At 64.9% G+C, this 41,900-nt stretch carries 40 protein-coding genes; 27 read left to right on the forward strand and 13 right to left on the reverse strand.

Features of this window, described 5'->3' with window-relative positions; genetic code table 11:
* Nucleotides 1-415 precede the first annotated feature (415 nt).
* The 5 genes from LDO29_RS26900 to LDO29_RS26920 all read left to right on the forward strand — a co-directional run bounded on the left by LDO29_RS26900 (nucleotide 416) and on the right by LDO29_RS26920 (nucleotide 5,969).
* Nucleotides 416-721, forward strand: coding sequence for a DUF485 domain-containing protein (locus LDO29_RS26900; RefSeq protein WP_224082789.1), 306 nt, complete (start codon nucleotides 416-418; stop codon nucleotides 719-721).
* The gene (locus LDO29_RS26905; protein ID WP_224082790.1) at nucleotides 718-2,379 is read left to right on the forward strand and encodes a cation acetate symporter; all 1,662 of its coding nucleotides are present in this window, start codon (nucleotides 718-720) and stop codon (nucleotides 2,377-2,379) included. The genes LDO29_RS26900 and LDO29_RS26905 overlap by 4 nt, the downstream gene beginning before the upstream one ends.
* A gap of 173 nt (nucleotides 2,380-2,552) precedes the next feature.
* Entirely contained in the window at nucleotides 2,553-3,014 is a 462-nt protein-coding gene (locus tag LDO29_RS26910; RefSeq protein WP_224082791.1) for a cupin domain-containing protein, read from the forward strand.
* 141 nt (nucleotides 3,015-3,155) lie between these two features.
* Nucleotides 3,156-4,754, forward strand: coding sequence for a Na+/H+ antiporter (locus LDO29_RS26915; RefSeq protein ID WP_224082792.1), 1,599 nt, complete (start codon nucleotides 3,156-3,158; stop codon nucleotides 4,752-4,754).
* An 81-nt stretch (nucleotides 4,755-4,835) separates the two neighbouring features.
* Complete coding sequence (locus LDO29_RS26920) at nucleotides 4,836-5,969, forward strand: hypothetical protein (RefSeq protein WP_224082793.1); 1,134 nt, start codon at nucleotides 4,836-4,838, stop codon at nucleotides 5,967-5,969.
* Nucleotides 5,970-6,070: 101 nt separating this feature from the next.
* Here LDO29_RS26920 and LDO29_RS26925 read toward each other — a convergent pair whose 3' ends face one another.
* The 4 genes from LDO29_RS26925 to LDO29_RS26940 form a co-directional block, all read right to left on the reverse strand.
* Nucleotides 6,071-6,535 (reverse strand): YaiI/YqxD family protein, encoded by a 465-nt coding sequence (locus LDO29_RS26925; RefSeq protein ID WP_224082794.1) that lies wholly within the window; start codon nucleotides 6,533-6,535, stop codon nucleotides 6,071-6,073.
* 135 nt (nucleotides 6,536-6,670) lie between these two features.
* On the reverse strand, nucleotides 6,671-6,922 hold the full coding sequence (locus LDO29_RS26930; protein WP_224082795.1) for a DUF1488 family protein: 252 nt from the start codon (nucleotides 6,920-6,922) through the stop codon (nucleotides 6,671-6,673).
* A 134-nt stretch (nucleotides 6,923-7,056) separates the two neighbouring features.
* Nucleotides 7,057-7,194 carry a hypothetical protein gene (locus LDO29_RS26935; RefSeq protein ID WP_224082796.1) on the reverse strand — a complete coding sequence of 46 codons (138 nt, stop codon included), beginning with the start codon at nucleotides 7,192-7,194 and terminating at the stop codon, nucleotides 7,057-7,059.
* A 254-nt stretch (nucleotides 7,195-7,448) separates the two neighbouring features.
* A complete protein-coding gene (locus LDO29_RS26940) occupies nucleotides 7,449-8,363 on the reverse strand; it encodes a sterol desaturase family protein (RefSeq protein ID WP_224082797.1) in 915 nt (304 codons plus the stop codon).
* A gap of 309 nt (nucleotides 8,364-8,672) precedes the next feature.
* Between LDO29_RS26940 and LDO29_RS26945 the strand changes: the two genes are divergently transcribed.
* From LDO29_RS26945 to LDO29_RS26970, 6 genes are all read left to right on the forward strand, one after another.
* A complete protein-coding gene (locus tag LDO29_RS26945) occupies nucleotides 8,673-9,635 on the forward strand; it encodes a hypothetical protein (protein ID WP_224082798.1) in 963 nt (320 codons plus the stop codon).
* 66 nt (nucleotides 9,636-9,701) lie between these two features.
* Nucleotides 9,702-9,995 carry an EF-hand domain-containing protein gene (locus LDO29_RS26950; RefSeq protein WP_224082799.1) on the forward strand — a complete coding sequence of 98 codons (294 nt, stop codon included), beginning with the start codon at nucleotides 9,702-9,704 and terminating at the stop codon, nucleotides 9,993-9,995.
* 35 nt (nucleotides 9,996-10,030) lie between these two features.
* Entirely contained in the window at nucleotides 10,031-10,744 is a 714-nt protein-coding gene (locus LDO29_RS26955; RefSeq protein ID WP_224082800.1) for a response regulator, read from the forward strand.
* A complete protein-coding gene (locus LDO29_RS26960) occupies nucleotides 10,744-12,060 on the forward strand; it encodes an ATP-binding protein (protein ID WP_224082801.1) in 1,317 nt (438 codons plus the stop codon). The genes LDO29_RS26955 and LDO29_RS26960 overlap by 1 nt, the downstream gene beginning before the upstream one ends.
* Nucleotides 12,061-12,235: 175 nt before the next feature.
* Nucleotides 12,236-13,000, forward strand: a complete 765-nt coding sequence (locus LDO29_RS26965; RefSeq protein ID WP_224082802.1) for a DUF4410 domain-containing protein — start codon at nucleotides 12,236-12,238, stop codon at nucleotides 12,998-13,000.
* Between the two features lie 156 nt (nucleotides 13,001-13,156).
* Nucleotides 13,157-13,483, forward strand: a complete 327-nt coding sequence (locus LDO29_RS26970) for an RcnB family protein (protein ID WP_224082803.1) — start codon at nucleotides 13,157-13,159, stop codon at nucleotides 13,481-13,483.
* Nucleotides 13,484-13,568: 85 nt separating this feature from the next.
* On the opposite strand, the gene LDO29_RS26975 is transcribed toward LDO29_RS26970, so the two are convergent.
* Complete coding sequence (locus tag LDO29_RS26975; RefSeq protein ID WP_224082804.1) at nucleotides 13,569-13,817, reverse strand: hypothetical protein; 249 nt, start codon at nucleotides 13,815-13,817, stop codon at nucleotides 13,569-13,571.
* Nucleotides 13,818-13,984: 167 nt separating this feature from the next.
* Here LDO29_RS26975 and LDO29_RS26980 point away from each other — a divergent pair, with 167 nt between their 5' ends.
* From LDO29_RS26980 to LDO29_RS26990, 3 genes are all read left to right on the forward strand, one after another.
* Nucleotides 13,985-14,461, forward strand: coding sequence for an ion channel (locus tag LDO29_RS26980; protein WP_224082805.1), 477 nt, complete (start codon nucleotides 13,985-13,987; stop codon nucleotides 14,459-14,461).
* Nucleotides 14,462-14,545: 84 nt separating this feature from the next.
* Nucleotides 14,546-14,890: a hypothetical protein gene (locus LDO29_RS26985; RefSeq protein WP_224082806.1), complete on the forward strand. Its 345-nt coding sequence runs from the start codon at nucleotides 14,546-14,548 to the stop codon at nucleotides 14,888-14,890.
* Between the two features lie 925 nt (nucleotides 14,891-15,815).
* Entirely contained in the window at nucleotides 15,816-16,724 is a 909-nt protein-coding gene (locus LDO29_RS26990; RefSeq protein ID WP_224082807.1) for a glutamate/aspartate ABC transporter substrate-binding protein, read from the forward strand.
* A gap of 8 nt (nucleotides 16,725-16,732) precedes the next feature.
* Here the strand turns inward: LDO29_RS26990 and LDO29_RS26995 are convergent, their stop codons facing one another.
* Nucleotides 16,733-17,626 (reverse strand): MurR/RpiR family transcriptional regulator, encoded by an 894-nt coding sequence (locus LDO29_RS26995; RefSeq protein ID WP_224082808.1) that lies wholly within the window; start codon nucleotides 17,624-17,626, stop codon nucleotides 16,733-16,735.
* A 300-nt stretch (nucleotides 17,627-17,926) separates the two neighbouring features.
* On the opposite strand from LDO29_RS26995, the gene LDO29_RS27000 reads away from it, so the two are divergent.
* The 8 genes from LDO29_RS27000 to LDO29_RS27035 all read left to right on the forward strand — a co-directional run bounded on the left by LDO29_RS27000 (nucleotide 17,927) and on the right by LDO29_RS27035 (nucleotide 27,590).
* Nucleotides 17,927-19,252, forward strand: coding sequence for an aspartate aminotransferase family protein (locus LDO29_RS27000; RefSeq protein WP_224082809.1), 1,326 nt, complete (start codon nucleotides 17,927-17,929; stop codon nucleotides 19,250-19,252).
* Nucleotides 19,253-19,536: 284 nt separating this feature from the next.
* Nucleotides 19,537-19,986: a type IV pilin protein gene (locus tag LDO29_RS27005; RefSeq protein ID WP_224082810.1), complete on the forward strand. Its 450-nt coding sequence runs from the start codon at nucleotides 19,537-19,539 to the stop codon at nucleotides 19,984-19,986.
* Between the two features lie 6 nt (nucleotides 19,987-19,992).
* Entirely contained in the window at nucleotides 19,993-20,469 is a 477-nt protein-coding gene (locus tag LDO29_RS27010; protein ID WP_224082811.1) for a GspH/FimT family pseudopilin, read from the forward strand.
* Nucleotides 20,469-21,056, forward strand: a complete 588-nt coding sequence (gene pilV, locus LDO29_RS27015; protein WP_224082812.1) for a type IV pilus modification protein PilV — start codon at nucleotides 20,469-20,471, stop codon at nucleotides 21,054-21,056. The genes LDO29_RS27010 and pilV overlap by 1 nt, the downstream gene beginning before the upstream one ends.
* Nucleotides 21,056-22,120: a PilW family protein gene (locus LDO29_RS27020; RefSeq protein WP_224082813.1), complete on the forward strand. Its 1,065-nt coding sequence runs from the start codon at nucleotides 21,056-21,058 to the stop codon at nucleotides 22,118-22,120. The genes pilV and LDO29_RS27020 overlap by 1 nt, the downstream gene beginning before the upstream one ends.
* 2 nt (nucleotides 22,121-22,122) lie before the next feature.
* Nucleotides 22,123-22,596, forward strand: coding sequence for a pilus assembly PilX family protein (locus tag LDO29_RS27025; protein ID WP_224082814.1), 474 nt, complete (start codon nucleotides 22,123-22,125; stop codon nucleotides 22,594-22,596).
* A gap of 51 nt (nucleotides 22,597-22,647) precedes the next feature.
* On the forward strand, nucleotides 22,648-25,794 hold the full coding sequence (locus tag LDO29_RS27030) for a pilus assembly protein (RefSeq protein ID WP_224082815.1): 3,147 nt from the start codon (nucleotides 22,648-22,650) through the stop codon (nucleotides 25,792-25,794).
* 599 nt (nucleotides 25,795-26,393) lie between these two features.
* Complete coding sequence (locus LDO29_RS27035) at nucleotides 26,394-27,590, forward strand: pyridoxal phosphate-dependent aminotransferase (protein ID WP_224082816.1); 1,197 nt, start codon at nucleotides 26,394-26,396, stop codon at nucleotides 27,588-27,590.
* Between the two features lie 13 nt (nucleotides 27,591-27,603).
* Here LDO29_RS27035 and LDO29_RS27040 read toward each other — a convergent pair whose 3' ends face one another.
* From LDO29_RS27040 to LDO29_RS27060, 5 genes are read right to left on the reverse strand one after another with little or no spacing between them, the layout of a single operon-like run.
* Nucleotides 27,604-29,106 (reverse strand): efflux transporter outer membrane subunit, encoded by a 1,503-nt coding sequence (locus tag LDO29_RS27040; RefSeq protein WP_224082817.1) that lies wholly within the window; start codon nucleotides 29,104-29,106, stop codon nucleotides 27,604-27,606.
* A gap of 13 nt (nucleotides 29,107-29,119) precedes the next feature.
* The gene (locus LDO29_RS27045) at nucleotides 29,120-30,268 is read right to left on the reverse strand and encodes an ABC transporter permease (RefSeq protein WP_224082818.1); all 1,149 of its coding nucleotides are present in this window, start codon (nucleotides 30,266-30,268) and stop codon (nucleotides 29,120-29,122) included.
* Nucleotides 30,265-31,257 carry an ABC transporter ATP-binding protein gene (locus tag LDO29_RS27050; RefSeq protein ID WP_224082819.1) on the reverse strand — a complete coding sequence of 331 codons (993 nt, stop codon included), beginning with the start codon at nucleotides 31,255-31,257 and terminating at the stop codon, nucleotides 30,265-30,267. Before LDO29_RS27050 ends, LDO29_RS27045 begins: the two co-directional genes overlap by 4 nt.
* Nucleotides 31,254-32,255, reverse strand: a complete 1,002-nt coding sequence (locus tag LDO29_RS27055) for an HlyD family secretion protein (protein ID WP_396022723.1) — start codon at nucleotides 32,253-32,255, stop codon at nucleotides 31,254-31,256. Before LDO29_RS27055 ends, LDO29_RS27050 begins: the two co-directional genes overlap by 4 nt.
* A 28-nt stretch (nucleotides 32,256-32,283) precedes the next feature.
* Nucleotides 32,284-32,988, reverse strand: a complete 705-nt coding sequence (locus tag LDO29_RS27060; protein ID WP_224082820.1) for a TetR/AcrR family transcriptional regulator — start codon at nucleotides 32,986-32,988, stop codon at nucleotides 32,284-32,286.
* A 217-nt stretch (nucleotides 32,989-33,205) separates the two neighbouring features.
* On the opposite strand from LDO29_RS27060, the gene LDO29_RS27065 reads away from it, so the two are divergent.
* Complete coding sequence (locus LDO29_RS27065; RefSeq protein ID WP_224082821.1) at nucleotides 33,206-34,582, forward strand: carbohydrate porin; 1,377 nt, start codon at nucleotides 33,206-33,208, stop codon at nucleotides 34,580-34,582.
* Between the two features lie 74 nt (nucleotides 34,583-34,656).
* Here the strand turns inward: LDO29_RS27065 and queF are convergent, their stop codons facing one another.
* Nucleotides 34,657-35,490 carry an NADPH-dependent 7-cyano-7-deazaguanine reductase QueF gene (gene queF / locus LDO29_RS27070; protein ID WP_224082822.1) on the reverse strand — a complete coding sequence of 278 codons (834 nt, stop codon included), beginning with the start codon at nucleotides 35,488-35,490 and terminating at the stop codon, nucleotides 34,657-34,659.
* Nucleotides 35,487-37,046, reverse strand: coding sequence for a threonine ammonia-lyase, biosynthetic (gene ilvA, locus LDO29_RS27075; RefSeq protein WP_224082823.1), 1,560 nt, complete (start codon nucleotides 37,044-37,046; stop codon nucleotides 35,487-35,489). The genes queF and ilvA overlap by 4 nt, the downstream gene beginning before the upstream one ends.
* Before the next feature lie 274 nt (nucleotides 37,047-37,320).
* Between ilvA and otsB the strand changes: the two genes are divergently transcribed.
* From otsB to LDO29_RS27095, 4 genes are read left to right on the forward strand one after another with little or no spacing between them, the layout of a single operon-like run.
* The gene (gene otsB, locus LDO29_RS27080; protein ID WP_224082824.1) at nucleotides 37,321-38,106 is read left to right on the forward strand and encodes a trehalose-phosphatase; all 786 of its coding nucleotides are present in this window, start codon (nucleotides 37,321-37,323) and stop codon (nucleotides 38,104-38,106) included.
* A 48-nt stretch (nucleotides 38,107-38,154) separates the two neighbouring features.
* Nucleotides 38,155-39,993: a glycoside hydrolase family 15 protein gene (locus tag LDO29_RS27085; RefSeq protein WP_396022724.1), complete on the forward strand. Its 1,839-nt coding sequence runs from the start codon at nucleotides 38,155-38,157 to the stop codon at nucleotides 39,991-39,993.
* 39 nt (nucleotides 39,994-40,032) lie between these two features.
* Nucleotides 40,033-41,424 carry an alpha,alpha-trehalose-phosphate synthase (UDP-forming) gene (gene otsA, locus LDO29_RS27090; RefSeq protein WP_224082825.1) on the forward strand — a complete coding sequence of 464 codons (1,392 nt, stop codon included), beginning with the start codon at nucleotides 40,033-40,035 and terminating at the stop codon, nucleotides 41,422-41,424.
* Nucleotides 41,425-41,457: 33 nt separating this feature from the next.
* Nucleotides 41,458-41,808 (forward strand): 4a-hydroxytetrahydrobiopterin dehydratase, encoded by a 351-nt coding sequence (locus tag LDO29_RS27095; RefSeq protein ID WP_224082826.1) that lies wholly within the window; start codon nucleotides 41,458-41,460, stop codon nucleotides 41,806-41,808.
* Nucleotides 41,809-41,900: the final 92 nt, after the last annotated feature.

Raw genomic sequence — 41,900 nt, forward strand, 5'->3', positions numbered from 1 at the left:
GGCCCGACCGGCGCTTTGCCGTCAAACACCCAAGGTAGGAGCCCGGTGCCCGAATCGGGCACGCCGGGATCTGTGCGGGGGGTGCCCAGCAATGGGCATTCCTACCGCGATTTCCTTACGCCATGCTGACAGCGCGGTGCCTGCTGTCAGCCCCACTGTTCTGTGGTCGGCCTTATCCGGATGTTGGTTGCGACACTTCGCGGCATCCGCGCAGCGGCCAGTGGCGTTCCCTTCCTCCACGATCGTCATCTAAGTGTTTTCCCCGGTGTGGCGCCATGCCCCGTGTAAGAAGCAGGTAAGGGGCAGGTCTTACCTTATCGTCACGGACCGGGGCTGAGACCACCACGCATGCGCCGGCTGGCGCATGCGCTGTCAGCCCACGGCCATCCCGTAGCACGATTGGCAGGAGACACAAATGAAGGAAGAACTGGTCGCAAGACTGAAAGAGAACCCAAGGTACCTCAAGCTCGTGCACCATCGCTCGCGGCTGGGTTGGGCACTGACCGCCGTAATGCTCGTGATCTACTACGGGTATGTGCTGCTCATCGCGTTCGACAAGGAACTCCTCGCCACGAAGACGGGTACTGGTGTGATGACCTGGGGCATGCCGATCGGCCTGTTCGTGATCCTCTTCACCGTTGTCATCACCGGCCTCTATGTGCGCCACGCCAACCATGCGTATGACGAGCTGACCGAACAGATCAAGCGGGAGGTGGCATGAAAGCGAACCAGGCCATCATTGCCGGCAGCGCGTTGCTGCTTTCCACCGCCGCGCTGGCCGCGGGCGGAGACCTCGGGCAAGCGGTCCGGCAGCCGACCAACTGGACGGCAATCGGCATGTTCGTGCTGTTCGTGATCGGCACGCTGTTTATCACCAAGTGGGCGGCCAAGCGGACCACGTCGGCCGCCGCGTTCTACACGGGCGGCGGTGGCATCACCGGCTTCCAGAACGGCATGGCGATCGCCGGCGACTACATGTCCGCAGCATCGTTCCTCGGCATTTCCGCGGCGGTCTATACCAATGGCTATGACGGTTTGATCTATTCCATCGGCTTCCTGGTCGGCTGGCCGGTCATCACCTTCCTGCTGGCCGAGCGTCTGCGCAACCTTGGCCGGTTCACGTTCGCCGACGTTGCGGCGTACCGTTTCAAGCAGGCGCCGATCCGCGCGTTCGCGGCGTCGGGCACGCTGGTGGTGGTGGCGTTCTACCTGATCGCGCAGATGGTCGGTGCAGGCCAGCTCATCAAGCTGCTGTTCGGGCTGGAGTACTGGGTCGCGGTGGTCATCGTGGGTGGGCTGATGATGGTGTACGTGCTGTTCGGCGGCATGACGGCGACGACCTGGGTGCAGATCATCAAGGCCTGCCTGCTGCTCGGCGGCGCGACTTTCATGGCCGTTATGGTACTGGCGCAGTACCATTTCAGCCCCGAGGCGCTGTTCGCAAAGGCGGTCGAAGTCCATGCCAAGAAGGACTCGATCATGAGCCCGGGCAACTTCATCAAGGACCCGATCTCGGCGATCTCGTTCGGCATTGCGCTGATGTTCGGCACGGCCGGCCTGCCGCACATCCTGATGCGCTTCTTCACCGTGCCCAATGCCAAGGAAGCACGCAAGTCGGTGTTCTGGGCGACCACGTGGATCGGCTACTTCTACATCCTGACCTTCATCATCGGCTTCGGCGCGATCGTGCTGGTGGGTACCAACGCGACCTTCCAGGACGGCAGCGGCAAGCTGCTGGGCGGCGTCAACATGGCGGCGGTGCACCTGGCCAGCGCGGTCGGCGGCAACGTGTTCCTCGGCTTCATCTCGGCCGTGGCGTTTGCGACGATCCTGGCGGTGGTGGCCGGCCTGACGCTCGCCGGGGCATCGGCCGTATCGCATGACCTGTATGCCACAGTGTTCAAGCACGGCAAGGCGACCAGCTCGATGGAGTTGCGCGTCTCGCGCATCACGACCGTCATCCTCGGCATGGTCGCAGTGGTGCTCGGCATCGTCTTCGAGAAGCAGAACATCGCGTTCATGGTGTCCCTGGCCTTCGCCGTCGCGGCCTCGGCCAATTTCCCGGTGCTGTTCATGTCGGTGCTGTGGAAGGGGTGTACGACGCGCGGCGCGACGATCGGCGGCTTCCTCGGCCTGCTGTCTGCGGTGGTGCTGACCGTCCTGTCGCAGGCGGTCTGGGTGGACGTGTTCCACTTCAAGAATGCGCCGTTCCCGTACACCTCGCCGGCGCTGTTCTCGATGACGATCGGCTTCGTCGGCATCTGGATCGTCTCGCTGACCGACAAGTCCGCACGCGCGCGCGTGGACAAGGCAGGCTTCGAGGCGCAGGAGCTGCGTTCCGAGACCGGCATCGGCGCGGGCGAGGCGACCGCACACTAAGTGCAGCAACTTGCGGGACGTCTGCTATCTTGGATCGAGGATCAGCAACGTCCCGCCGTCGGCATGCAACAGGCAATGCGGGCGCTGGCCCCGCGCGCAACCGACGACGCCGGTGGTCACTTCTGTACACAGCGCAGGCCCTCCGGGGCCTGCGTTGCCGGAGGCAACCGACCATGAAGCCGCAACCCTTTGCAGTGACTCCCGACGCGCATGGGCGCGCACTCAACGTGGTCGGCGAGAAGATCACGGTGCTGGCACCGAATACCGCCACGCAGGGCTATGAGGTGTTCCTGCAGCAGGGCGAAGAAGGTAGCGGCCCCCCGCCGCACAGCCATGACTGGGACGAGTCGTTCTACATCACGCGCGGCACGATCGATATTGGCTACGACGACCAGGTCATCACCGCCACGGCAGGCACGTTCGTACACGTACCCGCGGGCACAGTACATCACTTTCGCTTCGGGCCAGGCGGCGGCGAGATGATCTCCGTTACCAGTCAGGGCGGAAGGGCTTCGCGCCTGTTCACCCGGATCGACGAGGAGATTCCGCCGGGGCCGCCCGATCTGGAAAAGCTGCTGGCAGTGGCGCAGGAGTGCGGCGTGACGGTTGCCGCCGGAGATTCGCCGCCTGCGTGACCGCCGGATCTGGCCATCGCCGGCAGCCAGGCCTTGCTGACGTTCGGCACAGCCTGATGCCGGGTTCGAGGCCCGCCGGCTCGACGAGCCCATCCACCCCTGGTAATAATCGCTGCAACGCCAAACTTCAGGGGTGGTGCCATGTCGCCTGTCCTGGCATTCAAGCTGGTGCTGCTGTCGCTGATCGCCATCATCGCCCTGGAGCTGCTGGCCGCGCGGTTGCGGCTGCCGCCCGCGGCGGCCTTCCTGGTCGGGGGCATCGCCATGGCGTTCGCGCCCGGCCTGCCGGCGGTCGAGCTCAGCCCGGACCTCGTGCTGCTTGTCTTCCTGCCGCCGCTGCTGATGGACGGGGCCTATTTCTCGGTATGGGATGAATTCCGGCGCAACCTCAGCGGCATCCTGATGCTGGCGATCGGGGCCGTGCTGTTCACGACGCTGGTTGTCGGCGTGGCGGTCCATCTCGTGGTGCCGGGGCTGCCATGGGCCGCATGTTTCGCGTTGGGCGCGATCGTGTCGCCGCCCGACGCGGTCGCGGCCAAGGCGGTGCTCGAGCGGGTCGCCCTGCCGCGTCGCCTGATGGCGTTGCTGGAAGGCGAGAGCCTGCTCAATGATGCGACCGGGCTGGTGCTGTACCGCTTCGCCGTTGCCGCCGCGCTGACCGGCGCGTTCAGCATCGAGCATGCCGCAGTGGATTTCTTCGTGCTCGCGCTGGGCGGGATCGCGGTGGGTTTCGGCATCGGGTTTGTGGTGGTGCGCATGATCAGGCTGCTGTCCGACGAGTATCTCGCGATTACGGCGGCCGTGCTGTCGTCATGGGTCAGCTATATCGTCGGCGAATGGGTGGAAGTCTCCGGCGTGATTGCCACGGTCACGACCGGCATGATCCTCGGCTGGTATCAGCACCAGGTCTTCTCGGCGTCGGTGAGAACCCGTGGCACGGCATTCTGGCAGGTCATGGTGTTCCTGCTGGAGGCGCTGGTGTTCATCCTGATCGGCCTGTCTCTGCGCGGCGTGATCGCACGGCATGGCGGCACCGCGGATGCGATGGCCTCTCTTGCCGTGCCGGTCACCATGGTGATCGTGGCAGTGGTGGTCTCGCGCTTCGCCTGGGTGTTTGCGACCGAGGCGCTGAAGTCGGCCTGGCGGCGTCTGGCGCAGAACAATCGTGACAGGGCGGACTGGCGGTCGGCAACTATCGTGAGCTGGGCCGGGATGCGCGGCGTGGTGACGCTGGCCATCGCACTGGCGCTTCCCGAGCAGATGCCCGGCCGCGACCTGATCCTGGTGACGGCGTTTGCCGTGATCCTCGTGACCGTGCTGGTCCAGGGCGCGACGATCGGCCCGTTGATCCGCCTGCTCGACATCCGGCGGATCGAGCAGGCATCGGGACACAAGCTCACGGAAGCGCAGGCGTGGGCACGCCTGGAAGCCGTGCAGCGCGATGCCGTTCGCCCGCTCGTATTCGACGTCGAGGGAAAGCTGCAGCATCCCCGCTTGTGGGAGCAATACAACTATCGTGCGCAGATTACCGACCGGTTCAAGGACAGTGTGATTCCTGACGAGGAGCGCTCCGCTCACTACGGGGTGGTTCTGGCCGGGCTGGCCGCCGCACGGTCGGAGCTGATCTGCATGCATCGTGCGGGCCAGCTTCATGACGAGTTGTTGCGCCATCTCGAGCGCGATCTCGATCTGCAGGAAGTGGCGGCGCTGCATGGGATCGGCGGCGTGGCCGCGGACTGAACAGGCGCGCAGGCCGGCAGCAAGGCCGTCAGGCGCTCGCCGTGGAAATCAGGGGGTTACCCAGTGAAAAGGTGGTTAGCGATGTGGGCAGTGATGATCGCGGCGCTGCTGTCGGCCGCAGCGGTTGCGGCAGACTTCGGCAGCAAGGGCGGGCCCGAACCCGCCAACGTCGACCAGATTGCCGACCTTCTTCGCGCGGATCCTTATGACCTTGAGCTGCTGATCAGCTTCGGCACCTCGAAGGGGGGATCGGCCGGTCATATCGCAGTGGCCATCCGCGACCAGTTGCCTGGCGACGACCTGGTCTACTCGGCCAACTTCTACGCTGACCGCGACAGCAAGCACGCCACAGGCTATTACACCGACGACCTGATGGTGGCTATCCCGAAGAAAGAGTACCTGTTCAGGACGGTCTCGTCGGTTGCGGAAACGGCCTCGTTCGGCCTGGACTTCGGCGAGATCTACAAGCGCTCGGTGATCGGCGTGCGGGTGCGCGGCGTGCCCGCGAGCGACAAGCAGGCCCTGGCGGCCTACTTCGGGCGCATCAATGACGACTTCCATCGGCAGGCCAGGAACACCGAGTATCACCGGGGCGAGGTCAGGTACGACTACTTGCGCCTCAACTGCGCCAAGACCATCGGCGCTGCATTCCGGTACGGTGCCGGCTACAAGGACCTGGAGGTCACAAGCGCCAGGGTGCTGTCCGGACGGCGGGTGGTAGCGGCCGCCAACGCCAACGTACCGACCGAGATGGCGATGAAGCTCATACGGGAGTGGGGCAAGCGCGGGTATGGCATGGATGTCGTGCTGTACAAGAAATACGGTGGCTCGACCTATGTGGACCCGCTCGAAGAGGAAAAGGTGGCCTTCAAGGACTTGCCCAATCGCTTTCCCTCAGTCTTGTCGCTGGATTTCCGCAGGGACCAGGGAGCCTACCAGGACTTCGACAACCTGTTTGCCATGTACCTGCTGTACAACCTGGGCCGATACAGCGTGCGTGTCGACGAGCGGACGCTGCTGCTCGAGATCGAGAAAGAGAAGGAGCCGATGGCCTACGCCGAGGCCGCCGAACTGGCCAACCGGAGCGCCAGGTCGGACAGCAGGAATTTCCGCCGCGGCAAGCTGTTCCGGCCGCTTGGTACCCGGATCGGGGAGGCGCCGGACAACACGCATCTTTATGACTTCCCGGATGCTGGCGTCCAGCATCGACAATGAGCGGTCTAAACGCATGTTTGACCACGTCAAATTCGGAGTCAGCGACTATGCCGCGAGCAAGGCGTTCTTCCCATACTGTGTTGCCGTGGGGCTGGCATGCTTCAGGCGACGGCACCTGGCGGCGCATGGCGTGCCAGGAAGCGGTCCAATTGGCCAGCGAACGCCTTGCTATCCTGTGGAGCGTACGGTGCTGGTCCGCCGGTATCGACGCCCGAGCCGCGGAGCTGATCCATTACCTCGCGCATCGTTACGCGCTCCTGGATATTCTCACGGCTAAACCAGCTTCCTCGTGGGTCGAGCACATGGGCGCCCTTGTCGAGGGCAGCGGCGGCAAGCGTGATGTCCGCCGTAATGACGAGGTCACCGCTGCTGACCAGCTCGATGATGCGGTCATCGGCGACGTCGAAGCCCGCCGGCACTTGCAGTGCCTTGATAAAGCGGGAAGGCGGCGTGCGCATATACTGGTTGGCGACCAGCGTGACGCATACCTGGACACGTTGTGCGGCCCGATACAACATTTCTTTGACGACAACCGGGCAGGCGTCTGCGTCAACCAGTACTTGCATCGCGGTGCTTCCAATCGAGGGAGGGAGCGCTCATATTACTGCCTGTACGCGTCTCGATGGAAACGAACGTTGGCAGGCGCGTATCGATTGCCGATGCCTGCGCCGGCAATGGTCATGCATCGGCATGAAGACGCGTCAGTGCAGTATGTAAAGCGCCTGCCGCCCCTCCGCATAAAGGGCCATGGCGATCTTCAGAATCTCATTGCGATGCTGGTCGAACGAGGCCAGCACCCCGGCTTCGTCAGAGCCGAGAGCAGAGTCGAAATTCATCAGTACGTGGTCCTCCACAAGGAAGGTAATCTCGCGTGCGTTGTCATAACCCCAGAACCACACGCCATGCTTGGTCTCGTCATAGGTGCGGCAGGGGTTAGGAAAACTAAGTGCCATGTTGTCGTCCTGTGTTCTATGCCTTTGGCGAACCGGCTTGCCACGCTTACTGCCCGCGCGAAAAATCTATCCCCCTGCGCTGAGCGTTACGAGTTGCATGTGATCGCTGTGCCGCGTGTCCGCGGCCAGCCGATTCACGTCTTCTTCTTGGCGGCGCCTTCGTTCCCAAACTTCGAATGAACCGTACTGAATGGGGTTGCCGGCACTGAGGGCTTCTTGGGCTGCTTGGGTTTTTTCGCCTCGCGAGTGCTGCGTAGTTGACTCTTGGCCATGGATTGCTCCTGGTGTGTTGCTTGCCAAGGTGGCAATTCCAGCTTACGCGCTTAAAAGCTCTAACAACATGACTTTCATGATGTCCGCATGAAAAGCGCGCTCCGCGCCCACGTCGTTCGCGGCGCTCGTGCGCTCGCAGATCCATTTCAGCCGATCGAGGCAGAGGCGGGCGAGACGGCTTTTACCCGGGCCCTTGGGGTGCGTCGCGCAACCCATTTTGGCCGTTCGGTTGCGAGCGTGGAACGCCTCTGAATTATCTTGCGTTCACCGCGACGGGCTGTTGCGCTTCGGCCTGGCGGCGCAGGCTTTCCGTGGTTTCGCCGTTGCCGTCGTGGCTCCAGCCCGGGGGCATGATGACGTAGCCGATCGCATTCCACACGCTGCCGGCCCTGGCCATGTCGCGGAACAGGCTGACCCAGTGTTCGAACTGGTTGACGATCGGGTTGTGCGTGGTGGTTGGGTGGACCAGGCCGAAGCGGCACGGTTCGTCTTCACGCTCTTCCACATAGGTGCCGAACAGTCGGTCAAAGAGGATCAGCACGCCGCCGTAGTTGGCATCAAGGTAATCCACGTTCGAGGCATGGTGCACGCGGTGTGCCGACGGGGTGTTGAACACGTATTCGAGCCAGCCCAGCTTGGGGATCCAGGTAGTGTGCAGCCAGAACTGGTACAGCAGGTTCAGGCTCAGCGTGGCCAGCACGACCTCGGGACGCACGCCCAGGAATACCAGCGGTGCGAAGAAGACGGCGGTGCCGGTGATCGTGCCGGTCCAGCCCAGGCGGTAGGCGGTACCGAGCGTCAGTTCATTGGGCGAGTGGTGTACAGCGTGCGTCGCCCAGAAGAAGCGGATGCGGTGGGAGGCGCGATGGTACCAGTAGTAGCAGAACTCCTGGCCGATGAAGAGCAGCAGCACCGCCAACGCGCTGTTGATCTCGACGGTGAAGAGGCGGTGGTCCCAGGCAAACGCGAAGATCGGCGTGGCCAGCGACAGCGGCAGCAGAACCATCAGCTTGCGGCCGATCATGTCGACCAGCGACAGTCCTATTTCATGCCAGGGATAGGCCTTGCCTTGCTGGCGGGCCTTGCGCGCCAGGAAGCAGGCCTCGACCAGTGAGACCGACACGACGAAGGCCGTGGCGAAGAGAGTGATCTTGTGGAGGTTGTGCATGATCGTCCTGTGTGGTGAGCGGTGACGCCTTGCTTTGCGGAGCCGGCATTGCTGCGTCGGTGAGGCAAATGTAGTGGGCGGCCGCGCCGGGCGCCATGCAGGAAATATGTCGCCATGTGTCATGGCAGGCGAAGCGCCGCCGGTCGCGGAAATGGCGATGCATCATGGCACTGCGCCGATGGATGGGGGCGGCGCACCGTGTAATGCCGTGACATGTTTTCCACCGCGAAAAGCGCCGGTCGTCCTCCTATAGTTCGGTCCGTTGCCGCGCCGCAGTGTGCGGCCCGAACCGAACCTGAAGGACCTGAAATGACCTCACGCTTTCCCCGTTTGCTTGGCGCCGCCGCAAGCGCACTGATCGTCCTGGCCAGCACCCCGGCCTTGGCCGCGTGGTCTGGCCACGGTACGGCCTATACGCCGCACGGCGTCTACAACGGTGCGCACTACGGCGCTTGCGGTGGCGGCAGCTGCTCGCATGCCGGTGGCGTGGCCGGTCCCTACGGCGGCCTGGCTACCAACACCGGCACCGTGACCCGCACGGCGCCCGGGCAGTTCTCGAACAGCGGCACCGCGACGGGCCCGAACGGCCGCTCGGTGCAGCACGACGGTAGTACCAGTTGCGCCGGCGGCACCTGCTCGCACACCGGGAGCCTCACCGGTCCGGACGGCCAGACTGCCAGTACCGCGGGAACGGTGACGCGGGAAGGCTCTGGGCAGTATTCCTCGTCCGGCACCGTGACCGGCGCGAACGGCAACACCGTGAGCCATGCCGCCGCGACGACCTGCGCCGGCGCGACCTGCGCGCGCTCGGGCACCGTCAGCGGAACGGAGGGCGGCACGGTGACGCACGCCGGCAGCGCGACCCGCGTGGCGCCGGGCGTCGTGACCACGGGTGGAGGCAGCACCGTCGTCCATGGCACCACGGTCGTTGCCACGGGCACAGTGGCAACGGGTGGTGCGGTCGTGGCCGTGGCTGCGCCGCCGGTGGTCGTCACGCCGCCGTCCCCGCCACCGGCAACGGTCTATGTCACGCCGCCGCCCAAGGTGGTTGTCACCACGCCGCCGCCCGCGAAGGTCGTGGTCGCGGCTCCGCCACCAAGGGTTGTCGTGGCCGCGCCCCCGCTGCCGGCGGTGATCGTCAGGGCCACGCCGCTGCCGCGTGCCGTGTATGTCGCGCCGCGCGCGGTCTATGTGGCGCGACCGCCGCGGCCGGCCGTGATGGTGCCGGGCCACTGGGCCGGTGGCGTGTGGGTGCCCGCGCACCTCGTGTAACCCGGCCCGCCGGATTCCAGTCGCAACGCCCTGCCGGCGAGTGCCGGCTATCCCACGGAGAACATCATGAAGAAGATGATTGCAGTGCTTGTCTTGTGTATTGTTTCTGCAGGCGCGTCGGCGCAAAGTGCCGGGCTGCCCGCAGCCGGCGGCCCGCGCGTCGAGCGTGCGGTGCAGCAATTGCAGGCGCGCTTCGCCAATGCCAATACCACGCATGACGGCAAGCTGACCCGCGAACAGGCCGCCGCCGGCATGCCGATGGTGGCCAGGCATTTCGACGAGATCGACGCGCAGCGCAATGGCTACATCACGCTGCCGCAGATCGAGGCGTTCCTGAGGCAGGAAATGATGTCGCGCTGAGGCTGTTGCGCCAGGAACGATGCCGGAGGCCCGCGATGGAGCAGGTGAACAGGATTATCGTGCTCGACGATGAAGCCGAGCTGCGCAATATGCTGCAACGGTTCCTGACGGGCCATGGCTTCCGGGTGCGCGCGGTCGCCGACGGCAAGCAGCTCGACCGCTACCTGCACCGCGAGCCCTATGACCTGCTGGTGCTGGACCTGATGATGGAGCCCGAAGACGGCCTCACGGTGTGCCGCCGCCTGCGTGCCGAAGGGCAGACGCTGCCGATCCTGATGCTGACCGCGAAGGGCGACCCGGTCGACCGCGTGGCGGGCCTGGAGACCGGCGCCGACGATTACCTGGCCAAGCCCTTCGTCCCAGACGAGCTGGTCGCGCGCATCCGTGCACTCCTGCGGCGCCAGAAGATGGCCGCGGGCGATCCCACCGTGACCACGCAGACGCTTCGCTTCGGGGAGTTCAGCTTCGATGTCGCCAAGCAGACGCTGACGCGCCGCGGCGAGCCGGTGGAAGTGCATTCGGCGCAGATGCTGCTGCTGCACGCGCTGGGCTCCTCGCCCAACCGGGCGGTGAGCCGCGACAACCTGCTCGCGCGCGCACGCGGCCGCGACCATGATGCGCTCGACCGCAGCATCGACGTACAGATCCTGCGGCTGCGTCAGATCGTCGAGGACGATCCGTCCAAGCCGCGCTTTATCAAGACCGTGTGGGGCGTCGGCTACATGCTGGTGGCCGGCGTCGAGTCGTGATGCCGCGCTCTCTACTGGCGCGCAATATCGCGCTGCTGGTGGCGCTGGTGGCGCTCACGCAGGCCTGTTCGCTGACCGTGCTGCTGCATTTCGTGCAGCGGCCGCGCATCGAGCGCGCCGCCATCATCTTCTCGGACTACGTGAAGATGCTCGACGGCGTGCTGGGTGCCATGCCCGCCGGCGCGAGCGGTGTTGCCGCGGAACGGCTCGGCGCGCAGTTGCAGGACCCTGAGCATGCAGCGCCGCGGGCCGACCCCAACCCGCTGCAACTCTTCCGCAGCTACCAGCGCGACGTTTTCCTGGAAGCCCTGCAGCGCCATCTGCCGCCCGACATGCCGGTGCGATGGCAGTCCGGCGAGGATGAACGGCTGTGGATCCGCCTGCATGTGGCGGATACCCCGCGCTGGGTCGCCATGCCGATGACCGAAGATGCCCGGGCGGGCGGCATCACCACCGCGCTGGTCTTGTCGACCGCGCTCGCCTTGCTGGCCGCGCTGACCGGCTACCTGATCCAGCTTCACCTGAACCGTCCGCTGCAGGATCTTGCGCAAGCCGCGCGCCAGATCTGCGCGGGCGAATCACCGCCACCGCTGCCGACAGACGGGCCGACGGAGATTGCACAGGTCAGCAGCGCGTTCAACCAGATGACGCAGGCGCTGCAGCAGGCCGAACAGACGCGGGCGTTGATGCTCGCAGGCGTCTCGCACGATATCCGTACGCCATTGACCAAGCTGCGCCTGGCGATGGCCATGTCGATCCCGCGCGGCGCCGACGATGATTTCGTGGCATCGGCCGAAGGCTATCTCGATCATATCGAGACCATCCTGCAGCAGTTCATGGACTATGCAGGCAGCGGCGAGAAGGAACTGCCGCAGCCGGGCGACATCAACGCGCTGGTCAGCCAGCTCGCCTCGGACTTCGCCGGGCTCGGCCATGAGTTCGAGCTGTCGCTCGGCGACCTGCCACCGGTTCCGTTCCGGCCGGTCAGCCTGCTGCGCCTGCTGATGAACCTGATGCAGAACGCTGTCGTCTACGGCAAGACGGGCCTGGGCGTGCGCACCTGGCGCGACGGCGAACATGCCTGCATTGCCGTGGGGGACCGCGGCACCGGCATTGCGGCAGCCGAGCTGGAGCAGCTCAAGGCCCCATTCAGCCGCGGCGCCAACGCACGCAGCCATTCGGGCGGCACCGGCCTGGGCCTCGCGATCGTCGACCGCATCGCACGCCTGCACGGCGGCTCGCTGCAGTTCCGCGCGCGCGACGGCGGCGGCCTGGAGGCGGTGGTGTCGCTGCCGTTGCGCACGCCTGGCGCGTAGCGCACCGGAACACGTCACGGCATCGCGCCGTGACATCGCGCGAAATAATTGCTGCATGGCGCTATGCGCGGGCATTTCCCATACTTTGGTCACCGAGACGCGACGCACCGCAACACCTCGCGGTGACAGCGTTTTCGACCACTGAATGGCACCCGCCCCCGACAAAGGAATCGACATGCGTACCACCTTCCAAGCCCTCGCCCTCAACACCAAGCGCCTCGCTATTGCCGCCGTGGCTGCAAGCGCCATGCTGGCCGCCGGCTGCGCCAGCGCCGGCGTGACCGGCATTCAGCAAACCGGCCTGCTGCAGCCGGTGCAGGCGGACGTTATCTATGTGCATGCGTTCGATGCCGATGCGGACCAGGTGAAGCTTGACGGTGGCCTCGCGCAGAAGCTGAAGACGCTGGCGTCTGGCGGCTCGGCCGCGACCGCGCAGTCCGGCACCGCCGCTGAAGCGCGCGAACAGGTCGCCGACGAAATCGTGCGCCAGTTGCAGGCCAAGGGCCTGCATGCCGTGCGCGCCGACGGCCCGGCGCCCGCCAATGCCAGCGCGCTGATCGTCGAAGGCGGTTTCAGCAAGATCGATGAGGGCTCCAGCCGACGCCGTCTGCTGATCGGCCTGGGCGCGGGCAAGAGCGAAGTCGGTGTCTCGGTGCGGATCTCGTACAAGCCGGCCAACGGCGCACCGGTGCCGCTGCAGAGCTTCGTGGCCACTGCCGACAGCGGCCATATTCCCGGCGTAGCCGAGACCGCTGGTGTGGGGGCGGCGGCCGGCCACATTGCGATGGCCGCTGCGGCGGGCACCGGCGTGCACGGGGTGTCCGAAGTGAAGCGCGACAGCGTCTATGCCGACGCCACGCGGCTTGCGGATTCGATTGCGACACAGGTGATGGCGGCGAGCACGGAAGAGGGGTGGCTGTCGGCCGCTGCCGGCTACTGAACGTCGTAGTTCAGTGCTTCACGGGGCGTTTTCCTGTTGCGTGCATCAGACCGCACATCCAGGCTGTCAGAAGCGTATGCGGCGATTTGTGACTAAGCTGGTAGATGCTGTCCGGTTACTCTGGCAGTTCGGTTTTCCGTACGCAAGGAGATCACCATGAAGACACAAAAAGCGCTGCCCGCGCTGTTGCTGATCGCTGGCGTCCTGACGGCTTCCGCCAGCTTTGCCCAAGGCATGGGTAAGTCCAAGGCCGCTGCACCCGCGGCGCCGGCCCCGGCCTCATCGCCCTACATGCAGGTCCAGGAATGGAAGAAGGGCGATCGCCTGCCCACTGAATTCCGCGACAGGCAGTATGTGATCGATGACTGGAAGCAATACAGCCTGCCGGCGCCGCGCAAGGGCACACACTGGGTCGGCGTGGGTGCGCAGTACTACCTGGTGGCGCCCAATGGCGTGATCCAGCAGGTGGGCGCCGGAACCTGACGCCGGTCGCGTCAACTTCATCGTCCTGCAATACAGAAGCCGCCCGCGCGGGCGAACCTGCGCGGGCGGCTTTGTGCTGTCAGCGTCAGATGCCGAGAATCTTTTTCGCCTCGAGCAGCGATTTCATCGACTCGTCATGCTTGCCGGCCTTGTGGTAGGCCTCGCCTTCGGCGCGCAGCTTCTGCACGCGCGCGGCGTCTTCCGGCGACAGTGCCGGCTTGGTCGAGAGTTTGGCGTCGATGGCCTTCATCTCGTTGGGGCAGTTGTGGGCCAGTGCCAGGCCGCTGGCGCCGGCCAGGAAAACGGCCGTGAGGATAGAAAGAGTCTTGCGCACATTCCCTCCCGTTCATGAGGTTGGGAAATCCAGCATAGTCCATGCACGGTGCCGGCGCCTGCCGCGCTGCCGCGACAGGTGCGCCGGCAGGCATTCCGGTGTTATGTTGGAGGGCGCTGGCCGCCTGCCCGCACTGGCTGGTACCTTCCCGATCGCTCCGACTGCGCATGGAATCCTCTGCCGAGCACTATTCACTGGCCTTGCTGTGCGCCGCCGTCCTGACAGTGACGGTGGTCGCCGTCCATTACGAAGCGCTGCGGCTGTTCTCGACGCTGCACCCCAAACGCTGGAGCGGGCATGTGAACATCGGTGTGCTCATCGTCTGCATCATCCTGGTCCACTGCCTGGAGGCCATGGTCTTCGCGCTGGGCTTCTGGCTGTGCGACCACGGGCTTGGCCTGGGCGGGCTTACCGGAAGCCGCGAGATAACGCCGGTCGTCTATGCCTACTTCGCGCTGGAAACCTACACCACGCAGAGCCTTGGCGATATCTACCCGGTCGGCGCCAGCCGGCTGATCGCCAGTATCGAACCGCTGGTCGGCCTGATCCTGATTGGCTGGTCGACATCGTTCACCTACGTGATGATGCGGCGCGACTGGCATCTCGAAGAGAAGGAAGCGGAGGAAAGGCGGCCGAGGCGGTAGCGTTTGCCTGCCCGGGTGCCGCCGGCGGTCGATGATCGGCGATACTCCGTCCTATGAGCCACTTCTAAGAAGGGAGAGCCTGCCATGCAGAGCCAAATCAAAGGGGTGTTCCGGATTGCCATGATCCTGGCGCTGGGCGCCGCGTGCAGTGCCCACGCGCAGCGGCAGGACGGCAAGGATGCCGCCGCGGCTGCGATCGGGAATGCCGTGCAGGAAGGATCTTCGCCATATCGGCCTGAAAGCCGCGGCGAGGCGGTTGCCGCGGAATGCCGCGAACTCGCGGCGCAGATCGCCGGGGCGCCCAAACGAGAATATCAGGTTGGCGGGCAGTCGATTGAAACCAGTCAGGGGAGGATGGTGCCGGAGCTGGAGAGGGAGAGGCCCAGGAAGGAGTTGCAGGAGGTTTATCGGGAGAAATGTACGGAGTAAAGGGGTTGGGGGGGCGTCGTGCTTGACAAGCGCCGCTGTTTCGCCGGCGTAGCCGGCGAGTCACTTCTTGTCCAAGCGACAAGAAGTAACCAAGAAGCGCGTTTACTTGCCCTAACGGGCGAATATTGATCGTAGTGTGCCAAGGGTGTTGTACGGGTATGGGCTTCAGAGTGTGCCTGGCTGCCTGCCGCGTGGTGCGCGGCCGTGGGTAGGCTTTCAAGCGCTGATTGAACGAGCCCCGAAACTGTCCGTGGTCCCTGCTACCACCGGTATCGCGGGAACGCCTGCGGCTGCGCTGCGCGCGGCTCAGTAGTCGGCATAGCGGCTGGCATCAACGTCGCTGGCGCTCGCGCTTCCCTTCTTCGTTTTCTCTGCTTCGCGCATGGCACATGCACCAAGGGCTTCGTCACTACGTTTTGGTTCGGGCCGCGGCCCGGAAACCCGGACTGCTGAGTGCGCGCAGCGCAGCCGCAGGCGTCCCCGCGATATCGCTGTCAGGAGGGACCACTCCGTAATCCGGGTTCGTTCGTACGCCCTGTCCATCCTAATCATCTACGCGGCAGGCAGTCTGGTTATGCCCCTGGACCGTCTTCACCTCATCGAGCCGTTCGTCAACCACGAAACGCGCTTTTGCCTACTTTTACCGCTCGGGTAAAAGTAGGTCGCCGGCTACGCCGGCGAAACAGCCGCGCCCGCCAAGAACGACGAGCCGATCAAATACCAAAAGAAGGCCCTCGACCAACCACCGGCTTCGATCACGCACCAATCCGGTTCATCCCCCCCAAAGTCCACCCTCCAAAATCCCCATCTCCATCAATAAAACAACCGTTTCATGGTAATCCATGATGGAACAACTGTTGCTAACGACCTAGCATCCCATCAACCCGACAGCGAATCCCACGAATTCGCCCTTCAAGGAGCCACCATGAACGCCGTGAAATTCACCTGCCTGAGCCTGGCCCTGGCCGGTACCCTGACCGCGGGCGCCGCGCAGGCCGTTGACGTTGCCAGCAGCCCCACGCTGAGCAAGATCAAGTCGTCCGGGGCCATTGCCATTGGCCACCGCACGTCGTCGATCCCGTTCTCGTACTACGACAGCAACCAGAAGGTGGTCGGCTTCTCACAGGATCTTTGCGACCGCGTGGTGGATGAGGTGAAGAAACAGACCGGCGTGCCCAACCTGCAGGTGAGGATGGTGCCGGTCACATCGCAGAACCGCATTTCGCTCGTGCAGAACGGCACGGTGGACCTGGAATGCGGTGTCACCACCAACCTGAAGGCCCGCCAGCAGCAGGTGGCGTTCTCGACCACGTTCTTCGTGGCTGGCACGCGGCTGCTGGTGAAGAAGGGCAGCCCGGTGCACGACTTCCCTGACCTGTCCGGCAAGGCGGTGGTCACCAATGCGGGTACGACCTCGGAGCGCATCCTGCGCCGCCTGAACGACGAGAAGAAGGCCAATATCACGATCCAGAGCGCCAAGGACTACGGCGAATCGTTCCTGATCCTGCAGTCGGGCCGCGTGGCGGCGTTCATGATGGATGACGTGCTGCTGTCCGGTGCCCGCACCATGTCGCCGAATCCGGCGGAGTGGGTGGTGGTTGGCACGCCGCAGTCGTTCGAGGCCTACGGTTTCATGATGCGCAAGGATGATCCCGGGTTCAAACAGCTCGTCGACGGTGTGCTGACCGGCCTGATGAAGAGCGGCGAAATCAACACGCTTTATGACAAGTGGTTCCTCAAGCCCGTGCCGCCCAAGAACATCAATTTCGAGTTCCCGATGAGCGAGCCGGTGAAGAAGGCCTACGCCAACCCGAACGACCAGGCGTTCGAGTAAGCCTTCGGTCAGCCGCGATTCGCCGGCACGTAGGCGCCGGCGCGATGCAGTTCGCCTTCCGCCAGTTCCAGCGCGCGGATGGCGCCCTTGCCCTTGCGCGCGAGCAGCTGCTCGACCAGCGCTTCGACCGTGGCGATGCCAGCCGTGATCGACGGGAAGAACGATGGGCTTTCCACGGAGAACAGCAGCGTGCAGTCGGCGGCCAGCGCAATCGGCGCGACCGAACTGTCGGTCAGCGCCACCACCTTGCAGCCGGCTTCGCGCGCGGCGCTGGCGACACGGATGATTTCCTGCGAATACGGCGCGAAGCTGATGACCATCACGGCATCACGCGGGCCGAAGGCGCGCAGCTCCATTTCGAGGGTGCCGGCATCGCCGCGCACCAGTTGCACCGTGCTGCGGAACAGCCGGTAAACATAGTGGAACGTGAAGGCAATCGGGAAGCACGAGCGGAACCCGGCCACATGCACGCAGGCCGCTGCGGACAGCAGTTCCGCAGCGGCCTGCAAAGCCTTTTCGTTGCCCGCGCCGATCTGGTCCAGGTTGTTGTGCTGGGCTTCCAGCATCTCGCCGAGCATGCGGTTCGTGCCGCCGTCACGCACCACCTTGCGGGCCCGGCGTGCATAAGGCTGCGAGCTACCGCGCAGGGCGTCGACGAACAGTTCGCGCAAGCCCTGCCAGCCTTCGAAGCCCAGATGCTGCGACAGCCGCACGAGCGTGGCCGGCTGCACCCCTGCACTGACCGCGATCTTGCGCATGGACAGTACCGGCACGTCCTGCGGATGATCCAGCAGGTAGCGCGCGCCGCTCTGGAACTGCACGCTCAGCGTCGGGAAGCTGGCGCGCAGCCGGGCCTGCAAGGCATCCAGGTCTTCTGGCGGGGTGATGCTGTCGGGCGACATCGGTGCTCCGGATTGGGGTTGTAACGATTGTTGCACAGGCGGCGCGGCGCAGCATCACCCAGTCGTGTGATTCGCCGTGCGCCCGGGCTGGCAACAGCCGTCCTGCCGAGGTGCCTGCGCAATTGACTCATTCGGTTCTTGGTTCGGCATCAATGCAACATATGTTGCAATTTGGATCGCCTTCTCCTTATACTTCCGATAACCGCGCTGCCAACTGGCTGTATATCGTCCATCCGGACCAGAACCTGTAAGTCCGCGGCGGGTTGCCCGATTCCTCTTCATATTGCAGGACCGATCGCCATGACTCACGTCTTTCATCGCAATCCGCGCCAGGCATTGCCTGTGGCAGTCGCCGGCAGCGGCGTCGAACTGGTCGACAGCGAAGGCCGGCGCTACCTCGACGCCTCCGGCGGCGCGGCGGTGTCATCGCTGGGTCACGGCCACCCGCGCGTGATCGCGGTGATCAAGGCGCAGCTCGACACCATCGCCTACGCGCATACCTCGTTCTTCACGACCGAGGTGTCCGAGACACTCGCGCAGACGCTGGCGCAGGCCGCGCCAGGCGACCTTGAGCACGTCTACTTCGTCTCGGGCGGCTCCGAAGCAGTCGAGGCCGCGCTCAAGCTCGCGCGCCAGTACTTTGTCGAACTGGGGCAGGGCAGCCGCCGCCATTTCATCGCGCGGCGCCAGAGCTATCACGGCAACACGCTCGGCGCGCTGGCCATCGGCGGCAACGCCTGGCGCCGCGAGCCGTTCCTGCCGCTGCTGGTGCCTGCGCACCATGTGTCGCCGTGCTATGCCTACCGCGACCAGGCGGCCGGCGAGACCGACGAGCAATACGCGCAACGGCTGGCCGACGAGCTGGAGGCCAAGATCCTGGAACTCGGCCCTGAGAACGTAGCGGCGTTCGTGGCGGAAACCGTGGTCGGCGCCACCGCCGGCGCGGTGCCGCCGGTGGCGGACTACCTGAAGCGCATCCGGGCTGTGTGCGACAAGTACGGCGTGCTGCTGATCCTGGACGAGGTCATGTCCGGCATGGGCCGCACCGGCCACCTGTTCGCCTGCGAAGAGGACGGCGTGGTGCCCGACATCGTTACCATTGCCAAGGGTCTGGGCGGCGGCTACCAGCCGATCGGCGCGATGATCTCCACGCGCAGGATCTACGACACCATCGTGGCCGGCAGCGGCTTTTTCCAGCACGGCCACACCTATATCGGCCACGCTACCGCGTGCGCCGCCGCGCTGGCTGTCCAGCGCACCATTGCCGAAGACAACCTGCTGGCCAATGTCCGCGAGCGCGGCGAGCAATTGCGGGCGCGCCTGCGTGAAACGCTGGGCAACCATCCGAATCTTGGCGACATCCGCGGCCGCGGCCTGTTTGTTGGCGTCGAATTCGTCGCCGACCGCGACAGCAAGGCTACGCTGGATCCCAAGCTGAAGACCCACGCGAAGCTGAAGGCCGCCGCCATGCAGAACGGCCTGCTGGTCTACCCGATGGGCGGCACCGTGGACGGCGTGCGCGGCGACCACGTGCTGTTCGCACCGCCGTTCATCTGCACGGCGCGGGACATCGACAATATCGTCGAGCGTTTTGCCGGCGCCGTCAGTGCTGTCCTGCCGGCCTAGCTGCGCCACCGTCTGTGGAAACCAGTCGATTGTGACGATGGGGCTACATGAGCGGTTTGTCTTGTAGCCGCAACGCCGCGGCGCTGGCATAGCAATTTCTTTGACCCATGTAAAAGCGTGCCTTACACTTCGCGCCATAGCCGCCGGAAATAGGTCATCCGGCACATAATAAGCATCGGAGCGCGAGCATGGGACATAGAAGCCCTGCAGTGCGACACGACAGCAGGGTCAGGCTTGTCAAGCTGTCGTTTCGGGTCATTGGGGTAAACGGGTCTTCCGCCGGCATGACATGCCGGTGCGCGCACGCGCGTTCGCGCCGCGTCAGGCCGGCGCTCGGGTTTACGCTGATCGAGCTGATGATCACGGTGGCGATCATCGCGATTCTGGCCACCATCGCCTATCCCTCCTACACGCAGTACGTCATCCGCAGCAACCGCTCCGCTGCGCAGAGTTTCATACTTGGCGTTGCCAACCTGCAGGAGCAATACAGCCTGGACGCGCGCCAGTACGCGACGACGCTGGCGACGCTTGGCGTCACGGTTCCGTCAGAGGTTTCTCGCAACTACGCCGTCACACTAACTGCGAACAACGCTGCGACACCGCCCACGTATACCGTCACGGCCACGCCTACGGGCAGCCAGCTCGCGAATGACACGAAGTGCCTGAACCTGACGGTGGACCAGACCGGCACCAAGGGCATCAGCGGGCCAGGGCCCCTGACCAGTTGCTGGTGAGCGGCCATGACCCGATTCAAGAGCCTTTCATCAGCGTGCAGGCGAAGCACCGGCTTCACGCTGATCGAACTGATCACCACGGTGTTCATCGCAGCCATTCTGCTGTCCATCGGTACGCCTTACTTCGGCGACTTCATACTGGGCCAGCGGATACGTACAGCGGCTTCCGATCTGGCATCCAGCCTTGTCTATGCACGCAGTGAGGCGGTCAAGCGAAACACCGGGGTCACTATCGCGCCGGCCACCGGCGGCTGGCAGAACGGTTGGACCGTGACAGTCGGGGCTGCCGTGCTGAGCAGCCACGAAGCCTTTACCGGCTTGACCCTGACGGGGCCAGTCGGGGGACTGGTCTACAACAGCAATGGTCGACTGGCCGCAGTGCCAACACCTTTCGGCATTTCTGCATCCGGTAGCTCTGCGATTCCACGTTGCGTGAGCGTTGACCTGAGCGGCCTGCCAAGCAACCTGGCAGGGAGCTGCTGATGCGCCGCTTAACACCGATACGGAAATCCGACGGCGGATTCGGGCTGATTGAGGCGTTGGTTACGCTGATCGTCCTGCTGATTGGTCTGCTCGGACTGGTGACGCTGATGCTGGCGAGCCAGCGGGCCGAGTTCGAGTCTTACCAGCGTGCCCAGGCGCTCATCCTGTTGCAAGACATGGTCGAGCGCATCAATGCCAACCGTTCGGCAGCCGGCTGCTATGCCGTTACCACGGACACGGCAAACGGTGCGCCGTATCTGGGTACTGGCGCGGGTACGCTGCCCGCATGTTCGCTGGGCACGATCCAGGCCTACACCCTTGCCAACAACGACCTGGCTGCCTGGAACAACCTGCTTGCCGGCGCAGCCGAGGCCAGCGGCACCAGCAATGTCGGCGCCATGACCGGCGCGCGCGGGTGCATCAGCTTCAACGCTGTATCCAGTACCTACGTAGTGAGCGTCGCCTGGCAGGGTAAGAACAAGACTGCAGCGCCTGTCGCGGGGCTACCGTGCGGCAAAGGGCTGTATGGAGATGAAACGCAGCGGCGGGTGGTGAGCGCCACGCTGCAGATTGCCAACCTCAACTGATGGCTGCCGTGACGACTCCTGCCACCTTGCGCCCGCTCTCGTCCCTGCGTCGCCGCCAGACCGGCATGTCGTTGGTGGAGCTGATGGTTGCCATCGCTATCGGGCTATTCCTGATGGCGGGCATTACGGCACTGATCAGTCAGCAAAGCAGTGCGCGCGCCGAACTGGATAAATCGAGCCGGCAAATTGAGAGCGGACGCTATGCCTTCACGCTGTTGCAGGACGACATCGAGCATGCGGGCTATTACGGCCGCTTCGGTGGCACGATGACTGCATCCGGGGTATTGCCGAATCCGTGCTCGGTTGCCACGGCCAGCGTTGGCGACGCGCTGGCGCTTCCGCTTCAGGGGTATGACGCGCCGACTTCCGTGCCGGCGCCCCTGTCCGATTGCCTGCCCGACGCCAATCATGTGCCTGGAACGGACATCCTCGTCACCAGGCGCCTTGAAACCGGCGATGCACTGGCCTCGCCGGCCACCGGGGTGGCGGGCCAGATCTATGTGCAGACGACGCCGGCAGACAAGAAGATCGGCATCGGTCCCGACCCGACCCCGGCCACACCATCCACCTACACGCTCGTACAGAAGGACGCTACGACGCCAGCGCCATTGTGGCGTTACGTGCAGTCGATCTATTTCATCAGCCCCTGCAATCGCTACGCAGCGGGCGCTATCGTCTGCACGTCTGCCGCTGACGGCGGCAAGCCGGTGCCTACGTTGAAGCGCCTTGAGCTTACAGCCTCTGGCGGTGCTCCTGCTTTCGTGATCACGCCGCTCGTGGACGGTATCCAGAATATGCAGTTGGACTATGGCGTCGATGCGATCGGTGCCGGCACGCCGGCGGTGCCGTTCATTACGGCCCCGGCACTTGCGGACTGGCCTAACGTGATGGCCTTGCAGATCAGTCTGCTGGCTCGCAACGCGGATGCTTCCGCCGGCTATTCCGACACGAAGACCTACAGCATGGGCAGTGCCGGATCGGTTGGCCCATTCTCGGATTCCTACAAGCGCCACGTCTATACCGGCACCGTACGTGTCATCAACCCGAGTAGCCGGAGGGAGTAAACATGAGGCGCAAGTTACTGAGGCGCGGCAACCAATACCGGGGTATCAGCCTGGTGGTTGGCCTTGTGATGCTGATCGTGCTGACCTTGCTGGTGGTGTCTGCTGTCCGTATGAGCAATTCCAGCTTGCGCATCGTCGGGAACCAGCAGGCCAGGGCGGAAGCCAGCGCAGCGGCGCAGCAGGCGATCGAAAAGGTCATCAGCTCTGCGGCGAATTTCTACACCCCTGCCGCGCAGAACTTCGACATCGACATCGACAACGACGGCGTAGCGGATTACGCGGTGCAGACAGCCGCCCCGGCTTGTCTGCAGATGGTGGCGTCGGATGGCTACAGCTATGACTTCTCCCAGTCAGCACCTCAGGACACTTACTGGGATGTGACAGCCATTGCGACGGACAAGCGTGGCAGCGGCGTCACCGTCACCATCCATCAAGGCGTAAAGGTGAGGATGGATTCGACCGCCACGTGCACATAAGACGGCATGGGCACTTAAGGACCAAATTTTCGGGATCGCCGGGGGCTAAATATGTCCATTCTCAAACTCTGTCGGACCGTTGCGCTGGTCCTGTTAGCTTTCATACCAATCGTCGGGCACCCGGACGACACGGACATCTTCACGGTGCAGCCTTCGGGTTCCGCTACGTCGGCGCCCAACATCCTGTTTATCCTGGACAACACGGCAAACTGGTCCAAGGCATCGCAACACTGGGTGGGGTCTGCTACGCAAGGTGAGGCTGAACTGAAGGCGATCGCCAACTTTGTCGCGAACCTGAAGCAGCCCGTCAATGTCGGGGTCATGATGCTGACAGCCCATGGCAACAGCCGCGACGGCGGGTATGTGCGGTTTGGTGTGCGCGACATGTCGTCCTCCACCAATAACCTGGCACTGCAGAAGATCTTAACTGGCATCAACGTCAATGCGCCGGACGAAGAAATCTCGCAGTCATCGGGCGACTATGCCAACTCGTTGTACGAGTCCTGGCTATATCTGACAGGTTCCCCCACGAGCTGGGCCGGGATGGATCCGATGGCCGACTATGCCGGCAACAATGGCACGAGCCAGGACAATCTCACGACATCGTCCCCAAGCGGAGGCGGCTTGACCGCCGGCTTCGCATATAAGGGCTCTGCCAACGGTTCTGGCTACAACAGCCCGCTCGGCGGCGGCTGCGGCAAGACATATATCGTCTTCATCGGCAACAACCGCCAGGGCCAGCTTCCGCCCGTGCCTGCTGCGACAGACCCTGCCGCGACGACGCTTACCAAGTACAAGTATTCGTCGGTGCCTGACGTTCAGTCAGCATGGACGCGTTTCCTCAGGTTGCGTCCCGATCTGGGCCCAGGCAGCACTGCAGCGGCGAATGGCTCGATCATCACCTACACCATTGACGCCTGGCATGACCAGCAGAATGCCGACTTCACCACGATGATGAAGAATATGGCATTTCAGGGCGGCGGCGACTATTTTCAGGCCGGTAGCGACGACGCGCTGAACCTGGCATTGCAGAAGATCCTGAACCGGGTCCTTGCGTACAACTCGGTCTTTGCTTCGGTTTCGCTTCCTGTGTCCGTCAGCGTGCGTGGCACTTACCTGAATCAGGTCTACCTGGGCATGTTCCGCCCCGATAGCGACGCCAAGCCGAACTGGGTGGGCAATCTCAAGCAGTACCAGCTGAACGCCGACAAATCGACCAGCCCGCCGACAGTCTTCCTGGCAGATGCCAACGGTGCCGTGGCGGAGAATCCGAACACTGGCTTCGTCAATCCGGACGTGACAAGCATCTGGACGGTGCCGTCCAGCTTTTGGGATATCACAAACTATCCTCTGTCGCAGGGATCAGGCGGCAGCTCCGACGCGCCGGACGGCGACCTTGTTGAAAAGGGCGGGGCTGGGCAGAGCCTTCGTACCACCTTTCCGACGGACCAGTCGAGCCGTGCCGTTTATACCTGCACTGGAACATGCAGCAAGGACTCCGCGCTTTCCGGTAGCCTCTTCAATACAGCCAATGCATCGATCGATGCATCCAAGCTTGGCCTGTCCACGGGTACCAGCAAGGATTCTGTCATCAATTGGATTCGCGGTGGTAATGTCAAGGTCGATGACCCCAACGTTGCCAATCCTTCGGCACCAACGAAATACAACATCCGCGGCTTTGCCCATGGCGACGTTCTCCATTCCCGGCCTGCGGTCATAAACTATGCCCGGACGTCCGACGACGTGGTGGTGTTCTACGGGTCGAATGATGGCATGCTCCATGCCGTGAAGGGCGGCCCCGCAGGCGGCAATGAACTGTGGAGCTTCATCCCGTCGGAGCACTTCCCGAAGTTTGGTCGGATGTATGACCATTCGCCCACGATTTCTTCCGCGAATCCGAAGCCCTATTTCGTCGATGGCTCTGCCACGGTCTATACCTCTTCGACCAGCACTGACGGCAAGATCGATGCGACGCGCGGCGACAAGGCGTACCTCTTCCTCACGATGCGGCGTGGTGGCCGCTTCATCTACGCGCTGGACGTCAGTGATCCGGCAACCCCCAAGTTCCTCTGGAAGCGCAGCAATGCCGATACCGGTTTTGGCGAGTTGGGCCAAACCTGGTCTGATCTGCGCGTTGCAAAGATTCGCGCCTCGACTGATCCCGTGCTGATCTTCGGCCTCGGCTATGATCCGGACGCGAATGACCCCGTGGTACAGAAGACGGCAACCATGGGGCGTGGCGTCATGGTACTGAATGCTGTGACCGGCATACCTGTCTGGCAGGCGGGCGTCGCTGCCACTACCGGTGAGGACGGCCTGAACGTGCCCGGCATGTCCTATGCCATTCCTGCCAACATGGCGATCATCGATTCGGACCGGGACGGCTACATTGACCGCATCTACGCCGCCGATACCGGTGCGAACATCTGGCGCGTCAATATCAGCAACGCGACGCCTTCGAACTGGACCGTGTCTTTGCTGGCGACATTGGGCGGCACAGGTGCCGACGCACGAAAGTTCTTTTATGCCCCCGACGTGGTACCGCCGTCGACGACAAATCCCTCGTCCGATACTCTGCTGATCGGGTCCGGCGATCGGGAACATCCCTTCGATACCAGTATTCAGAACCGTTACTACATGATCAAGGACGACCATGCGCTCAACGCGGTGCCGTCGACCACGATTACGGAGGGGCCACTTGGCTCCAGTACCGGTACGGCTGGACAGCTCTATGACGCCACCGCCAACCTGATCCAGGTCGGCACGGCAGATGAGGTCAAGGCAGCTGGCGCCGCGCTGACTGCTGCCAGCGGGTGGTATATCGTCCTGGGCACGGGCGAGAAGGTGGTAAGCGGGTCTGCCACGCTGTCGGGAACGGTCATATTCGGCACCAACACGCCGAAGGCCGCAGCGCCAAACTCCTGCACCGGCGACCTTGGCGAAGCACGCCTCTACCAGCTGAATTACCTGAACGGCGCTGCCATCCAGGATGTCAACAAGACCGGCGGTCTGACCACCACGGACCGGTACCAGGTTCGTGCAGGGGGCGGGTTCCCGCCCACACCGGTTCCCGTAGCCGTGAAGATTGGTGACGCGACATACGATGCCGCCATCAGCGGCACGCAGGTTCTCACCCCGGCCGGGCCGCAGTTGGGTCGCCGCTACCGCATCTATTGGCGCAAGGGAATCGACGGATGACAAGCCAAGGGCATGCTCGGCATGCCCTCACTGACTGGCCACCGGATATCGTCAGGTTGCCCTGTCATCTCCGACTGACCTGGCTGTTCAATCGAGCACGACAAACGAGCGGTTATAGCCACTCGTTTTTCCGAGCCACTGCTTCGGCACACCTGCAACCCCACTGGCGACACGCAGGCGCCGCTGCCACAATGACCTTTTGCAGCCTGGTCTTCTTCCCATCGCACCGCCTGCGGCAAGGAGCGATGACGGAATTCTCACGTGATCCTTCGACTTCTCATTTTCCTGCTGCTGTCATGGCAGGTTGCCTCGGCTGCCGAGGCACCTGCCAGTGGCGCTTCGGGTCAGGTTCGCAGTCCTGCTTCCGCTCCGCGAGCGGCAAGGCCGGAGCGCTCGACCTCGAACCAGTATTCCCTGCGTCCCGGCAATGACGGCCAGGCTGGAAGCAGCTTTGGCCTGAAACTCCGGCCTGGAAGCGCTATGCGGGACGATGACGGCGGCGCCCGTGACAGGCTTGACTATCCCCGCAGGTAGGCGCCAACGGCAAGGAGCCCCGCTTTCCGGTACCCTTGCCATTCACCGCCAAGCCGAGGAGTCCCATGCACTACAGTCCCGACCCGGCAGTCCCGCAAGCCCGCGACACCGTCCGCCACCTGCGCGCCTCACGCATCCGCGAAGTTGCCAACGCCGGCATCGGCCTGCCCGACGTGCTGCCGTTCTGGTTCGGCGAATCCGACCAAATCACCCCGGACTTCGTCCGTGACGCAGCGGCGCGCGCGCTGGCGGGCGGCGCCACGTTCTATACGCACAATCTCGGCATCGCACCGCTGCGCAGCGCGCTTGCCGACTACGTCGGCGCGCTGCATGGCACCACGCGCATCGAGAATGTCGCGGTCACGAGCGCGGGCGTCAATGGCCTGATGCTGGCGGCCCAGCTGATCGCCGGCCCCGGCGACCGCGTGGTCGCCGTCACGCCGCTGTGGCCCAACCTGGTGGAGATCCCGAAGATCCTCGGCGCCTCGGTCGAGACAGTCTCGCTCGACTATGGCCCGCACGGCTGGACCCTCGATGTCGACAAGCTGCTGGCCGCGCTGACGCCGGGCACGCGTGCGCTGATGGTCAATTCGCCCAACAACCCGACCGGCTGGGCGATGTCGCGCGCGGCGCAGCGTACCGTGCTTGACCATTGCCGCCGGCATGGCATCTGGATCATTGCCGATGAAGTCTACGAGCGCCTCTACTACGGCGACGAGCCCGGCGGCGGCGACAGCCGCACCGCGCCGTCGTTCCTCGACATTGCCGAGCGCGAGGAGCGCGTCATCTGCATCAACTCGTTCTCCAAGGCCTGGCTGATGACGGGTTGGCGGCTCGGCTGGATGGTGCTGCCGTCATCGATGACGGACGATCTTGGCAAGCTGATCGAATACAACACCTCGTGCGCGCCGTCGTTCGTGCAGGAGGCGGGCGTGGCGGCGGTGCGCGAGGGCGAGCCGTTCACGCGTGACCTGGTGCAGCGGCTGCGCACCGCGCGCGACCACCTGGTGGGTGCGCTGTCCGGATTGCCGGGCGTGGACGCGCATGCGCCCGATGGCGCCATGTACGTGTTCTTCCGTCTATCCGGCACCACGGACAGCCTGGCCTTGTGCAAGCAACTCGTGCGCGAAGCGGGGCTGGGGCTTGCGCCGGGCAGCGCATTCGGCGATGAAGGAGAGGGATTTGTGCGCTGGTGCTATGCGTGCGATCCCGCTCGTCTCGACGAAGGCGTGCGGCGCCTGCGCCGGTTCCTCGGGCGCTGAGCCAGGCAATCCGTCATTGCACGGCCGGGGCCGCCGCACTGGCGGCGCTGGCCTGCGCTTCTTCCTCCCACCAGCCGCCCCCCAGCGCCTGCAGCAGCGCGGCCGAATCGGCCAGCCGGTTCGCGCTTGCCTGTGCCAGGTCCAGCGATGCCTGGCGCGACTGGCGCTCCGCATCGAGCAGCGTCAGTTGGCTGACGCCGCCCAGCCGGTACTGCTCCGAGACGATGGCCAGCGTGGCGCGGGCTTGCCGCGCATTGTCGGCGCGCGCGCGCAGCGTGGCCGCGTCGGCTTCGAGCGCGCGCAGCGCGTCGGCGACGTTCTGCAAGCCCTGCAGCACAGCCTGGCGGTAGGCCGCCAGCGACTGTTCATAGGCGGCCTCGGCCGCGCGCTTGCGCGCGAGCAGTTCGCCACCGTGAAACACGGGCTGCACCAGGCCGGCGGCCAGGCTCCAGACATTGAAGCTGTCGAACAAATTGCGCGCGGTGGTGGACTGCCAGCCGCCGCTCGCGCTGAGCGTGATCTGCGGATAGAGATTGGCCGTGGCCACGCCGATATTGGCCGAGGCCTGGTGCAGCAGCGCTTCGGCCGCGCGGATGTCCGGACGGCGGCGCGCCAGCGTGGATGGCAGACTGACCGGCAGGGTATCCGGCAACTGCAGATCTTCGAGCCTGAACTCCGGCAACTGCGCCGCAGCGGGCGTCTGGCCCGTGTAGACCGCAAGCTGGTGGCGCGTGGCCTCGATCTGCTGCGCGAGCCCGGGGATCAGGGCTTGCGTCTGCGCCAGTTCGGAACGCTGGCGCTGCACGTCGACGCGAGCGACACCACCGGTGCGCAACCGGTCCTCGGCAATGCCCACCTCGCGCTGCTGCGCGTCGGCAATCGCCACGGTTTCGGCCAGCTGCGCGCGCAGCCCCGCTTCGCGGATCGCTGCCGTGGCGACATTGGCGGCGAGCGCCAGGCGCGCTGCCTCGAACTCGTAACGCTGGTAGTCCACTGCCGCCAGCAGCCCTTCCAGCTCGCGCCGCTGTCCGCCGAACAGGTCCAGTACGTACGAGACCTGTACCGTCGCGCCATACAACGTGAAAGGTCCGGGGCTCGGAATCGCCGTGATGCCGAGCGACTGGAAGTTGACCTGCTGGCGTGTCGTATTGAGGTTCGCGTCCACTGTCGGCCAGCGCGTGGCGCCAGTGCGCGCGGCCAGGTTCTCCTGCGCCTCGCGCAGCTTCGCCTGCGCCTGCGCGAGGGTCGGGCTGTCATCGAGCGCGGCGCGGATGGTCGCATCGAGCGCGGGGCTGCGGAACAGTGCCCACCACTGCGCGGGCACATCGGCGCCGCTCGCGAATGCCTGTGACTGGCCGTGCGGGAGGCCGCCGGGCATGTCGGCGGCGACCGTGGCCTGCGGTTGCGGGCCGGCCACATAGCCGGGGTCGGCAGGCGACGCCGGTGCGCGGAAATCGGGACCGACCGCGCACGCGGTGAGCAGCAGGCAGCCAAAAAGCGGAAGACATGGACGCATGGCGTGGGCTCCCTCAGTCCAGCGTGCGGCGGTAGAAGCGCACCGCGATCGCCATCACCACCACGATGAACAGCGCCATCGGCCAGACATTGGGCCACAGCTCCGTCCAGCCGTTGCCCTTGAGCAGGATGCCCCGGATGATGCGGTGGAAGTACGTCATCGGCAGGATGTTGCCGATCGCCTGCGCCCAGCCCGGCATGCCCGCGAACGGGAACATGAAGCCGGACAGCAGGATATTGGGCAGGAAGTAGAAGAAGGTGAGCTGCATGGCCTGCAACTGGTTCTGCGCCAGCGACGACAGCGTGATGCCGACCGTCAGGTTGGCCGCGATGAACAGCAGCGCCGCCATGTACAACACCAGCACGGAGCCGAAGAACGGCACCTGGAACACCCAGCGCGCGGCGATCAGCACGATGGTGGACTGGATCAGGCCGATGAAGATGTACGGGACGATCTTGCCGGTCATCACCTCGATCGGCTTCACGGGCGTGGCGAGCAGGTTCTCCATGGTGCCGCGCTCGCGTTCGCGCGTCATGGCCAGGCCCGTCATCATGACCATCGTCATGGTCAGGATCACGCCCATCAGCCCCGGAATGATGTTGTACTGCGTGATGCCTTCGGGGTTGTAGAGCCGCTGCACCTGCACGTCGAAGGGCGCCTTGCCGCCGGCCAGCGGCGCGAGCGACCCTTTCAGGTCGGTGCGCGCCACGCTGAACGGCAACTGCGCGAGCGCGGCAATCGCGGCGCCGGTGGCGGACGGGTCGGTGGCATCGGCTTCGACGAGCAGCGCGGGCCGTTCGCCGCGCAGCAGCTTGCGCGTGAAGTCGGGCGGAATGCTGACCACGAACTGCACAGTGCCCTTCATCAGCGCCTCGCGCCCGGCATGTTCGTCCGGCAGCGTGCCCACCATCCTGAAGTAGGTGGAGTTCTCCATGCTGGCGATGAACGATCGCGTGAACTCGCTCTGGTCGGCGGCGATCACGGCGGTCGGCAGGTGGCGCGGGTCGGTGTTGATGGCAAAACCGAACAGCAGCAGCTGCATGATCGGCAACCCGACGATCATGCCGAACGTGACGCGGTCGCGCCGCAATTGCAGGAACTCCTTGAGCACGATGCTCCACCAGCGCTCAAGGGAGAAGCCGAATCGTCCGTTGCGTTTCATGGCTGTTCCTTGCGCGTCCTGCGGCCCGCACCGGCGCCTGCGCCCATGTTGTCTTCGGCGCGGCTCATCATGTGGATGAAGACGTCTTCCAGGCTGGTCTGGGTTGGCTCGACACGCCGGCCGGGGCCGGCCAGGCGCCGCAGCGTTTCGCCAAGCAGCGCGCCGTCCCGGCCGGTCACGTGCAGCGCGGTGCCGAACACCACGGTCTGCTCCACGCCCGGGGCGCCGTGCAGCTGTTCGGACAGCGCGGCGAGGTCATCGCCTTCCACGTTCCAGGTACTCAGGTTCTGGCTGGCTACCACTTCATCGGCGGTGCCTTGCGCCAGCAGCTTGCCATAGGCGATGTAGGCGAGCTTGTGGCAGCGCTCGGCCTCGTCCATGTAATGCGTGCTGACCAGCACCGAGATGCCGCGCGCGGCCAGCAGGTGAAGCTGCTCCCAGAAATCTCGGCGGGCCTTTGGGTCGACGCCGGCGGTGGGTTCGTCGAGCAGCAGCAGTTCAGGCTCGTGCAGCAGGCAGGCTGCCAGCGCCAGGCGTTGCTTCCAGCCGCCGGAGAGGGCGCCGGCCAATTGGCCGGAGCGCGTGGCCAGCCCCAGGTCTTCCAGCGCGCGGTCGACCGCCTCGCGCCGGTTGGGCATGCCGTAGACGCGCGCGACGAAGTCCAGGTTCTCGCGGATCGACAGGTCGTCCCAGTACGAGAATTTCTGCGTCATGTAGCCGACGCGGCGCTTGATCTCGTCGGACTCGCGCAGGATGTCGAAGCCCAGGCAGGTGCCCTGGCCGGAATCGGGCGTCAGCAGGCCGCACATCATGCGGATCGACGTGGTCTTGCCGCTGCCGTTCGGGCCCAGGAAGCCGAAGATCTCGCCGCGCGCGACCTGCATGGTGAGGTCGTTGACCACATGCTTGTCGCCGTAGTGCTTGTTGAGGCCGCGCACATCGATGGCAAGGCCGCCGTTGGTTCCGTTCGCGGTGGACGTGCGGCTCATGGCTGGAGCACCTCCACGGGCTGGCCAGGCCGCAGCTTGGGCGCGTCGGCCTCGGCGGGGCGCGCTTCGATCAGGAACACCAGCTTGCGGCGCGTCTCGTTGCTGTAGATTACCGGCGGGGTGTATTCGGCTTCGTTCGACACATAGCTGATGGTGGCCGCCACCTGCGCGGAGCAACCGTCGCAACGCACCTGCACCGATTGGCCGTTGCGCAGCGCCCCGACCACGGTCTCCGGCACGTAGAAGCGCACCTTGACGTTGCCGGGCGGCAGCATGCGCACCACCGGGCTGCCGGCGGGAACCCATTCGCCGAGGCGATAGGGTGTGTCATACACGAGCCCGGCCTGCGTGGCCGATACCGCCTTGCGCGAGAGCTTCCATTCCGCCTGCGCCAGCGCCGCGCGCGCGGCCTCGACCTGCGCGGCTTGTGCGGCCTGCTGGGCATCGCGGCCGGGCAGGCGCGCAACGTCGATATCGCGCTGCAGTTCGCGCACGCGTGCCGCGTCGCTGGCGGCGGTGGCGCGTGACTCTTCCAACTGCGCCTGCGAGATGCCGCCGATGTCGTACTGCTGCTGGTCGCGCCTGAACTGCGCGGCGCTGCGTTGCGCAGTGGCCTGGGCCTGCGCGAGCTGGGCGCGGCTGACATCGACCTCGACCGGACGCTTGCCGGTCTTCATGTCGGCGAGCTGCGCCTCGGCGGCGCGCAGCTGCTCGGCCGCCTGCTGGCGCGCCGCGCGTTCGTCGTCGGACTCCAGCACGAACAGCGCCGTGCCCTTGCCCACCTGCTGGCCGCGCTGCACCGCCAGGCTGTCCAGCCGGCCCGCGAACGGCGAGGCCACGCTGACGAATTCACCTTCGACATACCCCTGCCACGTGACGGACTTGTCCTGACCGCATGCCGTCAGGGTTGCCAGCGGAAGCAGCAGGGCCAGCGTGGGCCACATGCGTCGTGCGATGGCGGCGGCGAGGACATCGGGCAGGAATCGGGGGGCTTGCATGGCAGCTCCGGGCATGGCGTGGGTGCGGTCATTCAGTGGCATCGCTGGATGGCGCCTGGACAGTGGGCGCCAGGCCCTGCGTCAGCAGCGTGCTGACGTGGCGGACCAGGGTGTCGGTATCGACGTGCTCGGCGCCGGGCAGGCGCTGCCAGATATGCGTCGTAGCCAGCGGCAGCAGCGTCAGCCCGATCAGGGATGGCATCACCAATGTCGGCTCCAGGCCGGGATTGAGCTTGCCGCCGGCGATCGCTGCGGCCAGAGGCGCGCCCAGGGCGCCTGCGCGCTGCAGTGCGAAGCGGTTCAGCACGCGTTCGCGCAGCAGGCCGTCGGCACCGGCCACCTCGCGGATCCACAGTCCGGGAAACCAGGGCGTGGCAGCGGCCACACGGATCAGCCGGCCGGCAATGCCGACCAGCATGGCTACCGGGTCTTCGGGCGCTGCCGACGGCGCAAAGATCGCATCGACCAGCTGCTGCAGGCGCTCTTCGACGATGGCGTCGAGCAGTTGGTCGCGGTCACGGAAGTAGTAGTGCACCAGCGCTGGTGTCACACCGGCATGCGCGGCAATCGCGCGGATCGGCGTGCCGGCCACGCCATGGCGCCCGAACAGCTCGGTAGCGGCATCCAGCAGCTGATCGCGCTGGCCCGGATTCCCGGCGGCGGGACGGCCGGGGCCGCGGCGTTCGGCGCGAGGCTTGGCGGTCTTGCGTGAGGCTGGACGATCGGGCGGCATCGGCTGGCATCGCAATTCTGTCGAGGAAGCAGGTTGATATTAATTTTTAAGTTAATTAATTCAAGGCTTGTTACAACGTTGATGCAGAATCACATCGATATCCCATGGGAAAATGCTGCGGCGCAGCAAATGCGGTAGACATGTCATATTGCCTTGGCTATGCTTCGACCCGCCCATAGTCCGGCGTCCCGGCCGGATCCAGCAGAACTTCCCGCTCATGCGTTTCCGATTCCCGGCTGCGAAGCCGCGCCAGATCCTTGCCCGTTGCCTCGCCGCCATGCTGTCGCTGGGGGCGTGCGCGCCGGCGCTGGCGCAGGACGTGGCGACTGAGCCCGGCACGGAAGTGGCGGCAACCGAGAGCCCGTTCGCCTTCCACGGCCAGGCCACCTATATCTGGCAGCGCAAGCCTGCCTTCAACGCTGCCTACTCGGGGCCGAACAGCCTGACCACCGATCGCGCCAAGAGCTACTCGTTCACGAGCACGCTCGACCTGGGCCTGCGGCTGTGGCAGGGCGCGGAATTCCACTTCAACCCCGAAGTCGCGCAGGGCGTGCCGTTCTCGCAGCTGCACGGCATGGCTGGCCTGTCCAACGGCGAACTCGCGAAGGGCGCGAGCACCAACCCCGTCTTCTACCGTGCGCGCGCCTTCATCCGGCAGACCTGGGGGCTTGGCGGAGAGACCGAGACGCTGGACGACGACTTCAACCAGTTCGCACGCACGGTGGACAAGCGCCGCGTGGTGCTGACCGCCGGCAACTTCGGCGTGCTCGACGTGTTCGACGTGAACGACTACGGTTCCGACCCGCGCACGCAGTTCATGAACTGGTCGTTCCTGACCCACGGCGCGTTCGACTACGCGGCGGATTCGCGCGGCTACACCTGGGGCGTGGCCCTGGAGTACATCGGCGACGATTGGTCCGCGCGCATCGGCCGCTTCCTGCAGCCGCTCGAATCGAACGGGCTCGAACTCGACACGCGGATGTTCGAGCACTACGGCGATGTGCTGGAACTCGAAAAGCGTTACTCGGTGTACGGGCGGCCCGGCACGGCGCGCCTGCTGTTCTTCCGCAACAAGGCGCGCATGGGGGCGTTCAACGACGCGATCCAGTTCGGGCAGGCCAACAACGTTACGCCGGACCTGGCGGACGTGCGGCAGGAGCACGCCAAGGTCGGCGTGGGGCTGACGATGCTGCAGCAGGTGAATGATTCGCTGGGCGTGTTCTTCCGCGCCAGCCTGTCGGATGACAAGACCGAGACCTATGCCTTTACCGAGATCGGGCGGCAGGTGTCGTTCGGCGGCGTGCTTAATGGCAATTCATGGGGCCGGGCACGTGATGCGGTGGGGGTGGCGTTTGCTGTGAATATGCTTGGGTCGAACCATCGGGCTTATCTTGCCGCTGGCGGGTTGGGGGCGTTCCTTGGGGATGGGGCGCTCAACTATGCGCCTGAGCAGGTGTTTGAGATTTATTACAGCTTTCAGCCGTTCAGGTATTTGAGTATTAGTCCGGATTTTCAGTATGTCAGGAATCCGGGGTATAACGCTGATCGGGGGCCGGCTAAGTTTTATGGGGTGCGGGTTCATGCTGAGTTTTGAGTGGGGGTTTTTGGGGGGGCGTTCTTGGCAGCCGCGCCAGCCAAGCACAAACACCCATCAAATACCCAAACCAATCACTGCCGAGCATTCCGAAAATTATCCGGCCAAGGCGTATTGAAATTAGTCCGGAACGGATTGATATCCAATCCCCCCCGCCGCGTGTAGCGAGCATAGACAGCAAGCTTTACCGGCTTACATTGCCGCATCACATCCATAAAAATCCGCTCCACACACTGCTCATGAAACTCATTGTGATTGCGGAATGAAATCAGATACTTCAGCAGCCCTTCCTGGTTGATCGGTGCGCCGACATAGCGGATCTGCACACTGCCCCAGTCCGGCTGGCCAGTCACCAGGCAGTTGGACTTCAGCAGGTGCGACACCAGCGTTTCTTCGACTGGTGACTCGTCCTGGTCCGCATGCAGCAGTTCAGGGGCTGGCTCGTAGCGGTCGACTTCGATGTCGAGGCGATCGAGCAGCAGGCCATCCAACTCCCCCATCTTCTGCTTGCCAAGGTCCGCTTCGGTCACCAGTCGCACCTGCACGGTCCCGCCCGTGGCTTCCGACAGGTCATGGTGCAGCAACTGCTGCAACGCTTCAGGCGAGGCAATCTTGCTCTGGTTGAACGAGTTCAGGTACAGCTTGAACGACTTGGACTCGACGATATTGGGCGTGCCGGCCGGGATGATGAAGGTGGCCAGCGCCACTTGCGGCTTGCCTTTCATGTTCAGCCACGACACCTCGTACGCATTCCAGATGTCCACGCCGAAGAACGGCACGGCCTTGCCTTCGGGCAGGCCGATCTCGGTGCGCTTGGGCTGGCGCGGGATCGGGAACAGCAGCGTCGGATCGTATTCGGCCTTGTAGGCCGAGGGCTTTCCCAGTGGCGAGTGTTCAGGAAGGCTCATGCTTGATTTCCGCGGTCGGAAAGGAACAGCTTGTAGACCGGGTTCTCGGTCTCGTCCCAGTGTACGTAACCCAGCGTCGAAAGGAAGGCGCGGAACGCGCGCTTTTCGTTCTTCGGCACCTGGATGCCTACCAGGATGTTCGAGGTGTCGCCCCCCTGGTTGCGGTAGTGGAACAGGCTGATGTTCCAGTTCGGGCTCATGCTGGACAGGAACTTCATCAGCGCACCCGGCCGCTCGGGGAATTCGAAGCGATAGAGCAGTTCGTCGTGCGCCAGCGGCGAGATGCCGCCCACCATGTAGCGGATGTGCTGCTTGGCCAGTTCGTCGTTGGACAGGTCCAGCGTGTCGAAGCCGTGGCGGCGGAAGCCCGCGGCGATCTTGTCGTTCTCGGCGCGGCTGGCGATCTGCACGCCGACGAAGATGTGCGCGATCTTCCTGTCGGCGATGCGGTAGTTGAACTCGGTCACGCTGCGCGTGCCCACTAGTTCGCAGAAGCGCTTGAAGCTGCCGCGCTCTTCGGGGATGGTGACGGCGAACACGCCTTCGCGCGCCTCGCCCACTTCGGCGCGCTCGGCGACGAAGCGCAGGCGGTCGAAGTTCATGTTGGCGCCGCATGCGATCGCAACCAGGTGCTGGCCTTTGAGCTTCTCGCGCTCGGCGTACAGCTTGAGGCCGGCCACGGCCAGCGCGCCGGCCGGCTCCAGAATGCTGCGCGTGTCCTGGAACACATCCTTCAGGCCCGCGCAGATCGCGTCGGTGTCCACCAGCACGATCTCGTCGACCAGCTCGCGCGTGATGCGGAAGGTCTCCTTGCCGACCAGCTTGACGGCCGTGCCGTCGGAGAACAGGCCAACGTCCTTGAGTTCGACGCGCTTGCCGGCTTCCACCGAGCGCTTCATTGCATCCGAATCGACGGTCTGCACGCCGATCACCTTGACCTCGGGGCGCACGGCCTTGATGTACGAGGCGATCCCGGAAATCAACCCGCCGCCGCCGATGGCGACGAAGATCGCGTGGATCGGGCCCGGATGCTGGCGCAGGATCTCCATGGCAATGGTGCCCTGGCCGGCAATGACGTCGGGATCGTCGAACGGGTGGATGAAGGTCAGCTTGTGCTTCTTCTCCAGCACCACGGCGTGGTCATAGGCGTCGCTGTACGAATCGCCGTGCAGCACGATTTCCACCCACTTGCCGCCGCGCTCGCGCACGGCGTCGATCTTCACCTGCGGCGTGGTGACCGGCATGGCGATGATCGCGCGGCACTGCAGGCGCGCGGCAGACAGGGCCACGCCCTGCGCGTGGTTGCCGGCCGAGGCCGCGATCACGCCACGCTTGAGTTCCTCTTGCGTGAGCGACGCCATCTTGTTGTACGCGCCGCGCAGCTTGAACGAGAACACGGGCTGCGTATCCTCGCGCTTGAACCACACCGAGTTGCCCGTGCGCGCCGACAGGTTGTGCGCGAAGGTCAGCTCGGTCTCCTGCGCCACGTCATAGACCTTGGCGGTCAGGATCTTCCTGAGATAGTCGGGTTTGGAGGAGGCGGGCTTGCGGTTCATGTCTGCGGGTTGGCGAAGGGCCCTGGCGGCGCCACGGAACGGCGCGGGGAAGGGCGAAAATAGGGGGCGAAAAAAGGCCGGAAATTTTGGCGGAAACCGCCAATGATAAAGGATCGGAACGCCGCACATGCCCATGGCCGCGCCCGGGCAGCACGCCAGGGGTGGCGCCGCGAGCACTGCGAGGCGGGCTGGACAAACCGGATGTGACGCCTCATCCCTTGTAGGACGGAGCCCGGTGGACGCCCGTCAGAATCACATGCTAGGGTTTTACGCGATGCCCCAGTTACCGCTCATCGAACCCAATACCGCCCTTTTCCTCGACTTTGACGGCACGCTGGCCGATCTCGCCCCCCGCCCCGAGCTGGTGCAGGTGGAGCCCGAACTGGTCGGAACGCTGCACCGGCTTTACGAGCGCCTGGAAGGCGCGCTCGCCATCGTGTCGGGCCGGCCGATTATCGAACTCGACGACTTCCTGCAGCCGCTGCGCTTGCCGGCCGCTGGCGTGCACGGCGCGGAAATGCGCACCGGCGGGGCGCAGATGGCCATGAAGTCCGCACCGGGGCTGGAGCCGCTGATTCCGCACCTGGAAGCGCTGGTGCGCCGGCACCCTGGGCTGCGCCTGGAGCGCAAGTCCGTGGCGGTCGCCATTCACTATCGTGAGGCCCCCGAACTCGAAGGCCTGGTGCGGGCCGCCGTCGCCGATGTGCTGCGCCATGCTGTCGGCCTGGAAGGCCTGCCCGGCAAGATGGTCGTGGAGGTCAAGCCCGCGGGCATCAACAAAGGCGACGCCATCACGGCCTTCATGAACATGCCGCCGTTCGCGGGGCGCGAGCCGGTCTTTGCCGGCGACGATGTGACGGACGAGGCAGGCTTTGCCGTCGTGCGCAAGCTCGGCGGCATCGGCGTGCTGGTCGGGCAGCGCGACACCATGGCTTCGGTCAGTGTCACCGGGCCGGCAGCGCTGCGCTGCTGGCTGCACCGCAGTGCGCGCGCGCTCGACGGAGCACCGGCCGGTAGCGAACCGCCGCATGCCTCGTCTGCATCCACAACGACATCTTGAGGGGGATTCGCTGTGACATCCGCAACCAATACCAGCAGCCCGTCGGAACTGGGCGGGCAGCCGTCAGAAGGCGTGCACAAGACTACCGATGGTGGCTCACGCCATGCCCCACCATCGCTGTCGGTCGGCATGATCGGCAACTGCGCGTTTTCGGCGCTGGTCGACAGCCGCGGCCGGATCGTGTGGTCCTGCATGCCACGCTTCGACGGCGAGCCGGTTTTCAACGCACTGCTCGACCCGAGCGAGAACGCCGGCCATTTCTCCATCGAGATCGAGGATTTCCAGGCTTCCAGCCAGTGGTACGAGCCCAACACCGCCGTGCTGCGCACACGCCTGACCGATACCCACGGCAACTGCCTGGAGATCACCGACTTTGCGCCGCGCTTCTTCAGGCTGGGCCGCTATTTCCGTCCGATCATGCTGGTACGGCGCATCCGCCCGGTGCGCGGCGCGCCGCGCGTGCGCGTGGTCGTGGCGCCGCGCTTCGAATGGGGCCGCAAGGCGCCCGAGATCACGCGCGGCAGCAGCCACGTGCGCTACATCGGCGACGGCGTGACGCTGCGCATGACCACCGACGCGCCGCTGGCCTACGTGCTGTCGCACACGCCGTTCCTGGTCATGCGCAGCCACAACTTCATCCTGGGACCGGACGAGACGCTGGCCCATGGTGTGGAGGAAACCGCGCGCGACTTCGAGCAGGAGACGACTTCCTACTGGCGCCTGTGGAGCCGCCGCCTCGCGGTGCCGCGCGAATGGCAGGACGCGGTGATTCGCGCCGCCATCACCCTCAAGCTGTCGCTGTACGAGGAGACCGGCGCGATCGTCGCGGCCATGACCACCAGCATCCCCGAAGCCCCCGGCAGCGGGCGCAACTGGGATTACCGTTTCTGCTGGCTGCGCGACGCGTTTTTCGTGGTGCGTGCGCTCAACAGCCTGTCTGAAGTCGGCACGATGGAGGACTACCTGCGCTGGCTGGCCAACGTAGTGATGCAGTCGCAGGACGGGCATATCCAGCCGCTGTATGGCATCGGACTGGAGCGCGAACTGCCCGAAAGCATCCTCGACCACCTGCCGGGCTACCGCGGCATGGGGCCTGTGCGCGTGGGCAACCAGGCGCAGGAGCACTTCCAGCACGACGTCTACGGCAATATCGTCCTGGGCGCGGCGCAGGCCTTCCATGACCACCGGCTGCTGCACCGTGGCGGGCCGGCGGAATTCCGCCGCCTCGAAGAAGTAGGCGAGCAGGCCGTGAAGGTGTTCGGCACGCCGGACGCGGGCATGTGGGAGCTGCGCACGCGTGCGCGCGTGCATACCTCGTCGGCGCTGATGAGCTGGGCGGCGTGCGACCGCCTCGCCAAGATCGCGGAGAAGCTCGCGCTGCAGGCGCGCGCGGAATACTGGCAGGGCCATGCGCGACGCATGAAGGATTGCATCCTGGCCGAGTCATGGAATGAATCGCGCCAGGCGTTTGCCGAAAGCTTCGGCGGGCGCGAGCTCGATGCCAGCGTGCTGCTGATGGCCGAGGTGAACTTCATCGACCCGCGCGATCCGCGCTTTATCTCCACCGTCAAGGCGCTGGAGGAAAACCTGTGCGACGGCCCCTACATGCGCCGGTACGAAGCGCCCGACGACTTCGGCAAGCCCGAGACCGCGTTCAATATCTGCACCTTCTGGCGCATCGACGCGCTGGCGCGCATCGGCCGGCGCGAAGAAGCGCGGGAGATCTTCGAAGCCATGCTGGCGGCCCGCAATCCGCTGGGCCTGCTTTCCGAGGATACCCATCCGGTCACCGGGGAGATGTGGGGCAATTTCCCGCAGACCTATTCGATGGTCGGGCTGATCAATGGCGCCATGCGCCTGTCAGCCCCGTGGGACAGCGTGATCTGAACGGAGCATGGCGAGCATGACAAACACCATCGACAAACTATGCCAAGACTAGTAGCGGTATCCAACCGCGTCGCCGATCCGCGCAACGTTGCCGCGGGCGGGCTGGCCGTGGCGCTGTCCGAGGCACTGCGCCAGACCGGCGGCATGTGGTTCGGCTGGAGCGGCAAGGCGCTGGAAACGAATCAGGGCGGCACGCCCGGCGAAGGCGAACTGCATGTGCAACAGGCCGGCAATGTCACGCTGGCCACCGTGGACCTGTGCCGCGAAGACCATGACGCCTATTACCTCGGCTACAGCAACGGCGTGCTATGGCCTGCGTTCCACTACCGGCTGGACCTGGCCGACTTCGATTCGAACTACCTGAACGGCTACCGCCGCGTGAATCAGCTGTTCGCGCGCAAGCTGGCGCCGCTGCTCAAGCCCGATGACGTCATCTGGATCCACGACTACCACCTGATCCCGCTGGCGGCCGAACTGCGCGCCATCGGCTGCGGGCAGCGTATCGGCTTCTTCCTGCATATCCCGCTGCCGCCGCCGCTGATCCTGGCGGCCATCCCCCAGCACGACTGGCTCATGCGCGCGCTGTTCGCCTATGACCTGCTCGGGTTCCAGAGCCATACCGACCTGGAGCACTTCTCGCGCTACGTGCAGAACGAAGCGTTCGCAGAGCCGATGGGCGAGCACCGCTTCCGCGCCTTTCACCGCACCGTGCGCGCCGAGGCGTTCCCGATCGGCATCGACGTGGACGAGTTCGCGGAACTCGGGCGTGGCGACGATGCGCGGGAAACCTATGAAATGATGTGTGCACAGTACGCGCGCCGCAGGCTGTTGCTCGGTATCGACCGGCTCGATTACTCCAAGGGCCTGCCGCAGCGGCTGAAGGCCTTCTACCGGCTGCTGGCGGAGTACCCGGAAAACCGCATGAGCGCGACGCTGGTGCAGATCGCGGCGCCGTCGCGCGAATCGGTGGATGCGTACGCGGACCTGCGCAGCGAGATGGAGCGGCTGAGCGGCGCGATCAATGGCGAGTTTGGCGAGCTGGACTGGATGCCGGTGCGCTATATCCATCGCACCACGGCGCGCAAGCGCCTGCCGGGCCTGTGCCGCGCCAGCCGTGTGGCGCTCGTGACGCCGCTGCGCGACGGCATGAACCTGGTGGCCAAGGAATTCATTGCCGCGCAGGATCCCGAAGATCCCGGCGTGCTGGTGCTCTCGCGCTTTGCCGGCGCGGCCGAGCAGCTCAAGGAAGCACTGCTCGTGAACCCCTACGACACGCACGCCACGGCGCAGGCTATCCAGCAAGCGCTGCACATGCCGCTGGCGGAGCGGCAGTCGCGCCACCAGAAACTGCTGGAACGCATCCGCTGCCAGGACGTGCACTGGTGGAGCCGGGAGTTCCTGCGGGCCTTGTCGGAAACCGAGGGCAGCTGAGGATCTGGCAGCGGCTGCCGAAGGAGGATTGCCATGAGCGAGAAACTGGAAACGCAGACGTGCACGCCCTGCCGTGGTGGCATTCCACCGCTGGAACGGGCGGAGGCTGAAGCGCTATTGGCGGAGACGCCTGGATGGACCCTGGCCGACGATGCCGGCCGGCTCGAACGCAGCTTCACTTTCCGCAACTTTGCGCAGGCGCTGGCGTTCGTCAATGGCGTGGGGCAGCTGGCTGAAGCGCAGGGGCATCATCCCGAGATCAGCTTCGGGTGGGGGCATGCGACGGTGTCGTGGCGGACGAAGAAGATCAAGGGGTTGCATCGGAATGATTTCATTATGGCGGCCAAGACGACGGGAGTGGCGGAGGGGGTTGTTGGGGGGTGAAGGGTTGGCGGGCTTGGCGGGCGCTGCTGTTTTGGCGGGGGCTCCCGGGGAAAAACCCCCAACGCCCACAACGACACCCCCAAAAATTAACC

The organism is Cupriavidus laharis (genome assembly GCF_914271435.1).
Lineage (GTDB): Bacteria > Pseudomonadota > Gammaproteobacteria > Burkholderiales > Burkholderiaceae > Cupriavidus > Cupriavidus laharis.

Excerpts from the sequence above, each read along its gene's own strand:
- LDO29_RS26900 (WP_224082789.1), top strand. The coding sequence starts at position 416 with ATGAAGGAAGAACTGGTCGCAAGACTGAAAGAGAACCCAAGGTACCTC.
- LDO29_RS26905 (WP_224082790.1), top strand. The coding sequence starts at position 718 with ATGAAAGCGAACCAGGCCATCATTGCCGGCAGCGCGTTGCTGCTTTCC.
- LDO29_RS26910 (WP_224082791.1), top strand. The coding sequence starts at position 2,553 with ATGAAGCCGCAACCCTTTGCAGTGACTCCCGACGCGCATGGGCGCGCA.
- LDO29_RS26915 (WP_224082792.1), top strand. The coding sequence starts at position 3,156 with ATGTCGCCTGTCCTGGCATTCAAGCTGGTGCTGCTGTCGCTGATCGCC.
- LDO29_RS26920 (WP_224082793.1), top strand. The coding sequence starts at position 4,836 with ATGTGGGCAGTGATGATCGCGGCGCTGCTGTCGGCCGCAGCGGTTGCG.
- LDO29_RS26925 (WP_224082794.1), bottom strand. The coding sequence starts at position 6,535 with ATGCAAGTACTGGTTGACGCAGACGCCTGCCCGGTTGTCGTCAAAGAA.
- LDO29_RS26930 (WP_224082795.1), bottom strand. The coding sequence starts at position 6,922 with ATGGCACTTAGTTTTCCTAACCCCTGCCGCACCTATGACGAGACCAAG.
- LDO29_RS26935 (WP_224082796.1), bottom strand. The coding sequence starts at position 7,194 with ATGGCCAAGAGTCAACTACGCAGCACTCGCGAGGCGAAAAAACCCAAG.
- LDO29_RS26940 (WP_224082797.1), bottom strand. The coding sequence starts at position 8,363 with ATGCACAACCTCCACAAGATCACTCTCTTCGCCACGGCCTTCGTCGTG.
- LDO29_RS26945 (WP_224082798.1), top strand. The coding sequence starts at position 8,673 with ATGACCTCACGCTTTCCCCGTTTGCTTGGCGCCGCCGCAAGCGCACTG.
- LDO29_RS26950 (WP_224082799.1), top strand. The coding sequence starts at position 9,702 with ATGAAGAAGATGATTGCAGTGCTTGTCTTGTGTATTGTTTCTGCAGGC.
- LDO29_RS26955 (WP_224082800.1), top strand. The coding sequence starts at position 10,031 with ATGGAGCAGGTGAACAGGATTATCGTGCTCGACGATGAAGCCGAGCTG.
- LDO29_RS26960 (WP_224082801.1), top strand. The coding sequence starts at position 10,744 with ATGCCGCGCTCTCTACTGGCGCGCAATATCGCGCTGCTGGTGGCGCTG.
- LDO29_RS26965 (WP_224082802.1), top strand. The coding sequence starts at position 12,236 with ATGCGTACCACCTTCCAAGCCCTCGCCCTCAACACCAAGCGCCTCGCT.
- LDO29_RS26970 (WP_224082803.1), top strand. The coding sequence starts at position 13,157 with ATGAAGACACAAAAAGCGCTGCCCGCGCTGTTGCTGATCGCTGGCGTC.
- LDO29_RS26980 (WP_224082805.1), top strand. The coding sequence starts at position 13,985 with ATGGAATCCTCTGCCGAGCACTATTCACTGGCCTTGCTGTGCGCCGCC.
- LDO29_RS26985 (WP_224082806.1), top strand. The coding sequence starts at position 14,546 with ATGCAGAGCCAAATCAAAGGGGTGTTCCGGATTGCCATGATCCTGGCG.
- LDO29_RS26990 (WP_224082807.1), top strand. The coding sequence starts at position 15,816 with ATGAACGCCGTGAAATTCACCTGCCTGAGCCTGGCCCTGGCCGGTACC.
- LDO29_RS26995 (WP_224082808.1), bottom strand. The coding sequence starts at position 17,626 with ATGTCGCCCGACAGCATCACCCCGCCAGAAGACCTGGATGCCTTGCAG.
- LDO29_RS27000 (WP_224082809.1), top strand. The coding sequence starts at position 17,927 with ATGACTCACGTCTTTCATCGCAATCCGCGCCAGGCATTGCCTGTGGCA.
- LDO29_RS27005 (WP_224082810.1), top strand. The coding sequence starts at position 19,537 with ATGACATGCCGGTGCGCGCACGCGCGTTCGCGCCGCGTCAGGCCGGCG.
- LDO29_RS27010 (WP_224082811.1), top strand. The coding sequence starts at position 19,993 with ATGACCCGATTCAAGAGCCTTTCATCAGCGTGCAGGCGAAGCACCGGC.
- pilV (WP_224082812.1), top strand. The coding sequence starts at position 20,469 with ATGCGCCGCTTAACACCGATACGGAAATCCGACGGCGGATTCGGGCTG.
- LDO29_RS27020 (WP_224082813.1), top strand. The coding sequence starts at position 21,056 with ATGGCTGCCGTGACGACTCCTGCCACCTTGCGCCCGCTCTCGTCCCTG.
- LDO29_RS27025 (WP_224082814.1), top strand. The coding sequence starts at position 22,123 with ATGAGGCGCAAGTTACTGAGGCGCGGCAACCAATACCGGGGTATCAGC.
- LDO29_RS27030 (WP_224082815.1), top strand. The coding sequence starts at position 22,648 with ATGTCCATTCTCAAACTCTGTCGGACCGTTGCGCTGGTCCTGTTAGCT.
- LDO29_RS27035 (WP_224082816.1), top strand. The coding sequence starts at position 26,394 with ATGCACTACAGTCCCGACCCGGCAGTCCCGCAAGCCCGCGACACCGTC.
- LDO29_RS27040 (WP_224082817.1), bottom strand. The coding sequence starts at position 29,106 with ATGCGTCCATGTCTTCCGCTTTTTGGCTGCCTGCTGCTCACCGCGTGC.
- LDO29_RS27045 (WP_224082818.1), bottom strand. The coding sequence starts at position 30,268 with ATGAAACGCAACGGACGATTCGGCTTCTCCCTTGAGCGCTGGTGGAGC.
- LDO29_RS27050 (WP_224082819.1), bottom strand. The coding sequence starts at position 31,257 with ATGAGCCGCACGTCCACCGCGAACGGAACCAACGGCGGCCTTGCCATC.
- LDO29_RS27055 (WP_396022723.1), bottom strand. The coding sequence starts at position 32,255 with ATGCAAGCCCCCCGATTCCTGCCCGATGTCCTCGCCGCCGCCATCGCA.
- LDO29_RS27060 (WP_224082820.1), bottom strand. The coding sequence starts at position 32,988 with ATGCCGCCCGATCGTCCAGCCTCACGCAAGACCGCCAAGCCTCGCGCC.
- LDO29_RS27065 (WP_224082821.1), top strand. The coding sequence starts at position 33,206 with ATGCGTTTCCGATTCCCGGCTGCGAAGCCGCGCCAGATCCTTGCCCGT.
- queF (WP_224082822.1), bottom strand. The coding sequence starts at position 35,490 with ATGAGCCTTCCTGAACACTCGCCACTGGGAAAGCCCTCGGCCTACAAG.
- ilvA (WP_224082823.1), bottom strand. The coding sequence starts at position 37,046 with ATGAACCGCAAGCCCGCCTCCTCCAAACCCGACTATCTCAGGAAGATC.
- otsB (WP_224082824.1), top strand. The coding sequence starts at position 37,321 with ATGCCCCAGTTACCGCTCATCGAACCCAATACCGCCCTTTTCCTCGAC.
- otsA (WP_224082825.1), top strand. The coding sequence starts at position 40,033 with ATGCCAAGACTAGTAGCGGTATCCAACCGCGTCGCCGATCCGCGCAAC.
- LDO29_RS27095 (WP_224082826.1), top strand. The coding sequence starts at position 41,458 with ATGAGCGAGAAACTGGAAACGCAGACGTGCACGCCCTGCCGTGGTGGC.